The sequence below is a fragment of the Methylobacterium sp. Leaf125 genome, assembly GCF_001423085.1.
Classification (GTDB): Bacteria; Pseudomonadota; Alphaproteobacteria; order Rhizobiales; family Beijerinckiaceae; genus Methylobacterium.
On sequence record NZ_LMNU01000009.1, the window covers coordinates 1 to 55729 of the forward strand.

57 protein-coding genes, 2 tRNA genes and 1 pseudogene (1 of these 60 cut by a window edge) are annotated in these 55729 nt (G+C 68.5%); 30 read left to right on the forward strand and 30 right to left on the reverse strand.

Features of this window, described 5'->3' with window-relative positions; genetic code table 11:
- The 3 genes from ASF58_RS25760 to ASF58_RS10265 all read right to left on the reverse strand — a co-directional run.
- The coding region (locus tag ASF58_RS25760) for a GTP-binding protein (protein WP_156375624.1) at nucleotides 1–98 on the reverse strand (98 nt) is incomplete at its 3' end.
- A gap of 144 nt (nucleotides 99–242) precedes the next feature.
- On the reverse strand, nucleotides 243–704 hold the full coding sequence (locus ASF58_RS10260) for a tellurite resistance TerB family protein (protein WP_055951176.1): 462 nt from the start codon (nucleotides 702–704) through the stop codon (nucleotides 243–245).
- A 95-nt stretch (nucleotides 705–799) separates the two neighbouring features.
- Nucleotides 800–1243 (reverse strand): DMT family transporter, encoded by a 444-nt coding sequence (locus tag ASF58_RS10265; protein ID WP_055951178.1) that lies wholly within the window; start codon nucleotides 1241–1243, stop codon nucleotides 800–802.
- A gap of 159 nt (nucleotides 1244–1402) precedes the next feature.
- On the opposite strand from ASF58_RS10265, the gene ASF58_RS10270 reads away from it, so the two are divergent.
- Nucleotides 1403–2002 carry a biliverdin-producing heme oxygenase gene (locus ASF58_RS10270; protein WP_156375625.1) on the forward strand — a complete coding sequence of 200 codons (600 nt, stop codon included), beginning with the start codon at nucleotides 1403–1405 and terminating at the stop codon, nucleotides 2000–2002.
- 59 nt (nucleotides 2003–2061) lie between these two features.
- Here the strand turns inward: ASF58_RS10270 and ASF58_RS10275 are convergent, their stop codons facing one another.
- From ASF58_RS10275 to ASF58_RS10305, 7 genes are all read right to left on the reverse strand, one after another.
- Complete coding sequence (locus tag ASF58_RS10275) at nucleotides 2062–4623, reverse strand: HWE histidine kinase domain-containing protein (protein ID WP_055951185.1); 2562 nt, start codon at nucleotides 4621–4623, stop codon at nucleotides 2062–2064.
- Nucleotides 4624–4803: 180 nt separating this feature from the next.
- Entirely contained in the window at nucleotides 4804–5085 is a 282-nt protein-coding gene (locus ASF58_RS10280; RefSeq protein WP_156375626.1) for a hypothetical protein, read from the reverse strand.
- 22 nt (nucleotides 5086–5107) lie between these two features.
- Nucleotides 5108–7072 (reverse strand): hypothetical protein, encoded by a 1965-nt coding sequence (locus tag ASF58_RS10285; protein WP_055951191.1) that lies wholly within the window; start codon nucleotides 7070–7072, stop codon nucleotides 5108–5110.
- Nucleotides 7073–7196: 124 nt separating this feature from the next.
- Complete coding sequence (locus ASF58_RS10290; protein ID WP_055951194.1) at nucleotides 7197–9020, reverse strand: ATP-binding cassette domain-containing protein; 1824 nt, start codon at nucleotides 9018–9020, stop codon at nucleotides 7197–7199.
- 81 nt (nucleotides 9021–9101) lie between these two features.
- Nucleotides 9102–9329: a hypothetical protein gene (locus tag ASF58_RS10295; protein WP_055951197.1), complete on the reverse strand. Its 228-nt coding sequence runs from the start codon at nucleotides 9327–9329 to the stop codon at nucleotides 9102–9104.
- 89 nt (nucleotides 9330–9418) lie between these two features.
- Nucleotides 9419–9733, reverse strand: coding sequence for a polyhydroxyalkanoic acid system family protein (locus ASF58_RS10300; RefSeq protein ID WP_055951202.1), 315 nt, complete (start codon nucleotides 9731–9733; stop codon nucleotides 9419–9421).
- A gap of 77 nt (nucleotides 9734–9810) precedes the next feature.
- Entirely contained in the window at nucleotides 9811–10167 is a 357-nt protein-coding gene (locus tag ASF58_RS10305) for a septal ring lytic transglycosylase RlpA family protein (RefSeq protein WP_055951205.1), read from the reverse strand.
- Between the two features lie 143 nt (nucleotides 10168–10310).
- On the opposite strand from ASF58_RS10305, the gene ASF58_RS25765 reads away from it, so the two are divergent.
- Both ASF58_RS25765 and ASF58_RS10310 read left to right on the forward strand, forming a co-directional pair.
- The gene (locus ASF58_RS25765) at nucleotides 10311–10634 is read left to right on the forward strand and encodes a hypothetical protein (RefSeq protein WP_156375627.1); all 324 of its coding nucleotides are present in this window, start codon (nucleotides 10311–10313) and stop codon (nucleotides 10632–10634) included.
- Nucleotides 10635–10770: 136 nt separating this feature from the next.
- Entirely contained in the window at nucleotides 10771–11982 is a 1212-nt protein-coding gene (locus tag ASF58_RS10310) for a site-specific DNA-methyltransferase (RefSeq protein WP_280137538.1), read from the forward strand.
- A 10-nt stretch (nucleotides 11983–11992) separates the two neighbouring features.
- Here ASF58_RS10310 and mutY read toward each other — a convergent pair whose 3' ends face one another.
- A complete protein-coding gene (gene mutY / locus ASF58_RS10315; protein WP_055951389.1) occupies nucleotides 11993–13315 on the reverse strand; it encodes an A/G-specific adenine glycosylase in 1323 nt (440 codons plus the stop codon).
- A gap of 190 nt (nucleotides 13316–13505) precedes the next feature.
- On the opposite strand from mutY, the gene ASF58_RS10320 reads away from it, so the two are divergent.
- From ASF58_RS10320 to ASF58_RS10360, 9 genes are all read left to right on the forward strand, one after another.
- The gene (locus ASF58_RS10320) at nucleotides 13506–13991 is read left to right on the forward strand and encodes a DciA family protein (RefSeq protein WP_055951208.1); all 486 of its coding nucleotides are present in this window, start codon (nucleotides 13506–13508) and stop codon (nucleotides 13989–13991) included.
- 90 nt (nucleotides 13992–14081) lie between these two features.
- A complete protein-coding gene (locus ASF58_RS10325) occupies nucleotides 14082–14735 on the forward strand; it encodes a thioredoxin domain-containing protein (RefSeq protein ID WP_055951211.1) in 654 nt (217 codons plus the stop codon).
- Nucleotides 14736–14962: 227 nt separating this feature from the next.
- Nucleotides 14963–15337: an AtpZ/AtpI family protein gene (locus tag ASF58_RS10330; protein WP_055951215.1), complete on the forward strand. Its 375-nt coding sequence runs from the start codon at nucleotides 14963–14965 to the stop codon at nucleotides 15335–15337.
- Between the two features lie 116 nt (nucleotides 15338–15453).
- Nucleotides 15454–16209, forward strand: coding sequence for a F0F1 ATP synthase subunit A (locus ASF58_RS10335; RefSeq protein WP_055951218.1), 756 nt, complete (start codon nucleotides 15454–15456; stop codon nucleotides 16207–16209).
- Nucleotides 16210–16317: 108 nt separating this feature from the next.
- Nucleotides 16318–16545 (forward strand): F0F1 ATP synthase subunit C, encoded by a 228-nt coding sequence (locus ASF58_RS10340; protein WP_018044493.1) that lies wholly within the window; start codon nucleotides 16318–16320, stop codon nucleotides 16543–16545.
- 109 nt (nucleotides 16546–16654) lie between these two features.
- The gene (locus tag ASF58_RS10345; protein ID WP_055951220.1) at nucleotides 16655–17218 is read left to right on the forward strand and encodes an ATP synthase subunit B; all 564 of its coding nucleotides are present in this window, start codon (nucleotides 16655–16657) and stop codon (nucleotides 17216–17218) included.
- A gap of 93 nt (nucleotides 17219–17311) precedes the next feature.
- Nucleotides 17312–17797, forward strand: coding sequence for an ATP F0F1 synthase subunit B (locus ASF58_RS10350; RefSeq protein WP_200930194.1), 486 nt, complete (start codon nucleotides 17312–17314; stop codon nucleotides 17795–17797).
- Between the two features lie 128 nt (nucleotides 17798–17925).
- Entirely contained in the window at nucleotides 17926–18852 is a 927-nt protein-coding gene (locus ASF58_RS10355) for an ABC transporter ATP-binding protein (protein WP_055951226.1), read from the forward strand.
- Nucleotides 18849–19610, forward strand: a complete 762-nt coding sequence (locus ASF58_RS10360) for an ABC transporter permease (RefSeq protein ID WP_055951229.1) — start codon at nucleotides 18849–18851, stop codon at nucleotides 19608–19610. The genes ASF58_RS10355 and ASF58_RS10360 overlap by 4 nt, the downstream gene beginning before the upstream one ends.
- A gap of 17 nt (nucleotides 19611–19627) precedes the next feature.
- Here ASF58_RS10360 and ASF58_RS10365 read toward each other — a convergent pair whose 3' ends face one another.
- Both ASF58_RS10365 and ASF58_RS10370 read right to left on the reverse strand, forming a co-directional pair.
- Complete coding sequence (locus ASF58_RS10365; RefSeq protein ID WP_055951233.1) at nucleotides 19628–20392, reverse strand: alpha/beta fold hydrolase; 765 nt, start codon at nucleotides 20390–20392, stop codon at nucleotides 19628–19630.
- A 152-nt stretch (nucleotides 20393–20544) separates the two neighbouring features.
- Nucleotides 20545–21801, reverse strand: a complete 1257-nt coding sequence (locus ASF58_RS10370) for an outer membrane beta-barrel protein (protein ID WP_055951236.1) — start codon at nucleotides 21799–21801, stop codon at nucleotides 20545–20547.
- A 351-nt stretch (nucleotides 21802–22152) separates the two neighbouring features.
- Between ASF58_RS10370 and ASF58_RS10375 the strand changes: the two genes are divergently transcribed.
- A complete protein-coding gene (locus tag ASF58_RS10375; protein ID WP_055951239.1) occupies nucleotides 22153–22983 on the forward strand; it encodes an FkbM family methyltransferase in 831 nt (276 codons plus the stop codon).
- A gap of 32 nt (nucleotides 22984–23015) precedes the next feature.
- Here ASF58_RS10375 and sfsA read toward each other — a convergent pair whose 3' ends face one another.
- Entirely contained in the window at nucleotides 23016–23723 is a 708-nt protein-coding gene (gene sfsA, locus ASF58_RS10380) for a DNA/RNA nuclease SfsA (protein ID WP_055951242.1), read from the reverse strand.
- A 163-nt stretch (nucleotides 23724–23886) separates the two neighbouring features.
- Between sfsA and ASF58_RS10385 the strand changes: the two genes are divergently transcribed.
- Nucleotides 23887–24666, forward strand: coding sequence for a DUF937 domain-containing protein (locus ASF58_RS10385; protein WP_156375628.1), 780 nt, complete (start codon nucleotides 23887–23889; stop codon nucleotides 24664–24666).
- Between the two features lie 218 nt (nucleotides 24667–24884).
- Entirely contained in the window at nucleotides 24885–25637 is a 753-nt protein-coding gene (gene lexA, locus ASF58_RS10390; RefSeq protein WP_055951248.1) for a transcriptional repressor LexA, read from the forward strand.
- Here lexA and ASF58_RS10395 read toward each other — a convergent pair.
- Entirely contained in the window at nucleotides 25631–27916 is a 2286-nt protein-coding gene (locus ASF58_RS10395; RefSeq protein WP_082512984.1) for a ComEC/Rec2 family competence protein, read from the reverse strand. The two genes, lexA and ASF58_RS10395, sit on opposite strands and share 7 nt — an antisense overlap.
- 167 nt (nucleotides 27917–28083) lie before the next feature.
- Here ASF58_RS10395 and gltX point away from each other — a divergent pair, with 167 nt between their 5' ends.
- The gene (gene gltX / locus ASF58_RS10400) at nucleotides 28084–29505 is read left to right on the forward strand and encodes a glutamate--tRNA ligase (RefSeq protein WP_055951251.1); all 1422 of its coding nucleotides are present in this window, start codon (nucleotides 28084–28086) and stop codon (nucleotides 29503–29505) included.
- A 249-nt stretch (nucleotides 29506–29754) separates the two neighbouring features.
- Nucleotides 29755–31044, forward strand: a complete 1290-nt coding sequence (gene gltA, locus ASF58_RS10405) for a citrate synthase (RefSeq protein WP_055951254.1) — start codon at nucleotides 29755–29757, stop codon at nucleotides 31042–31044.
- Between the two features lie 88 nt (nucleotides 31045–31132).
- Here gltA and cmk read toward each other — a convergent pair whose 3' ends face one another.
- Both cmk and aroA read right to left on the reverse strand, forming a co-directional pair.
- Nucleotides 31133–31765: a (d)CMP kinase gene (cmk, locus tag ASF58_RS10410; protein WP_055951259.1), complete on the reverse strand. Its 633-nt coding sequence runs from the start codon at nucleotides 31763–31765 to the stop codon at nucleotides 31133–31135.
- 5 nt (nucleotides 31766–31770) lie between these two features.
- Nucleotides 31771–33120 carry a 3-phosphoshikimate 1-carboxyvinyltransferase gene (aroA, locus tag ASF58_RS10415; RefSeq protein ID WP_055951263.1) on the reverse strand — a complete coding sequence of 450 codons (1350 nt, stop codon included), beginning with the start codon at nucleotides 33118–33120 and terminating at the stop codon, nucleotides 31771–31773.
- A 256-nt stretch (nucleotides 33121–33376) separates the two neighbouring features.
- On the opposite strand from aroA, the gene ASF58_RS10420 reads away from it, so the two are divergent.
- From ASF58_RS10420 to ASF58_RS10440, 5 genes are all read left to right on the forward strand, one after another.
- Nucleotides 33377–33769 (forward strand): TIGR02300 family protein, encoded by a 393-nt coding sequence (locus ASF58_RS10420; RefSeq protein WP_082512985.1) that lies wholly within the window; start codon nucleotides 33377–33379, stop codon nucleotides 33767–33769.
- Nucleotides 33770–33934: 165 nt separating this feature from the next.
- Nucleotides 33935–34010: transfer RNA gene (locus tag ASF58_RS10425), tRNA-Ala, on the forward strand.
- 246 nt (nucleotides 34011–34256) lie between these two features.
- Nucleotides 34257–34332, forward strand: a tRNA-Ala gene (locus ASF58_RS10430).
- 145 nt (nucleotides 34333–34477) lie between these two features.
- The gene (locus ASF58_RS10435; protein WP_055951395.1) at nucleotides 34478–35032 is read left to right on the forward strand and encodes a hypothetical protein; all 555 of its coding nucleotides are present in this window, start codon (nucleotides 34478–34480) and stop codon (nucleotides 35030–35032) included.
- Between the two features lie 231 nt (nucleotides 35033–35263).
- A complete protein-coding gene (locus ASF58_RS10440; RefSeq protein WP_082512986.1) occupies nucleotides 35264–35692 on the forward strand; it encodes a DUF2147 domain-containing protein in 429 nt (142 codons plus the stop codon).
- Nucleotides 35693–35739: 47 nt separating this feature from the next.
- Here the strand turns inward: ASF58_RS10440 and alaS are convergent, their stop codons facing one another.
- On the reverse strand, nucleotides 35740–38403 hold the full coding sequence (alaS, locus tag ASF58_RS10445; RefSeq protein ID WP_055951269.1) for an alanine--tRNA ligase: 2664 nt from the start codon (nucleotides 38401–38403) through the stop codon (nucleotides 35740–35742).
- Nucleotides 38404–38616: 213 nt separating this feature from the next.
- Between alaS and ASF58_RS10450 the strand changes: the two genes are divergently transcribed.
- The 3 genes from ASF58_RS10450 (at nucleotide 38617) to ASF58_RS10460 (ending at nucleotide 40844) form a co-directional block, all read left to right on the forward strand.
- On the forward strand, nucleotides 38617–39033 hold the full coding sequence (locus ASF58_RS10450) for an MAPEG family protein (protein WP_055951272.1): 417 nt from the start codon (nucleotides 38617–38619) through the stop codon (nucleotides 39031–39033).
- Nucleotides 39034–39156: 123 nt separating this feature from the next.
- Nucleotides 39157–40446 (forward strand): PQQ-dependent sugar dehydrogenase, encoded by a 1290-nt coding sequence (locus ASF58_RS10455; protein ID WP_055951275.1) that lies wholly within the window; start codon nucleotides 39157–39159, stop codon nucleotides 40444–40446.
- A gap of 2 nt (nucleotides 40447–40448) precedes the next feature.
- Nucleotides 40449–40844, forward strand: coding sequence for a cytochrome c (locus ASF58_RS10460; protein WP_156375629.1), 396 nt, complete (start codon nucleotides 40449–40451; stop codon nucleotides 40842–40844).
- A 104-nt stretch (nucleotides 40845–40948) separates the two neighbouring features.
- Here the strand turns inward: ASF58_RS10460 and recA are convergent, their stop codons facing one another.
- Nucleotides 40949–42040: a recombinase RecA gene (gene recA / locus ASF58_RS10465; RefSeq protein ID WP_055951278.1), complete on the reverse strand. Its 1092-nt coding sequence runs from the start codon at nucleotides 42038–42040 to the stop codon at nucleotides 40949–40951.
- Nucleotides 42041–42412: 372 nt separating this feature from the next.
- On the opposite strand from recA, the gene ASF58_RS27460 reads away from it, so the two are divergent.
- The 3 genes and pseudogenes from ASF58_RS27460 to ASF58_RS24900 all read left to right on the forward strand — a co-directional run bounded on the left by ASF58_RS27460 (nucleotide 42413) and on the right by ASF58_RS24900 (nucleotide 44400).
- Nucleotides 42413–43036, forward strand: coding sequence for a calcium-binding protein (locus ASF58_RS27460; protein ID WP_082512988.1), 624 nt, complete (start codon nucleotides 42413–42415; stop codon nucleotides 43034–43036).
- A 172-nt stretch (nucleotides 43037–43208) separates the two neighbouring features.
- Complete coding sequence (locus ASF58_RS25770) at nucleotides 43209–43634, forward strand: hypothetical protein (RefSeq protein WP_156375630.1); 426 nt, start codon at nucleotides 43209–43211, stop codon at nucleotides 43632–43634.
- Nucleotides 43635–43848: 214 nt separating this feature from the next.
- Nucleotides 43849–44400: pseudogene (locus tag ASF58_RS24900) on the forward strand (transposase).
- Between the two features lie 6 nt (nucleotides 44401–44406).
- On the opposite strand, the gene ASF58_RS10480 reads toward ASF58_RS24900, so the two are convergent.
- From ASF58_RS10480 to ASF58_RS27065, 9 genes are all read right to left on the reverse strand, one after another.
- On the reverse strand, nucleotides 44407–47085 hold the full coding sequence (locus tag ASF58_RS10480; protein ID WP_055951287.1) for a PAS domain-containing sensor histidine kinase: 2679 nt from the start codon (nucleotides 47083–47085) through the stop codon (nucleotides 44407–44409).
- 149 nt (nucleotides 47086–47234) lie between these two features.
- Nucleotides 47235–48302 (reverse strand): flagellar biosynthesis protein FlhB, encoded by a 1068-nt coding sequence (flhB, locus tag ASF58_RS10485; RefSeq protein WP_055951290.1) that lies wholly within the window; start codon nucleotides 48300–48302, stop codon nucleotides 47235–47237.
- A gap of 23 nt (nucleotides 48303–48325) precedes the next feature.
- A complete protein-coding gene (gene fliR, locus ASF58_RS10490) occupies nucleotides 48326–49090 on the reverse strand; it encodes a flagellar biosynthetic protein FliR (protein ID WP_055951293.1) in 765 nt (254 codons plus the stop codon).
- 18 nt (nucleotides 49091–49108) lie between these two features.
- Nucleotides 49109–49375, reverse strand: a complete 267-nt coding sequence (fliQ, locus tag ASF58_RS10495) for a flagellar biosynthesis protein FliQ (RefSeq protein WP_055951296.1) — start codon at nucleotides 49373–49375, stop codon at nucleotides 49109–49111.
- A 148-nt stretch (nucleotides 49376–49523) separates the two neighbouring features.
- Nucleotides 49524–49838 carry a flagellar hook-basal body complex protein FliE gene (gene fliE / locus ASF58_RS10500; RefSeq protein ID WP_055951298.1) on the reverse strand — a complete coding sequence of 105 codons (315 nt, stop codon included), beginning with the start codon at nucleotides 49836–49838 and terminating at the stop codon, nucleotides 49524–49526.
- A 31-nt stretch (nucleotides 49839–49869) separates the two neighbouring features.
- Nucleotides 49870–50280 carry a flagellar basal body rod protein FlgC gene (flgC, locus tag ASF58_RS10505; protein WP_055951301.1) on the reverse strand — a complete coding sequence of 137 codons (411 nt, stop codon included), beginning with the start codon at nucleotides 50278–50280 and terminating at the stop codon, nucleotides 49870–49872.
- Between the two features lie 30 nt (nucleotides 50281–50310).
- Nucleotides 50311–50733: a flagellar basal body rod protein FlgB gene (flgB, locus tag ASF58_RS10510; RefSeq protein WP_055951304.1), complete on the reverse strand. Its 423-nt coding sequence runs from the start codon at nucleotides 50731–50733 to the stop codon at nucleotides 50311–50313.
- A gap of 337 nt (nucleotides 50734–51070) precedes the next feature.
- Nucleotides 51071–51547 carry a nucleoside deaminase gene (locus ASF58_RS10515; RefSeq protein WP_055951307.1) on the reverse strand — a complete coding sequence of 159 codons (477 nt, stop codon included), beginning with the start codon at nucleotides 51545–51547 and terminating at the stop codon, nucleotides 51071–51073.
- 375 nt (nucleotides 51548–51922) lie between these two features.
- Entirely contained in the window at nucleotides 51923–52159 is a 237-nt protein-coding gene (locus ASF58_RS27065; protein ID WP_244477261.1) for a hypothetical protein, read from the reverse strand.
- Between the two features lie 9 nt (nucleotides 52160–52168).
- Here ASF58_RS27065 and ASF58_RS10520 point away from each other — a divergent pair, with 9 nt between their 5' ends.
- Nucleotides 52169–53350, forward strand: coding sequence for a hypothetical protein (locus ASF58_RS10520; RefSeq protein WP_244477262.1), 1182 nt, complete (start codon nucleotides 52169–52171; stop codon nucleotides 53348–53350).
- A gap of 138 nt (nucleotides 53351–53488) precedes the next feature.
- Nucleotides 53489–54244: a flagellar type III secretion system pore protein FliP gene (gene fliP / locus ASF58_RS10525; protein WP_055951313.1), complete on the forward strand. Its 756-nt coding sequence runs from the start codon at nucleotides 53489–53491 to the stop codon at nucleotides 54242–54244.
- Nucleotides 54245–54326: 82 nt separating this feature from the next.
- On the opposite strand, the gene ASF58_RS24905 is transcribed toward fliP, so the two are convergent.
- Nucleotides 54327–54500, reverse strand: coding sequence for a DUF3606 domain-containing protein (locus ASF58_RS24905; RefSeq protein WP_082512989.1), 174 nt, complete (start codon nucleotides 54498–54500; stop codon nucleotides 54327–54329).
- Nucleotides 54501–54661: 161 nt separating this feature from the next.
- On the reverse strand, nucleotides 54662–55729 hold the final stretch of the coding sequence (locus ASF58_RS10530; RefSeq protein ID WP_055951316.1) for a hypothetical protein. 2325 nt of this gene lie beyond the right edge of the window; the window shows 1068 of its 3393 coding nt (coding positions 2326–3393); its start codon lies off the right edge, out of view; the stop codon is at nucleotides 54662–54664.

A 55729-nucleotide genomic window follows, 5' to 3' on the forward strand; every position in this document is an offset into this window, starting at 1 on the left:
GTGATCGCCGCCGTCAACGACGTCTTGCCGTGATCCACGTGACCAATCGTGCCAATGTTGCAGTGCGGCTTCGTACGCGCGAATTTCTCTTTGGCCATCGTCTCTTTCCTGCGGCAAGCTCACACGAGCGGTCGCCCGGGCTGTCGCTCGACGAGGTGTCGAGCCGGGCGAAAGACGGGGGCCCGCTTAGAGGCTTGCCGTCCTTTGATCAAGGGCCTTGCGGGATAAGGCGTTCCGGCGCCCTACGGAACCGGGCGTCGGACAGGGGAGGCCGCGAGCAGCGCCGCCCTGTCCAGACCAAGGGCGGTCGCGATTTCCTCGAGGGCCTGCGCCTCCACATCGGCGATGCCGTCGAGGTCGGCCACGTCCGCCGCGACCAGGAACGTCGCTTCGCGCTCCTCCTGGCCTCGGCCCTCGATGGCGGCGATGCGGCGCAGGTTCTCGGCCCGTCCCGCCCGGGTCCGGGCGCGGGCGATCCCGTCGTAGAGTTCGCTCTCCAGCATCAGCCGGTCGTAGCCCTTCTCCAGGATCGGATTGGCCTGCAGACCGGCCAGCGCCGTATCAAATTCCGCGCTGGCGATCTCTCCGTCGGCGACCATCACGTTGGCGGTGGCGGAGACCATCGCCTGCATGAGGACCTTGTCGCCGGCATAGGCCGTCACGGTCTGGCTGAAACGGCTGACGATGTCCTGGAAGATGTTCATGGGGGCTCTGGACACGGACGGAACGTTGAGGGGCGCGACATCGACGCCGCGGCAGGCATTGCGGTTTCGCGCGCCGATGACAAGCGGGCGTCGCGTCAGAACAGCGCCACCAGGGCGATCCCGCCGACCATCAGCACGCCTCCGAGGGCCCGCCAGAGGGTGAGCGGATGCTGCTCGAACCCGATCCAGCCGAAATGGTCGAGCAGGATGGACGTGATGACGCCGGCGGTGATCAGAAGTCCGAGGTAGGGGGCCGCCCCGATCTGCTGCGCCACGAACAGCTGGGAGAGGATGAGGAGCGCGCCCGCCGCGCCGCCGAACCAGGCCCAGAGCGGCACGGCCCGCATGTCCCCCAGGCTCGGTAGGGAGAGACGACCGAGGATCAGTCCAACGACGAGGATGGTTGCACCGCCCCCCAGCGAGACGACGATGCCTGCGGCGAAGGGCTGCGCCAAGTTCTTGGAGAGCGTCGCGTTCACGCCCGACTGCACCGCGTTCGCGATGCCGGCCACGAGGGCGAAACCATAGAGGAACCACATGGGCGATCCTGGGTCTTCAGCGTTGCGAGCTGGGCCGCGACAGCGGGTCCAGGGTCTGGGAGGTCGCCTGTGATAAGCCCTTGGCGAGGGGTCGGGATCGTCTAAGAACGGCGCTGGCGCCGAACAGCAGGGAAACGCGGTATGGAAGGGACGGCCAGCGTGTCCGTCGATGCAGGAGAACCGGAGCCGAGAGGTGTTGGTGCGGTCGAACCGCGCGATCTTCGTTTCGCCCTGCGGGCCGCCACCGATGCAGCCCATCGACGCCTCGATGCGGGTTTTGCCGCCCATGACCTGAGCCGGCGAGCCGATTACGTGCGCTTCCTGTCGGCGATGCGGGACCCCTTCGCGCAGATCGAGACCTGGCTCGACGAGTCCGATGCCGCCGACCTGCCACCCGACTGGACGGCCCGCCGCCGGTCCCTGCTCCTGCAGGCCGACCTGTCCGGGCTGGCGATCTCCGCTCCGGAGGTTGCTCCCGCTCCCCTGCCCCGCACCCTGTCGGGCGCCGAGGCGCCGGGGCTCCTCTACGTACTGGAGGGTTCGCGCCTCGGCGGCCAGGTTCTGCTGCGTCAGGTCCTGGCGAGCCCGGACCCGCTGGTGCGGGGGAACGCCCGTTTCCTCCGGCACGGCGAGGGGCTCCGCCTCTGGCCGAGTTTCGCGACTTGGCTCGGGACGCGTCCGGCTGCTGACCACGCTGCTGCGATCCGCGGCGCGCAGCGCGCCTTCGCACTGTTCGAAGCGGCCCAGGCGCGAGGCTAGGGTCTGTCCTCAGGTTTGTCGTTTCGGGATAACCGGTTCCCACCGATCCCTGACGAACGCTAGTCCCCAGCGGGCACGCTCGCCAGGGCCCGGCGCAGGGTATCCGCGGTATAGGGCTTCTTGATCATCGGGACGGCGCCGAGCTCCGATGGAATTCGGAAGCTTTCGCCATAGCCCGTCGCGAAGACGAACGGCACGCCGGCCGCGATCAGGCGTCGGGCGACCGGCAGGCTCGTCTCGGCACCGAGATTGACGTCGAGCAGGGCAAAGCTCGGCCGCCCCGCCTCGATCTGCCGCAGGGCCTCGTGCACGGATCCCGCCATGTCGACCGCGCTCGCCCCGAGGGTGGCCAGGATCTCCTCGGCTTCGAGAGCGATGATCATGTTGTCCTCGACCACCAGGACGGTCCCGGACAACGCCGCCGCATCGAGCTCGGGCGTCCGGTCGCGCTCCCGTGACAGGGGGGCGGCGACGGTCGGGGCGGCGCGCACGTAGCGCGACGGCACGGCGAAGCGACCCCGCAGGCCGGTGAGCTCGTAGGTGATCTCCGCCTCGCCTTTCAGCTCGTAGGGGATCGAGCGCTCGATCAGCGTGGTGCCGAAACCACGCCGGCGCGGCGGCTTCACCGGCGGCCCGCCGCTCTCGCGCCAGTGGATCACGAGGCACTCCGAGGCGTCGCGCTCCCAGGCCACGTCCACCTGTCCCACCGCCTCCGAGAGGGCGCCGTACTTCGCCGAGTTCGTCATCAGCTCGTGGATGACCAGCGCGAGGGTCGAGAACGCCTGGGGATCCAGCAGGACGTCGGTTCCGTCGAGACGGACCCGGCCCGCCTGCTGGTCGAGATAGGCCTCTGCCTCCAAGGTGATGAGATCGCGCAGGGAGCCTGGTCCCCAGTTCGTGGTGGTGATCTGGTCGTGTGCCCTGGCCAGGGCCTGGATGCGCGCACCGACGACGCCCGCAAACGCCTCGACGCTGTCGGCCCCCGAGCGACTTTGCGCGACGATGCCCCGAATCAGGTTGAGGATGTTGCGCACCCGATGGTTCAGCTCGGCGATCAGGAGTTCCTGGCGCTCCTGCGCCGTCTTGCGCTCCTTCTCGGCGGAATCGGTGAGTCGCAGGATGACTTCGAGCAAGGTGATGCGCAGGGCCTCGGCGATGCGCAAGTCCACCGCGCTCCAGGGGGCGGCCTGCCCCCGGACCACCTCCGTCCAGGCCTCGAAGCTCTTGCGCGGTGTGAGGCGCAGTCCGTTCGGGCCGAGGCTCGCCGGCTTCTCCGGATTGCCGGCCCACGTGACCGTGCGGGCGATCTCGCGACGGAAGAACACCAGGAAATCGCGCGGGGCTCGCGAGATCGGGATCGCCAGGAGGCCCGCCGCCCGCTCGGTGTAATCGGCGGCCGGCGGATGGACTGCGCCGATCTCGTGGGTGGCGAAGGCCCGGCTGGTGGCCGTCCGGTTGAGAAAGCGCACGAGACCGGTGAATTCCTCCGCCGTCGGCGTCGCGCCCCGCAGGGTGATCTCGCCGTTGACCCAGACGCCGATGCCGTCGCACGTGACGATCCCGGCGATATCGTCGAGGAAATCGGTGATGTTCTCCAGGCTCGTTCCGCCCGAGGCGAGGGCGCCCATCAGTCGGTCGTGCAGCGCGCGGGAACTGCCTTCGTAGGCTGCCTCCGCCTCGCGCTCCCGGCTCTCCAGGATCAGCGAGAACATCTGCCCGAAGAGTTCGGCGCCGGTTCGGCGCTCCAGCGAGATGTGGCGTGGTTCCGTATGGTGGCAGGCGAACAGGCCCCAGAGCTTGCCGCCCCGCAGGATCGAGACCGAGAGCGAGGCGGCCACGCCCATATTGCGCAGGTATTCGAGGTGGATCGGCGAGACCGTCCGCAGGGTGCTCATCGACAGGTCGAGGGGACGTCCGTGGGGATCGCGCTGCGGCAGCACGGCGACGGCCTCGGCATCGACATCGGCGATGATTCGCAGCCAGTTGCGCTCGTAGAGGGTCCGCGCCTGCTTCGGAATGTCGGAGGCCGGGTAGTGCAGCCCAAGATAGGGCGGCAGGCTGGACCGGGCCGATTCGGCGATCACCACCCCCGAGCCGTCCGGGTCGAAGCGGTAGACCATGACGCGATCGAAGCCGGTCAGCGCCCGCATCTGGCGTACGGCCTCGCGGCAGAACGGCTCGAAACCCACCGTCTGCTGCAGGCGTCCGACCATGCTGCGCACGAGATTTCCGGCATTCAGGTGTTCGCTGACGCTCGGCTCGGCCTCCAGGACGATGATGCCGTCCGAGATGTGCAGCGCGATGTCGAAGGGAGACCCCCCGGCCTGCAGGACGGTACCGAAGATCCGGTCGATGGCATCGGGCCCGCGCAGGGCCTGAAGGTGACCACGGATCAGGTGGATCGCCTCCCCGTCGATCAGGTCGGCGAGGGGAAGGCCGAGCAGGTCGGCGTCCCCCTGCCCCAACCATCGGGCGGCGTTCTCGGAGGCCCGGACCACGATCCAGTCCGGGGAGACCGCGATGAGGAAACCGAAGGGCTGAACCGCACCCAGGATGTGGATCGGTTCCCGATCGCAGGACGTGAGGTCCAGGGGCCGGGTACGTGCTGAAGGTTCACTCATCAGGTCTCTGATTCGCCCGTCCCACGCCTTCGACCATTTCTTGTCCGTTCGGGGAAGCGCGTCGGGAACAACGACAGACCATCGCGAAAGTCTCCTCGATGGTCGGGCAACGCACACAGTTTCCGGTCGATCGTGTCGTGGATGCCACAGGCCGACGCGAAGCCGGCCTGTCTCGTCACCTCAGGGCCGAGCGCCGATCCGGTCGACGGCTCCGGCCGTGAGGATCGCTCCGATCAGGTAGGACCCGAGTCCGAGCGCTGCGCCCTCCAGCCAGAAGCCTGCCCGGCCCGGGAGGAGGCCCCAGGTCGCCAATCCACCGGCCAGACCCGTAGCTACGACGAGAAGGAGAGCGCCCCGGCGTGCCGCCGGTGTTCGGGGCAGGCCCGTCAGTCCGCCGATGACGCCGCCGAGGAGGGCGCTGCTGGCCATGAGGGGCCAGAGCAGGGTTGCCAGGAGCGTCACGCTGTTCGCCTCCATCGGATGGTCATGCCCGCGGCGCGATCCCGACGCCCTGGCTGGCGGGACGCGGCGTACCCGCCGGGACGGCAGCGACCTGTTCGGGACGAAGGCCCGCCTGGAGCAGATACTCCACGATCGCGAGGGCGCGGCTCTGCGCGAGATCGGGGGCGGGTTCCGGTGGGGCAGCCGGCTTCGCCTCGACTTTGACGGCCTTGTCCTTCGGGCTGGACCTGCCGGACGCCTTCTCCGCGGCAGGCGGGACGGCGGATCTGGCCGGTGCCCTGCCCGAAGCCTTGCCAGCCTCCTTGGCTGGGTCCAGCGACGCCGTGCTCTCCACCGCAGTCTCGACGACGGGCTTCGGTGCCGCGCTGGCGCCACTCGGATCGAGATGACCCGTGACCGCGAGGCGCAGGGTCGGGCAGGTCTTGCCCAGGGCGGCAATCCCGTCGAGGAGGGGGTAGAAGGCCGGCATCAAAGTCGTGCTCCCGGGCGGGAATATGAGCCCCTGGCCGGTGACCCTGGTCTCGAGCGCAGCGGCGCAGCGCTCCGGCGTCCAGGCCGACACTGCGTCCGGAGACGACACCGAGACCTCCGCAGTCCAGCCCGGCGGCATCGCAGCCGACAGGTCATCGGAGACGCGCCGGCCAGCCTGCGGATAGAGGCTCTCCCCCTTCAGGGTGATCGCGCGATCGGCGAACCGGGCCTCGCCCCGCGCCAGCAGGGTGAGGGCAGTGGCCGTCGTGCGCAAGACGCGGGCGAGGTCCGGCGGGGCCCCTTCGCCGAGGCGGGTGCGGTCGATCAGGCGCTCGCGGAACAGCCGCGGGCGGAGCGTGCCGAGCAGGGCCTCGCGCACGTCAGCATCCGGCAGGTGGCCGGACAGCGTCACGGCGTCCCCGTCGCGCCGAAGCAGGATCCGATACGGCGAGAGCGGCCGGGTGCTCAAAGCGACGCCGCCTCGGCTCAGGCCGGCAGGCACCCCCTCGCGCAGCAGTGCCTCGATCTCCGGGATCGCCTGGGCGTCGAGGGCGACGCCGTTGAGCGAGATCTGCGCATCGATGACGCTGACGCTGCCCTCCTGCATCAACGCGGCGAGTTTCAGGGCGAAACGCGCCATCGCGGCCGCATCGACCCCGGGCGGAAGGCCGCGCGCTCTGCGCATCCGGTCCTCGACCTGCCCGGTCTCCGAGACCTGTGCCGCCTGGGTTCGGATCTCGACGCGCGCTGCGTCGGAGACCACGTGGCCGGAAAGCGTGAGCCCGCCCCCCGGCTCCCGGGAGACGACGAAGCGGAAATCCGGGACGACGGCCGGCAGGATCTCGACGCGCCCGAGCCCATAGCCGGTCGGCAGATCGGCCAGGGCCATTCGCAGGGCCTCGTCGTCGGCGAGGGAGACGGCCTCACCCACGATCGAGAGGCGCATGTCCTCCAGCATCACCCGGCCGCCCGGCGCGAGGGCGCGCAGCCGCGCCAGCGCATAGATGGCCGCCTCGGCGAAATCCGGTGGCGCGCCGAGGGCCGCGCGGGCGCGGTCGTGCACGGCCGTTCCGGGGCCGACGGCGGGCGTGAGTTGCTCGGCCAGGGCGCTGGCGCCGATCTCGGCTGGCCGCACGCCGGTCACTTCGACCCCATCCCGGCCCCTGGTCGCGATCCAGACGAAGGGCGAAGCCAGCTCGACCACGCCGACGGGACCGACAATGTGCCGAACCCCGTCGATGGCCGCGAGCCGCCGATACGCCGCATCGCGGGCGGGGGCATCCGGCGCCTCGCCCGTGACCCGGAGGTCTCGTCCCTCGACCGACACCCGCAGCCAAGGCTCGGCACCGGGCGTCGCGGTCGCCCGGGCCACCGCCTCGACCTCCGCGCCGAGTTGCGCCTCGAGGCGCGGCGTGAACCAGGCGGCGGACAGGCCGAGGATCAGGGCGAGCCCGGGCAGGCCAACAGCCCAGCCGAGATGGCGGCATCGGTCGCGGAGTGCGGAAGCGGCGGACACGTCGGATCCCGGTGGCAGGCGGCGCGCAGGAGCGAACGCCAGGACGGCATTTCACACGTCGTTCACGGCATCATGAAGGCCGCGGCGCCGCCGGCAGGTGGCTCGAGCGTGGCTCGAGCGTGGCTCAAGCGTCGCGCAGCATCTCCAATTCGAGCCAGCGGTCCTCGGCCCTGGCCAATTCGGTCTCGGCGACGCCGAGCAGATCCGAGGCCTTCGCGAAGCGGGCCGGGTCCCGGGTGTAGAGTCCCGGATCGGCCAAAACCTCGCGCAGCTTGGCGATGTCGGATTCGAGCTTCTTCATCCGGTCCGGCAGGGTCTTCAACTCGTGCTGGTCCTTGAAGCCGAGCTTGGGCTTGCCGGCCGGGGCTGCCGCTTCGCCGCCCTTGGCGCGATCCTTCGCGTCCGCACGGGCCTCCGCCTTCTCGGTTCGCCCGGCGGCCGCCCGGGCCTGTACGCCCTCGCCACGCTGGGCGATCATGTCGGTGTAGCCGCCGGCATACTCGACCCAGCGGCCCTCCCCTTCGCTGACCAGCACGCTTCCGACGACCCGGTCGAGGAAGTCGCGATCATGGCTCACCAGGATCAGGGTGCCGGAATAATCCGCCAGCATCTCCTGCAGGAGATCGAGGGTTTCGAGGTCGAGATCGTTGGTCGGTTCGTCGAGGACGAGGAGGTTGGCGGGTTGGGCCAGGGCGCGGGCGATGAGAAGGCGGTTGCGCTCGCCGCCCGAGAGGACGCTCACCGGGGTGCGGGCCTGCTCGGGGGCGAACAGGAAGTCCTTGAGGTAGCCGATGACGTGGCGGCTGACACCGCCGACGATCACCGAATCGCCGCTGCCGCCGGTGAGCACCTCGGTCACCGTCATGGTCGGCTCCAGCACCGCACGGGCTTGGTCGAGGAGCATCATCTTGAGGTTGGTGCCGAGCGCCACCGTGCCGGAATCGGGCGGGAGCTGACCCGTGAGCAGGTTGATCAGCGTGGTCTTGCCGGCACCGTTGGCCCCGACGATGCCGAGGCGGTCTCCGCGCATCACCCGAAGCGAGAGATCGTCGACGATCTTGCGGACGCCGTAGGCCTTGGCCGCGTGCTTGGCCTCGATCACCAGGGCGCCGGAGCTCTCGGCCTCCGTCGAGGTCATGGTGGCGGTGCCGACGGGCCGGCGATCCTCGCGTCGCTCCTTGCGCAGGGCATGGAGGTTGCCGAGCCGGCGCACGTTGCGCTTTCGCCGGGCGGTGACGCCGTAGCGCAGCCAGTGCTCCTCGTCGGCGATCTTGCGCTCGAGCTTGTGCCGGTCGCGCTCTTCCTCCTCGAAGAAGGCGTCGCGCCAAGCCTCGAAGGTGGAGAAGCCCTGCTCGATCCGGCGGGTGACGCCGCGGTCGAGCCAGATCGTGGTCTTCGACAGGGCAGAGAGGAAGCGCCGGTCGTGGCTGATCAGCACGAGCGCGCCGCGCACGCTCTTCAGCTCCGATTCGAGCCACTCGATGGCCGGGAGGTCGAGGTGGTTGGTGGGCTCGTCGAGGAGCAGGATATCGGGTTCGGGGGCCAGGGCCTGGGCCAGGGCGACCCGCCGCCCCTCCCCGCCGGAAAGGCTCTTCGGGTTCTCGGCACCGGTCATACCCAGGCTCTCAAGGAGGTAGCGGGCCCGGTAGGCGTCGTCCCCTTGGGTCAGACCGGATTCGACGAAATCGAGGGTCGTCTCGAACCCGGAGAAGTCGGGCTCCTGCGCCAGGTAGCGGATCGTGGTGCCGGGCTGGATGAAGCGTACGCCCCGGTCGGGTTCCACCAGCCCCGCGGCGATCTTCATCAAGGTGGACTTACCCGAGCCGTTGCGGCCCACGAGGCAGGTGCGTTCGCCGGGGGAGATCGCGAGTTCGGCGCGCTCGATCAGCGGCGTGCCGCCGAAGGTGAGCGCGACGTCTTGGAGGGTGAGGAGCGGGGGAGCGGCCATGGGGCCGGCTTATGGCAGCGACCGCGCCTCCGAACAAACCCGGAATCGGGGTGCCCGGACAAACCCGTACGCGTTCCGCGCTCACATCGTCGGGTTGGCGGGGCCCGTTGGCATCGGATCCGGCGCGATGGCCGGGCCGATATCCGGATCGCTGACCGGAATCTCGGTGGGCGTGACGTCGGGTGCCTCGGTGGGGGTCGTGCCCGGCACATCCGTGCCGGGGGTGTCCGGGCCGGGGGCCGGGGTCTGAGGCGCCTCGTACGGCGTCTCGGGCACCGGGGCTTCCGGGATCGGGCCGGGGTTCGACATCGCTTGCGCCTCTCAGGAGCCTCGGGGAACGGACCGGTGGAACAGTCCGCCGCCGAGGGAGGTTCCGGGCGCGATGCCGCCGGCTCTCGTCACTTCTTGGTCAGGAGCAGGTTGCCCTCGCTCCCGAGCTTCTTCTGGATCTGCTGCGCGAACAGCGCCAGGAGAAGCGGCAGCCGGACCTCGACCCGTACGGTCTCGGGGCGAACATCCACCTGACCGTCGACCTTCTGGCCGAGAGCCGCCATGGCGAAGTCGAGGCGGTCATTGGTCCAGGCCATCTTCTCGACGGCGACGCCCGCCTTGGCGAACAGCCCGTCGGCCTGGGTGATCCCGTCCGCGATGCGCCGACGGGCCTCGGCCAGGCCGAGTTCATGAGGGATTTCGACGATCAGCGGCTTTGCCATGGGTATCTGAGCTCTCGGTTCCGCCGCCCAGGTGGGGCCGGCCGGTTCCTCTCACAACGCCGACCGGCCCGATAAGCTCAGTTCACGACGCTCAGGGCGACGTAGGTCGTGCCACCCATGCCGAGGGCACGGGCCGAGCCCTTGGCGAGATCGATGATCCGGCCGCGGACGAAGGGGCCACGATCGTTGATGCGCACCACCACCGAACGGCCGTTGCGCTTGTTCTCGACCCGGACCCGGGTGCCGAACGGCAACGTGCGATGCGCGGCGGTCATCCCGTTCGGATTGAAGCGCTCGCCATTCGCCGTCCGATGGCCGCTCCCGTACCAGGAGGCGGCGCCGCTCTGGGCGCTGGCCGGCTGAACGGCGGCAAGTGTCACGACGGTCCCGATGATAGCAGCGGCCCCACGAACAGGCTTGATGGTCATCCGCATTCCCTTTGTTATTTCGGATGGCCGGCAAAATGAAGCGGAACAGGGCCAAAATGAGACCGGTCAAATGTGGCAGCTTTCGCCAAATGTGAGGCTATAACGGATTATTCATCACCGGTTGTATGTGGCCATATTGTCGGACCGTGATGATCTTTCCGGTGACGAAACGGCAATTCTGGAACTTCATTGCGAGCGCGGAAAATGCGTTGCAGCCGCAGCCTCGACGCAACGTCGGGATGCGGGAAAACGAAATCAGCGTTGCGCTGAGCGAAACCCTGGTCTGCGACGAGGCAAGATCCGTCGAAAGAGACGAATCTTCTCCTTCCGAAAGAGTGCAAGGCGCGGACCGATCCGCCCAGGCGCCGCGCGTCAGTTCGAGTGGGCCCCTGGAGCATCCTCGAACTCAGGTGAGGCTCGTGCTCGACAACTTGCAGGACTTGCGCGTTCCCGTGGCGATGCACGCGCAATAGCCTGGGCGCTTTTCGGATGATCCACCCGGCAAAAACTGCAGCCCCAAATCGAGACGCCTTGTCTTCATCCTGGCAACCCGCCCTTTACGTTAACGGGGCCAAGGTCTGCCGGTCAGTCGCGTAACCGGTGTTTGCCATGGCTTCCCTGCGTACCGCGGTTGCCGACACCGTCGCCCGGAAAAGTGTCTCGCGTACCGGGCGGCCCGTGTCGGCGCCGCGGATGGGTCTCGTACCCGCCGCCAAGCGTTTTCCTCTCGAGGATCGTCTTCCTCTCGACGAGATTCTCGTCGGAGACTGCATCGCTGCGATGAACGCCCTTCCGGCGTCCAGCGTCGACTGCGTCTTCGCCGATCCGCCCTACAACCTCCAGCTCGGGGAAGGCTCGCTCCTGCGTCCCGACCAGAGCCGGGTCGACGCGGTCGACGACGACTGGGACAAGTTCTCGACCTTCGCCGCCTACGACGCCTTCACCCGCGAATGGCTCGCCGCCGCGCGCCGTGTGATGAAGCCGAATGCCACCCTGTGGGTCATCGGCTCCTACCACAACATCTTCCGGGTCGGCGCCACGCTGCAGGACCTCGGGTTCTGGATCCTCAACGACATCGTCTGGCGCAAGGCCAACCCGATGCCGAACTTCCGCGGCAAGCGCTTCACCAATGCGCACGAGACCCTGATCTGGGCCTCACGCTCCGCGGAGTCGAAGGGCTACACCTTCCACTACGAGGCGCTGAAGGGCGGCAATGACGACGTCCAGATGCGGTCCGACTGGTTCATCCCCCTCTGCACCGGCGACGAGCGCCTGAAGGGCACCGACGGGCAGAAGGTCCATCCGACGCAGAAGCCGGAGGCGCTGCTCGCGCGCACACTCCTGTCGGCGACGAATCCCGGCGACGTCGTGCTCGATCCGTTCTTCGGGACCGGCACCACCGGTGCGGTCGCCAAGCGCCTCGGACGGCACTTCATCGGGATCGAACGCGAGACGGTGTATGCCGAGGCGGCCCGCACCCGGATCGATGCCGTCGAACCCCTGTCGCAGGCCGCCCTGCTGGTCGCCCCGAGCAAGCGCGCCGAGCCCCGCGTCGCCTTCCTCAGCGTCATCGAGGCCGGCCATATCCGCGCCGGCGAAACCCTGACCGACGCCCGTGGCCGGCACAGCGCGATCGTGCGCCCCGACGGCACCCTGATGGCCGGACCCGCCACGGGCTCGATCCACAAGATCGGAGCCCTCGTGCAGGGCTTTCCCGCCTGCAACGGCTGGGATTTCTGGCATGCCACCCGGAACGGCAAGCCGGTGCTCATCGACGTCTTCCGGGCCAAGATGCGCGCCGCCATGGGCTCCGCCGCCTAGAGGCCTTCGGTCAGCGTGACCGCGGCCGTCCCCGCCTGCGGGGGACGGCCGGAGGCGCCACCTCGGCCGGACCCTCGAACGCGTCGAGGGCTTCGTCGGGAATCCGAGCCGGTGGCGGGCGCGGGGTGGGCTTGGGCACCGGGCGGAAGCGCGGGGACGGAGCAGGCGCGTCCGGCTCGGGCTGGGCAAACAAGGGCGTGTCCGCGACGCTCCGCATCGCTTTCGGCCTGCCGCGCTTCGCAGTTTTCTCCGCGACCGGTTCCACGGCCTCGGGCTTCGGGTCGAAAGCGTGGGCCAGGACCTTCTTCATCACGCCCGGCAGCGGTTCCCCGTCGAGGTCCCGGCGCGGCGTGAAGCGCAGGCCCGGCGGCGGCGCCGTGCTGAGCGCCACCTTGGCGACGAACACCGTCAGCTCCAGGGGAAAATGCGTGAAACCGTGCCGGACGAGGCCCGGCAGCCGCTTCCAGCGCGCGTCGAGCGGTGCGTCGAGGAGCGCCTGGGCCGGATCGTAGTCGGGCTCCCAGGGACTCATCGGCGGTTCGGCCATGGATCCCAGCAAGCCCTCGGGTGGGCGGGTGCGCAGCAGAATCGCCTCATCGCCGCTGCGGATCGCCACGAAGGCCGCGCCGCGGCGCAGCGTGCCCTTCACGGCTTTCAGCTTCCTCGGAAACGTCTCCTGGAGACCGAGGGCCCGGGCGCGGCAGGGCGCCATCCAGGGGCAGAGCGCGCAGGCCGGGCGCTTGGGCGTGCACAGCGTGGCGCCGAGATCCATCACCGCCTGGGCGAAATCGCCGGGCCGGTCCGCGGGCACGAGGGACTGGGTCACCACCCGGATCTCGGGGCGGGCTGCCGGCAGGAGGGTCTCGATGGCGAAGAGCCGCGTCATCACCCGCTCGACATTGCCGTCCACGGCCGCTTCCTGTTGGTCGAACGCGATCGCCGCGACGGCCCCCGCCGTGTAGGCGCCGATGCCCGGCAGCTTGCGAAGGGCCGCGGCGGTGTCGGGAAACTGTCCGGCCGCCGCCACCGCCTTGGCGCAGGCGTGCAGGTTGCGGGCCCGGGAGTAGTAGCCGAGCCCGGCCCAGGTCGACATCACCGCCTCCTCGGGCGCCGCCGCAAGGTCGTCGACGGTGGGGAAGCGGGCCAGGAACTTCGCGAAATAGGGTTTGACCGCGGCGATCGTGGTCTGCTGCAGCATCACCTCCGAGAGCCAGACCCGGTAAGGGTCTGGCGTCTCGCCCGGCAGGGCGCGCCAGGGCAGGACGCGGCGATGCCGGTCGTACCAGGTCAGGAGGTCCGCGGCCTCGGGGGCGGGAACTGTGGTGTGGGGCACGGGCACCGGCGCGTGATGGGATGCCCGTCCATAGACCGCCGACCCGATGCGTCCAAGGCCGACCTGTCCGAGCCTGTCCTCAGGCGCGATCCCGGCACGCGGCTTCGGCCGGACGGAACGGCATGCTAACCAATGCGGGCGATATCGGAGCCTCGATCTCGTCCCGGTCGGACGCACGGAAACCTTGCGCATGGCGCGTGTCAAACCCCTCGCCGAGCTGCTGGAGGGCTGCATCGGCCCCGCCTTCGCGGCGCAAGGGTTCGCCTCCACCGACATTCTGGCCGCCTGGCCCGAGATCGTCGGGGAGCGGCTCGCGCGCTACTGCCAGCCCTCGAAGCTCGAATGGCCGCGCCGGCGTCGGCGCGAGGAGGAGGGGCGCCCCGATCCCGGAACCCTCGTGGTCCGGGTCGAGGGCGTGTTCGCCCTCGAGCTGCAGCACCTCGCGCCGGTGGTGATCCAGCGCATCAACGCGCATTACGGCTGGGCCTGCGTCGGCAAGATCGTGATGCGCCAGGGACGGGTCGACCGGATCGGGCGCCGCCCCGCGCCGCCGGTGGTGGATCCCGTCCGCCGCGGCGAAGTGGCGCTTGCGGTCCAGGCGATCGAGCACGACGCCCTGCGCGACGCCCTCGACCGCCTCGGAACGGCGATCGTCGCGACAACACACAAGCGCTAGGGCGCGCTGCGCCGCCTTGTCAGGACGGCTGCAGGATTCTACCGCATCGCTCACGAGAAGATTTGGTCCGCGACCGGAGCCCTCCCGATCATGATCACCCGACGCGATGCCCTGAAAGCCACCGGCCTTGCCGTCGGCGCCGCGGTTCTCCTACCCCGGTTCAGCCTTCCGGCCCTGGCGCAGGATGCGAACCTCTCGACCCTGATGGAGCCCGGGCCGCTCGGCGACGTCTGGCTCGGTCCGAAGGACGCCAAGGTCACCATCATCGAGTACGCCTCGATGACCTGCTCCCACTGCGCCGCCTTTCACAAGTTCACCTGGCCGGCCCTGAAGGAGCGCTACATCGACACCAACAAGGTGCGCTTCACCCTGCGCGAGTTCCCCCTCGATCCGCTGGCCACGGCCGCCTTCATGCTGGCGCGCTGCGACGGCGATGCGAAGTACTACCCCATCACCGACCTGCTCTTCGACCAGCAGCAGGCCTGGGCCTACGTCCAGAAGCCGCAATCGCCGGTGGATGCCATGGAGCAGATGCTGCGCCAGGCCGGCTTCTCCAAGGAGAAGTTCGAGGCCTGCCTGAAGGACCAGAAGCTCTACAGCGCCGTCAACGCCGTGAAGCAGAAGGGCATGGACACCTTCAAGGTCGATTCGACCCCGACGTTCTTCATCAACGGTGAGCGCTTCAAGGGCGAGATGACCATCGAGGGCATGGAGAAGGTGATCAAGCCCCTCCTCGGTGCCTGAGGCACCCGAAGCCGGGTCACCACGACGACGCCCTCTCCCGCCGCCGCAGGCCCGGTGCGAGAACACCTGGGGGCACGTCGGCAAAAGACCGATTTCCTGTGACGTGACAAGATCTTACGTGAGGTCGGGGGCGCCTTGACACCCAAGGTAGGCGAAACTATGGTGCGCCCCGCTTGAAGGAGGCGTTCCGCCGGTTCCCTCCGCTCTCGCCAATGTGAGTTCTCGCCGTGAGCGGCAACGAAACTGCGGACGAAGGCGGGGACGGGCGGAAGAAAGCACTGGACGCGGACCTCTCTCAGAGGCTCAAACGTCTTGAGACGCAGATTGAGCGGAAGCGGCCCAGTGCCCCTCCCGGTCATTCGACGCGTCCCGGTCCTGCGGCCGGGCCTTCTCCTCTCGGCCAAGCGATGCGGCTCTCGACCGAGTTCATCGCGGGCGTCCTCGCCGGGGGTATCCTCGGTTGGATGTTCGATCATTACCTCGGGACGAAACCCTGGGGCCTGATCGTCCTGCTGATGTTGGGGTTCGTCACCGGCGTCTACAACGTCATGCGTGTCTCGGGGTCTCTTCCCAAGGCGCCGACGAAGGAAGAGGACCGCTAGCGGTCCTCTGGGAAGCGCCGCGTACGCGGCGAACCGAATTCGAATCATGCCGCTCGCGCGGCACCGGTGGTGGCGGGCCGTCTGGCCGGCCGAGAGTCAGAAGGGCGGGAGCGGCAATGGCCGTAAAGATGGATCCGATCCACCAGTTCGAGCTCAAGCCGCTGGTCTCTTTCGGTCATATCGGCAACCAGGAGATCGCGTTCACCCAGTCCGCGCTCTACATGTTCGCCGCCGTCGGGATCATCGCGCTGATCACCGTCGTGGCCACCGCCCGTCGCTCGGTGGTGCCGGGCCGCATGCAGTCCATGGCCGAGATCTTCTACGAGTTCATCGGCTCGACGCTGCGCCAGTCCGCCGGCCACGGCTCCGAGCGCTTCATGCCGCTGATCTTCTCGCTCTTCATGTTCGTCCTCGTGCTGAACATGCTCGGGATGATCCCCTACGCCTTCGCGGTGACCAGCCACATCATCGTCACCTTCGCGCTGGCCTTCCTCGTGATCGGCACCGTCATCGTGTACGGCTTCATGGCCCACGGCACGAAGTTCCTGAAGGTGTTCGTTCCGTCGGGCGTCCCCGGCTGGCTCATGCCGATGATCGTCGCCATCGAGATCGTGTCCTTCATCTCGCGTCCAATCAGCCTCGCGGTTCGTCTCTTCGCCAACGTGCTGGCCGGTCACATCGCGCTCAAGATCTTCGCGGGCTTCGTCCCGGCGCTGCTCGCCGCCGGAGCTTGGGGCGCCATCTCGCCGCTGCCCCTGGCCCTCAGCGTCGCCGTCACGGCCCTCGAGTTCCTCGTCGCCGGTCTGCAGGCCTACGTCTTCGCGACGCTCGCCTCGATCTATCTCAGCGACGCCCTGCATCCCGGCCACTGAGCCGGGTCATCCCGGCCGACGGCCGGGACACCCCCTTCCGTCCCCGGTTCGCGATCGCGGCCGGATTTCTCTCCACGCAACGACGACACGGACACCAGGAGCAATTTGATGGATCCCTTAGCTGCCAAGTACATCGGTGCCGGCCTCGCCTGTCTCGGTATGGCGGGCGCCGCCATCGGCCTCGGCAACCTCTTCGGCCAGTTCTACGCCGGCGCGCTCCGCAACCCGTCGGCCGCCGACGGCCAGCGCGGCAACCTGCTCCTCGGCTTCGCCCTCACGGAAGCGCTCGGCATCTTCTCGCTGCTCGTCGCGCTGCTGCTCCTGTTCGCCGTCTAAGACACGCTCGTCGTCTCGGATCTCGAACCGATACCGGACCGGACGCCGCCTCCCGACGGGATGGCACGCGCGTCCGGTCCCCATTCCTTGAATTTACGCGAAGGACGTCATGGCTCAGCCGGCCCATTCGACCGCAACGCATGAAGGCTTCGCCGCGACGCCGGCCGCCGAGCACGGCGGCGGCTTCCCGCCCTTCGAGAGCCACACCTTCGCGTCCCAGCTCATCTGGCTCGCCCTCGCCTTCGGGCTGCTCTACTACCTGATGGACAAGATCGCGCTGCCGCGCATCCAGGCCATCCTGCACGACCGCGCCGTGCACCTGTCCGGCGATCTCGACGAGGCACAGCGCCTCAAGGCCGAGGCGGATGCCGCCGGAGCCGCCTACGAGAAGTCGCTGAGCGATGCGCAGGCCAAGGCGCAGGCCATCGCCCTCGAGACCCGCACGGCCCTCACGCAGGAGGCCGAGACCAAGCGCAAGGCGCTCGAGGCCGAGCTGAACGCCCGCATCGCCGCGTCCGAGGCGACCCTTCGCACCCGCACCGTCGAGGCCATGGGCAACGTCCGCGGCATCGCCGGCGAGACGGCTTCGGCCATCGTCGAGCGCCTGACGGGCCGTAGCCCCGACGAGGCCGCCTTGTCCAAGGCCCTCGACAGCGTCTCCTTCCCGCACTGAGGCGGACGCCAAACCACACCTGACCGGTAGGACCCGAGGGGCGAAGACCCCGCCGGGATCGCCGGACACCATCGAGTTGGGACGACGAGCATGTTGTTGGAAGCCGAATTCTGGGTCGCAGTCGCCTTCGTCCTGTTCATGGCCGTGGTCTGGAAGGTCGGTGGCTTCGACCAGATCACCAAGGGACTCGATGGTCGCGCCAAGCGCGTCCGCCACGAGCTCGACGAGGCCCGTCGGCTCCGTGAGGAGGCCGCCGGCGTCCTCGCCGATTACAAGAAGCGCCGCGTCGAGGCCGAGCGCGAGGCCGAGGCCATCGTGGCCTCCGCCCGCAACGAAGCCCAGCGCATGGCCGACGAGGGGCATGCCCGCCTGAACGATTTCATCGCCCGCCGCACCAAGTCGGCGGAGACCAAGATCGCGCAGGCCGAGGTCCAGGCGACCGCCCAGGTTCGGGCCGCCGCCGCCGACGCGGCGGTGAAGGTCTCCGAGGTCATCCTGCGCGAGCGCATGCAGGGCGAGACGGCCGAAGGTCTCGTGCGCCAGAGCCTCGGCGAGGTTCGGACCCGCCTGCAGGCCTGATTCCTCGCACTGCGACACCAGGGAGAGCCGCCGCAAGGCGGCTTTTTCGTTTTCGGAGCCGTCGCGCGCCGGTGGCGTGCTAGAAGGCCGCCCCGATCGCGCCGGCGCCATGCCGCAGCGGAGTTTCGATGCAGCCGATCATCTCGATCCAGAACCTGTCCAAGGTCTATGCGTCGGGCCTCAAGGCCCTCGACGGCATCAACCTCGACATCGCCGAGGGCGAGATCTTCGCGCTTCTCGGTCCGAACGGGGCCGGCAAGACGACGCTGATCAGCATCGTGTGCGGCATCGTCACGGCAAGCGCCGGCCGTATCCTCGCGGGCGGGCACGACATCGCCCAGAACTACCGCCAGGCCCGTCGCATGATCGGCCTCGTCCCGCAGGAGCTCACCACCGACGCCTTCGAGACGGTGTGGGCGACGACGAGCTTCAGCCGCGGTCTCTACGGCCTCAAGCCGGATCCGGCACATATCGAGCGTGTGCTGCGCGACCTCTCCCTGTGGGAGAAGCGTGACGCGCGGATCATGACCCTGTCGGGTGGGATGAAGCGGCGGGTGCTCATCGCCAAGGCCCTGAGCCATGAGCCCCGCATCCTCTTCCTCGACGAGCCCACCGCCGGCGTCGACGTGGAACTGCGCCGCGACATGTGGCGCCTCGTGCGCTCGCTGCGCGACACGGGCGTCACCATCATCCTGACCACGCACTACATCGACGAGGCCGAGGAGATGGCCGATCGCATCGGTGTCATCCGCAAGGGTGAGATCATCCTGGTCGAGGAAAAGGCCGAGCTGATGCGCAAGCTCGGGAAGAAGCAGATGACGCTGAACCTGCAGGAGCCGCTCGCCGCCCTGCCCCCGGCGCTGGCACGGCACGATCTCAACCTCAAGCCCGGCGGACAGGATCTGGTCTACACCTACGACACCAAGGGCGAGCGCACCGGGATCACGGCGCTGCTGGCCGACCTCGCCGCTGCCGGCATCCGCTTCCGCGACCTCCAGACCAGCCAGTCCTCGCTGGAGGAAATCTTCGTCGACCTCGTGAAGGAACGCGCATGAACTGGTACGCGGTCCGCGCCATCTACGGCTTCGAGATGGCACGCTTTTGGCGCACGGCGCTCCAGAGCATCGTGGCGCCGGTCATCGCCACCTCCCTCTACTTCGTGGTCTTCGGGGCGGCCATCGGCTCCCGGGTCGCCTCGGTGGACGGGGTCGCCTACGGCGCCTTCATCGTGCCCGGGCTGATGATGCTCTCGCTCCTGACGCAGAGCATCGCCAATGCCTCGTTCGGCATCTACTTTCCGCGCTTCGCCGGCACGATCTACGAGATTCTGTCCGCCCCGGTCTCACCCCTCGAGATCGTGCTCGGCTATGTCGGCGCGGCCGCTTCGAAGTCGATCCTCATCGGTCTGATCATCCTGGCCACCGCCGCCCTGTTCGTGCCCCTGCGGATCGAGCATCCCTTCGTGATGGTGCTGTTCCTGCTGCTGACGGCGGTCACCTTCAGCCTGTTCGGCTTCCTGATCGGCCTTTGGGCCGACGGTTTCGAGAAGCTGCAGCTCGTGCCCCTTCTCATCGTGACGCCGCTGACCTTCCTCGGGGGCAGCTTCTACGCCATCGAGATGCTGCCGCCGTTCTGGCGTGCGGTGAGCCTCGCCAACCCGGTGGTCTACCTGATCAGTGGCTTCCGCTGGGCCTTCTTCGGCACCTCGGATGTCGGCGTCGGAATCAGCCTCACCATGGCGTTGGTGTTCCTGGTCCTGTGTCTCGCCGGCGTGACCTGGATCTTCCGGACCGGCTACCGCCTGAAGAGCTGAGGCGCAGGGTTGCGCCCTCAGGGGCGCTTGGCCAGGAAGTCGAGGACGCCGGTCCGATGCGTGCGGTCGCCCACCGCGGTGCTGTGGTCGCGGTTCTGCAGCTCGAGGGCCGTGCCGTTCGGGAGCAGGCTCGCCAGCGCCGGACCTGAGCCCGAGACGGTGTCGAGGGTGCCGGTCGTCACCAGGGTCGGTGCTCTGATCTCGGCGACTTCGGCGCGCGACAGGGCCTGGCGCGAACCGCGCATACAGGCGGCCAAGGCTCGCAGGTCGCTCCTCGTCTGCTCGGCAAAGGTCCGGAACGCGGCGGCCGTCGGGTTCGGGGCCGGTGCGCCGGGCTCCGCTTCCAGGGCCTCGGCGATCCCGTCCGGCAGGCCCTTGCCCTCCACGAGGTGCAGGCCGAGGCCGCCGAGCAGCAGCGAGCGGACGCGCTCCGGCGCATCGAGGGCGAGGAAGGCGGCGATGCGCGCGCCCATCGAGTAGCCCATGATGTCGGCCTTGCGGATTTCGAGATGGTCGAGCAGGCGCCGCGCATCCTGGGCCATCAGATCCGCGCCATAGAGCTCCGGGTCGTAGAGCTTCTGGCTCTCGCCATGGCCCCGGTTGTCGAGCGCGATCGTGCGGTAGCCGGCCTGGGTCAGGGTCCGGACCCAGAGCGTGTTGACCCAGTTCACCGCATGATTCGAGGCGAAGCCGTGGATCAGCAGAACCGGGTCGCCCGACCCGCCGACGGCCGGGACGTCGATATAGGCGAGGGAAACACCGTCGGAATCGAAGCGCTGCATGGTCTCGGGCCTTATCGGTCGGGGCATGGTTCCGCCTCCTTGAACCGCTGCGTGCGCGGACGGAAGCCCCCCGGTGACGGCAGGCCGCAAATGAAAGCGGCGGCAGGGTGCCCTGCCGCCGCGTTTCGTCGAACCGGATCGTTTCGATCGGATCAGAAGGTGATGCCGGTCTCCAGCATGTAGCGCTCCTGCGAAGTCTTCAGGCCGCTGCGGCCGAAGCCGAGGCCGGGCGTGACGTCGTAGAGCTGCACGGTCGAGAACTCGCCGCGGACGAAGTAGCGATCGAAGGTGAAGGTCGGGGTCACCGTGAAGGAGAAGGCCGAGCTGCCGGCGCCGTAGAGCACCGAGGTCTGGCCGAACGGATTGTTGCGATTGCCGCTCTGGCTGATGTACTCGACGCGGCCCGCGAGAGCGAAATTGTCCGTGAAGGCGTAGCTGGCGAGGAGGGCGCCGCCGATGGTTTCGGCCCCGGCGAGACCGAGGACGGCGTTCTGCTCCACGTTGGTGTACTGGACGTACGGCGTCACGATCCAGGGACCGTCCGCGTAGGTGTAGTTGGCGCTGATGATGCTGCTGTTCTGCAGCGAGACCGGCGTGGCGTACTGGAAGCGAAGGCCGCGACGACCGAACGGGTCTGCGAAGTCGAAGTTGGTGTAGCTGGAGAAGTGCGTGCCGCCGTTGATGCCCACCGTGTTGGCGGCGTCGATCTTGTAGGTGATCGCACCCGTGACCCAGTTGATCTCGCCGGAATAGAAGCCATCGGTCGCGGCGAACGAGGCGGCCCACGGACCATCCGAGTAGTTCACCTGCACGCCCTGGTTGATCACGTTCTCCTGGCCGAAGAGAAGGCCGCGCGAGATGTTCAGGTTCTGGAAGGTGAAGGGCAGTTCGGAGCCGATGAGGGTCGGCATGCGGCCGCCCTGGATCGACCAGTTGTCGTTGATCACGTACTTGCCGAACACGATCGGCGCGGGGGAATACAGCAGATCCGTCTGGTCGAACGTACCGTAGATCGGCAGGCCGAGGCCGGGGATCGAGTAGGCGCCGAAGGCGGCGTAGAACTGGAACGGACCGTCGGCCTTCTGGATGAAGCCCATCAGGTTCGAGACGTCCACGCGTCCCGCCCGATCACTCGGCAGCGGAGCGGGGGAGAACGTGTACTGGTTGGGCTGGGTGTAGAAGTAGCCCGTCACCGCACCGCCGACATAGATGTCGCCGAAGGCGCCGAGCGTCAGGCAGGACGGGTTCGGGTTCTGCTTGATGACGCCGCCATAGGCCGGGAAGGTGATCTCGGCCTTGCACGGCGCGGGCGGGGCGGGCACCGCGAGCACCTTCGCCGGCATGTCGGCCGCAAAGGCGCAGACCGATGACATCAGGACGGCCGAAAGGGCGAGGAGCGAGCGGTGCATGGCGATGGGAACTCTGCGAGAGAATCTGCGTTAAAGCGACGTTCTCAAAGGTTCCCTGTTACGGCAAAGCTATCCTTTGTGCAGACGCCTATTTTTCGGGCAAACTAGGCCGAGCGGACTGGGTTTCAGTCGCGGTGTTGCCACAATGGAACAGGTCTGACCACCAAACGCGGCGGCGAAGATTTGCGCCAGCTTCCCAGGTGCCATGACGGATCGATCGCATCTGCGATCCACGGCGATGGTCCCGAGGCGTCTGCCGCGCGGATCGGCTCGGGATCCCGTGACCCTTCGCCGTCCGCCCGCGAGACCGTCGCTTGCCGCCGCGCCCGCGCGCTGGCATCAGCACGCACGATGAAAGACACGCAGCCCTACGGCACCTACGCTCCCACTGGCCTCGTCGCGCGGATCGCTCGGCAGACGGGCCGGATCTCGTACGCGAGCTGGGCAGGCCGACGCGTCGCCCTGTTCCTGCGCCGGGTGGCGATCGGGCTGCTGCGCGGTGCGCCCCTCGACGTCGAGCGCTACGGCGCCCGCATGCGGCTCTATCCCTACAACAACAACTGCGAGAAGAAGGTGCTCTTCACGCCGCAGTTCTTCGATCCGGAGGAGCGCGAACTCCTCCGGGCGAAGCTGCAGCCCGGCTGCACCTTCCTGGATATCGGCGCGAATATCGGCGCCTACGCGCTGTTCGTGGCGGCCTTCGCGGGGCCGCGCGCCCGCATCCTCGCCGTCGAGCCGCAGCCGGACGTGTTCGACCGCCTGACCTACAACATCGGTCAGAACCCGTTCGGGACGGTCAAGGCGGTGGCCTGCGCGGTCGCCGACAAGGCCGGCGAACTCACCCTGTTCGTCGACCCGCGCAACCGAGGCGAATCCAGCTTGAAGATCGTCGGGACGAACGAGGGCGCGCAGATCCGCGTGCCCGCCGTGCCCCTGCTCGATCTCGCTCGCGGAGAGGGCATCACCCGCATCGACGCGATGAAGCTCGATGTCGAGGGCGCGGAGGACCTGATCCTCGAACCCTTCCTGCGCGCCGCGCCCGCAAGCCTCCACCCGCGACTGCTGATCGTCGAGAACGGCACCGACCAGTGGCAGATCGACCTGCCCGCCTTGCTCGAGCAGCACGGCTATCGCCGGATCGCCCGGACCCGCCTCAACCTGATCTTCGAGCGGGCCGACTGAGGGGGCCGATCGGTCCTCCCAGGAGGCGCGCCCTAGAGCACCGGAATGGCATCCGCCACGGTGATCCCGGCAGGGTCGATGCGGCAGCGATGGGCGTGCACCACGACGCCGGCGGCCCGAGCCGTCCGAAGCGCCCGGTCGAAGGCGGGATCGAGGTCCCGGGCGGCGTCGAAGCGATCCGCCCACATCTGCACCACGATGATGACCATGGCCCGTCCCCCGGCCTCGACGACGGCCGCGAGGTCCATCATGTGACGGGCGCTGCGGGCGGCAACGCAATCCGGGAATTCCGCGAGGCCGGGCCGGCGCATCAGGTGGCAGTTCTTCACCTCGACATGGCAGGGGGGCACCCCCTCCCCCGTGGCGAGGAAATCGACGCGGCTGGCTTGGGCGTAGCGGACTTCGGGGCGCAGGTTCGTGTAGCCGGCGAGGGACGGCAGGCCGCCGGCGGCGAAGGCCTCCGCCACCAGGGCGTTCGGCCGCATCGTGTTGATCCCGACCCATTGCCGGCCGCCGGGCAGGTCCGCGTCCACCAATTCCCATGAGAAGGGCAGCTTGCGCGTCGGGCTGCGGACGTCGGACAGCAGGGCGCGCGCGCCCGGCACGGCAAGTCCCAGCATCGCCCCCGGATTGGGACAATGGGCCGTGATCAGGGATCCATCGACAAGCTGCAGATCGGCGAGAAAGCGCTTGTAGCGCCGCACCAGGCGCGCCTCGATCAGGGGCGAAGGGAAGCGCATCGCAGGTCCGGGGTGAGAAACAGGTTGATGCAGGTTCCCGTCGGCGGGGAATCAGGCCGTGGTGAGGCGCCCGGGCTGGTCAGTGCTGACCGGATGCGACAGACTTCGCGGGGCGCGCCCGGGTCGATGACCGGGAAAGCCGTTGTCCGTCCGCGAGGCCGCCATGTTTAATGTGTTCGATCTCCTTCAGGCGCAGGGGGGCGCCAGCGCGCAGGGTTTCGGACGGCAGTTCGGCTTGTCGCCGGAGCAGAGCCTGCGCGCGATGCAAGCCCTGCTCCCGGCCCTGACGATGGGGCTGCAGCGGAACGTCGCCCAGGATCCGACCGGCTTCGCGCACCTCTTCAACCTCGTTGGGCCTGCCGCGTCGAAGGCGTCGAGCGCCACGCCCCAGATGGACATGCTGGTCCAGCAACTCTTCGGCTCGCCCCACCTGAGCCAGGCGGTTCTGCAACAGGCCGCCACCGTCAGCGGCGTCGCGATGCCGGCCCTGAAGCAGATGCTGCCGATCATGGCGGGCATGGTGGTGGCGGGGATCGTCCACGTCATGATCAACCAGGCGCCCGCCGCAGCGCCGGCGCCGCGCGCCGAGGCGAACCCTTTCGGCTTCCCGCCCAATGCCTGGTCGGAGATGATGCAGGCGTTCCTGAAATCCGGCGGCAGTGCCCCGGAGCCCGCGGCGCCCGCGCCTCAGGTCCGGCCGCGTCCGGCGCGGCTCGCGGCCTCGCCCCGGCCCGAACCGGCCGCGCCGGACACGTCCTCCGCGGAAGCGCCCTTCGACATGATGCAGCAGATGTTTCAGACGGGCCTGGAGGTACAACAGGAGAACGCCCGCGCGATGCAGCGCCTGTTCGATACCTTCTGGCACGATCCCCGCGACCCGACCGAGACGGGCGGTCACGGGCCCGGCGATCGGCCCAAGACGGGAGGCACCGGGCAGCGCTAGCCGAAGCCGGCATCTGCGGAGACACAGGCGCTCAACTGACCCGAGGCGTTGCTGTCGAACTCAACACCGCGTTCCACAAGCCCCATCGCGCCATTGGGTTGGGCAAGGGGCCTCTAGACAGGAACCCTTGCAGAACACTTACGGAACGTTTAACGTGTTCGTGGTTTGTTTCTGGTGCCACCCGCCGCGATCCGTGGCCCTAACGAAGAGTGCCCCGCATGTTGACGCGTAAGCAGCTGGACCTGCTCCAGTTCATCCAGCTCCGGATGCGCGAGAGCGGCGTTCCCCCGTCGTTCGACGAGATGAAGGACGCTCTCGACCTGAAGTCGAAGTCGGGCATTCACCGCCTGATCACGGCCCTCGAGGAGCGCGGCTTTCTGCGCCGGCTGCCCAACCGGGCGCGGGCGATCGAGGTGATCCGGATGCCGGAGAGCCTCGGCGGGAACGCGGGCGCCCCGCGCACCGCACCGGCCCCCGAGGTTCGACGCTTCACGCCGAGCGTGGTCGAAGGCGGGAAAGGCAAGGGCCTGCCGGCCGGCGCATCGGTGTCCCGCCTGCCGACCACGCAAGCCACCGACGAGAGCGGTCGGGCGGTGACCATCCCGGTGATGGGTCGGATCGCGGCGGGTACGCCCATCTCGGCCATCCAGGAACAGAGCCATTCGGTGACGATGTCACCCGATTTCCTGGCCGGTGGCGAGCATTACGCCCTGGAGGTGCGCGGTGATTCGATGGTCGATGCCGGCATCCTCGACGGCGACCTGGTCGTGATCCGCAAGCAGGATACGGCCAATACGGGCGACATCATCGTGGCGCTCATCGACGACGAGGAAGCCACGCTGAAGCGCCTGCGCCGGCGCGGCTCGTCCATCGCCCTGGAAGCGGCGAACCCGGCCTATGAGACGCGGGTCCTCGGCCCGGATCGGGTGCAGATCCAGGGACGGCTCGTCAGCCTCGTGCGCCGCTACTGAGGGATTTCTCCGTTCGGTTGTTCACCGGCAGGATCCAACGGATCGTCGGTACGCTCGGGGATTTCCGGTAGAGCCGTCGCCGACGGTGGCGACGGTTGCGGGCGTGGTCCCGTCTGTTCCGACGACGGCGGTGACGGGGTTGCACGCCATGGCACGACGTCGCCGGGATGCTTCGCGGTGACGAGGGTCGGCCCATCGCGGGTGAGGCGGATGGCGGTTGCGCCGTGCGATCCCAGGAAATCCCGGTCGACGACGATCGGCGCGGCACAGCCTGCGGGTGCGGATTGCCGGGTGATCAAGATCGTGGCCCGGGCGCAGTCCTCCCCGAGGGCGCGCTTGTCGGTGATCAAGGCGAGCACGCGGCCGTCCGGCGTCGTGAGGGTACAACCCAGGCCATCGCAGCGTGAGCCCTGATACCCCGTGATCTCCTGCACCCTTCGATCGTCGCCATCGGCCTTGAGCCATTGCGCCAGCACGAAGGGGGGCGGCCGTCCAAGGGTGGCGAGGCGCCCGTTGCGCTCGCGGACGGCTGCGCCTGTCCCCTCACGATCGATGTAGATGTCGTAGCGGTCCGGGGCGGCGGCACAGGCCAGGCCGATCGCTGCGGGGATGAGGCCGAGCCAGCGCAGCGAAGAGGCCGGAAGTGTCAGGACGATCAGGGCCACTGCCAGAAGGCCGAGGGCGCCCGTGCCGAAGGCCGGGACCACCACGACGGCGTGTCCGAAGCCCGCAATCCAGGTGGAGATGGCGAGCATCCCCCGCACCGCGAGGCCCATCGCCCACCAGACCGGCTGATCCAGTGCGAACGGATAGGCCAGGATCCCGAGAACCGCCGACGGCATCACCGCCAGGGAGACCAGCGGCAGGGTGAGCGCATTGCCCACCAGCCCGAAGGGCTGCACCGTCTGAAAGTGATAGGTGGCGAAGGGCGCGGTGGCGATCTGGGCCACGAGGGTCGTCGCCAGGGTGCCGATGACCGCGGTGGTCACCAGGGCGAAGATCCGGGGGAGCGGGCCGGCCCCATCGCGCTGCAGCGCGCGTCCCGCGATCAGCGGCGCGCAGGCGATCAGGCCGGCGACCGCCCCGAACGACATCTGGAAGCTCGGGCCGAGGAGGCCGTCCGGCTCGCGGGCCAGGGCGATCAGGGCGGCGATGGCCAGGTTGCGCATGCTGAGCGCCGGGCGGTCGACCAGGATCGCGCCGAGCATCACGAGGGTCATGATCAGCGAACGCTCGGCGGCGATGTCCCAGCCGGAGAAGACGCAGTAGGCCGTGACGCCCACCATGGCGACGGCGGCGGCGATCTTCTTGATCGGCCAGTGCAAAGCCGCGAACGGAACGACGGCCAGGAGTGCCCGCACCAGCCAGAACACCACGCCGGCCGCCAGGACCATGTGGAGGCCCGAGATCGACACGACGTGGTAGATGCCGGCGGCGCGGAGGATGTCGTTGGTCTCCGGGCTGATCAGGCCGCGCTTGCCCGTCACCAGGGCCGCGGCCACCGCCCCGGCCTGGCCTCCGTTGGCGTCGGTGATACGGCGCGTCAGGGCGTTTCGGGCCGCATCCACGGCCGCAGCGAGGCGAACCTGCCAGTCCGCCGGCTCGGCTGACGGCCGCAACGCGACCTTGCCGACGAGGGAGCCCACCGCGCCGATCTCACGGAAGAAGGCATCCCGGGCGAAGTCGTAGCCTCCGGGACGGGCGGCCTCCGGCGGCGGAAGCAGGCGTGCGGTCGCGGCGATGCGGTCGCCCGGCTTCAGGGTGTTCGCCTTGCGATAGGACACGCGCACCCGGACCGGGCGGACCTGGGCGCCGAGGGTGCCGAAACTCTCGACGCGGATGATCAGGCGTGCCCCCTGCTCCCGCTCGTCCAAGCCTTCGATGGTGCCCACCAGCGGACCGATCGTGGTGCGGGCGAGGATCGGCCCGTCGACCCAGCGGACCCGTGCCGCGGCGGCGGCGAAGCCGAGGAGCGCGGCCATCGCGGCGAGCACCAGGGCCAGACCGAACGGGCGCGCGACGAGGAACGGCGTCGTCGCGGCGAGCAGCGCTGCGGCTGCGAGGGGCGCCAGGAGCGACGGTGTCCCCTGTGTCCCGAGAAAGTACACGAGGATGCCGTCTCCGAACGCGACGGCGAGCCAGGGGAACAACCGACGCTGCTCGATCTCCCGGCGCCAGCCCGCGCGGAACCAGTCCAGGATCAGCCCGGCGCCCGGTCGACGCGCCGCGAGGTGGCGCGTGATGCGCCCCATCGCCGCCGCCGCACGCGCCTGCGCCATCGCGAAAACCTCCGGGCGTGCGTCCCGGACCGAAAGCGGGCGAGGCGCCCTGCGATCTTAGGAACAGGACGATTTCTTAACGCGTGCCCGCGCGCATGCTACACGCGCGGTTCCGGGCCGGTCGATCCGCTTCTCGCCCGTATCACGAGCCATTCAAGTCCAGATTGATGTCGTCAGCCGTCGTCACGCGTTTCGCGCCCTCGCCAACGGGCTACCTCCACATCGGCGGGGCTCGCACGGCCCTGTTCAACTGGCTCTATGCCCGCCGTTTCGGCGGCCGCATGCTGCTGCGCATCGAGGACACCGATCGTGAGCGCTCGACGCAGGGCGCCATCGACGCGATCCTGGACGGTATGCGCTGGCTCGGGCTCGATTGGGACGGCGATGTCATCTACCAATACGCCCGGGCCGCCCGTCACCGCGAAGCCGCCGAGGGCCTGCTGGCCTCCGGGAACGCCTATCGCTGCTACGCGACGCCCGAGGAACTGACGGCGATGCGCGAGGCCGCACGGGCGGAGGGGCGTCCCCTGCGCTACGACGGCCGCTGGCGCGACCGCGACCCGTCCGAGGCGCCCGCCGGCGTGAAGCCCGTGATTCGCCTGCGCGCGCCGACCAGCGGCGAGACCGTGGTGGAGGACGGCGTCCAGGGACGGGTCGTCTGGCAGAACAAGGATCTCGACGACCTCGTCCTGCTGCGTTCGGACGGCAACCCGACCTACATGCTCGCCGTCGTGGTGGACGACCACGACATGGGCGTCACCCAGGTGATCCGCGGCGACGACCACCTCACTAACGCGGCGCGCCAGCGCCAGATCTACGATGCCCTCGGCTGGGAGGCGCCCGCCATGGCGCATATCCCGCTGATCCACGGTGCGGACGGCGCCAAGCTGTCGAAGCGCCACGGCGCCCTCGGCGTCGACGCCTACCGCGACCTCGGCTACCTGCCGAGCGCCCTGCGCAACTACCTCGTACGCCTGGGCTGGAGCCACGGGGACCAGGAGGTGTTCTCCACCGAGGAGATGATCGCCGCCTTCGACCTGAAGGCCATCGGGCGATCGCCGGCGCGCTTCGACTTCGCCAAGCTGGAGAACCTCAACGGCCTCTACATCCGCGGCGCGGCCGATGCAGACCTCGTCGCGGCCATCGACGACGTGTTGCCGGCGCTCGGTCCGGCCCGGGGAATCGCGGTGCCCATGAGCCCGGCCCTGCGCGAGACCCTCACCGCCGCGATGCCGGGCCTGAAGGAGCGGGCCAAGACCCTCGTCGAGCTGCTGGACAGCGCGTACTATCTCACCGCGGCCCGACCCCTGGTGCCCGACGAGAAAGCGAAGGGCTTGCTCGGCGACGAGGCCCGGACGCGCCTGGCCGCCCTCTTGCCGGCCCTCGCGGCGTTGCCCGACTGGACCGCCGCCGCCACCGAGGGCGCGGTCCGGCAGTTTGCCGAGGCGAATGGCCTTAAGCTTGGCCAGATCGCGCAGCCTCTCCGGGCGGCGCTCACCGGCCGGGCCACCTCGCCGCCGGTCTTCGACGTGATGGCCGTGCTCGGCCGGGAGGAATGTCTCGGCCGGCTGCGCGACCGGATCGACTGACACGCGCACGGCACCCATGGGGCGGTTCGTTTTCGCGTTTGGAGGGGAAGAATGACAAATCGGCCCGGATCTCGCTTCGACGTCGAGGTGAGCCGGGCCGTCGGTTGATGACGGTCCGCCGATCCGCTACCCCCATGCTCGTGTGAGCAAGTGCAGCATGCGCTGCCTTTGCACCCCGGACCCGGGTGGTCGATTGCATCGCCACGCGGGCCGACGCCGCCCCGCTGCCACGAAAGGGTCCAGGTCTCCATGAGCGCCTCCAGCACGATCACCGTGGGCGACAACCACGTCGAACTTCCGATCAAGACCGGCACCATCGGGCCGGACGTGATCGATATCGGCAAGCTCTACGCGAAGACGGGCAAGTTCACCTTCGATCCCGGCTTCACCTCTACCGCCTCCTGCGAGTCGAAGATCACCTACATCGACGGCGATGCGGGCATTCTCCTCTATCGGGGCTACCCCATCGAACAGATCGCCGAGCACGGTGACTTCCTCGAAACCTGCTACCTGATGCTGTTCGGCGAGCTGCCGACCCCGTCCCAGAAGGCGGATTTCGACTACCGGATCACGCGCCACACGATGGTGCATGATCAGATGAACCGGTTCTTCCAGGGGTTTCGCCGCGACGCGCACCCGATGGCGATCATGGTCGCCTGCGTCGGTGCCCTCTCGGCCTTCTATCACGACTCCACCGACATCTCGGACGACCAGCAGCGCATGGTCGCGTCGATGCGGATGATCGCCAAGATGCCCACCCTGGCGGCGATGGCCTACAAGTATTCGATCGGTCAGCCCTTCGTGTATCCGAAGAACGACCTCGACTACACCTCCAATTTCCTGCGGATGTGCTTCGCGGTTCCGTGCGAGGAGTTCAAGGTCAATCCGATCTTCGCCCGCGCGTTGGATCGGATCTTCATCCTACACGCCGATCACGAGCAGAACGCCTCGACCTCGACCGTGCGTCTCGCGGGCTCCTCGGGTGCCAATCCCTTCGCCTGCATCGCGGCCGGTATCGCCTGCCTCTGGGGACCCGCCCATGGTGGGGCCAACGAAGCGGCCCTGAAGATGCTCGAGGAGATCGGGCACCCGGAGAACGTGGCCAAGTACGTGGCCAAGGCGAAGGACAAGAACGATCCCTTCCGCCTGATGGGTTTCGGCCACCGCGTCTACAAGAACTACGATCCGCGCGCGCGCATCATGCAGAAGACCACCCACGAGGTGCTGGGCCAGCTCGGGATCAAGGACGACCCGCTGCTCGAGGTCGCGGTGCAGCTGGAGCAGATCGCCCTCAAGGACGACTACTTCATCGAGAAGAAGCTGTATCCGAACATCGATTTCTACTCCGGCATCACCCTGAAGGCGATGGGCTTCCCGACATCGATGTTCACGGTGCTGTTCGCCCTGGCCCGCACCACCGGCTGGATCGCCCAGTGGGCCGAGATGATCGAGGACCCGTCGCAGAAGATCGGCCGGCCGCGTCAGCTCTACATCGGCCCCGACAAGCGCGAATACACCCCGATCGACCAGCGCGCCTGATCGACGTCACGCCTCGCCGGACAGGCTCCGGCGAGGCGTTGGTTGTCCTCGACCGGCGAGGCCGGGGCGAACCGCGGCCCGGACCGTCCTAGTGCGGGCGGGCACGATCGACGATGGCGCGGGCGGCCGCGAAGGCCGCGTCGGCATCGAGGTCCGTGGTGTCGAGAATGACGGCATCGGTCGCCGCCTTCAGGGGCGCCGTGGAACGCTGCGCATCCCGTGCGTCGCGCGCGACGATATCGTCGAGAATGGCTCCCAGACTCGCGGCTTCCCCGCGGCGCAGCAATTCGAGGTGCCGGCGCCGGGCGCGTTCCTCGGGAGCAGCCGTGATGAAGAGCTTCACCTGGGCGTTGGGGCAGACCACGGTCCCGATATCGCGTCCATCCAGCACCGCGCCGCTGGCGTCGCCGGCAAAGCGCTGCTGCCACGCCAGGAGCGCGGCCCGCACCGCGGGAACCGCCGAGATGCGCGAGGCTGCCTCGCCCATGGCGCGCTCGCGCAGGCGCGGATCGGCGAGTCGGTCCGCGATCAGGCTGGAGGCGGCCCGCGCGGCGGCCTGATGATCGTCGAGGCTGCGCCCCGCATCGATCACCGTCAGGGCGACCGCCCGGTAGAGCAGGCCGGTATCGAGGTGCGGCAGGCCGTAATGGGCGGCCAGGCGCTTGGCGAGTGTGCCCTTGCCCGAGGCGGCGGGTCCGTCGATCGCGATCACCATCGGCATCGCGCTCAGCCCTCAATCCGGCCGCCGAGGTCCTGCATTGTCGGCAGGAAGCTCGGGAAGCTCGTGGCGATCATCGCGCCGTCATCGACCGTGACCGGCTCCCGGGTGGCGAGGCCCATGACCAGGAACGCCATGGCGATCCGGTGATCGAGATGGGTTGCCACCGTGCCGCCGCCCCGCGCCGGTTCGCCGGTGCCGTGGACCACGAGATCGTCGCCCTCGACGACGTAGGCGACGCCGTTGGCGCTGAGGCCGTCCGCCACCGCCGCGAGACGGTCGGATTCCTTCACCCGTAGCTCGTGCAGGCCGCGCATCCGCGTGGTGCCCTCCGCGAAGGCGGCCGCCACGGCGAGCACCGGGTACTCGTCGATCATCGCCGGCGCGCGTTCCGGGGGGACGTCGACGCCCTTGAGGCGGCTTGCCCGCACGCGCAGGTCGGCGACGGTCTCACCGCCCTCCTCCCGCTCGCGCAGGCGCTCGATCTCGGCGCCCATCTCGATCAGGGTGGTGATGAGACCGATCCGCAGGGGGTTCATCATGACGCCTTCCAGCGTCACCTCGGAGCCCGGGACGATCAGCGCCGCGACCAGGGGGAAGGCCGCTGACGAGGGATCGGCCGGCACGACCACCTTGGTGCCCCGCAGCGTGGGCTGTCCCGTGAGCGTGATCGTCCGCCCGTGTCCGTCGGGGCCGTGCGGCGTCACCGTGACCTCGGCGCCGAACAGGCGCAGCATCCGCTCGGTGTGGTCGCGGGTGGCCGCCGCCTCGATCACCGTCGTGGTCCCCGGGGCGTTCAGGGCGGCCAGCAGCACCGCCGACTTGATCTGCGCCGAGGCCACGGGCGTCTCGTAGGTGATGGGGATCGCCTCGCGGGGGCCGCGCAGGGTCAGGGGCACGCGGCCCCCCGCCTCCTCGCTCACCACCTCGGTCCCCATCCGCACCAGCGGATCCAGGATGCGGCGCATCGGCCGCTTGCGCAGGGAGGCATCGCCATCGAAGGTCGCGGTGACGGGCTGGCCGCCGACGACGCCCATCATCAGGCGCGAGCCGGTTCCGGCATTGCCGAAATCGAGCACATCCTCGGGATCGCTGAGACCGCCGATCCCGACGCCGCGCAGGCGCCAGCGCCCCTCGCCCACCCGCTCCACGTCGGCCCCGAGGGCCTTGGCGGCGGCCGCGGTGCGCAGGACGTCATCGCCCTCGAGTAGGCCCTCGACGTTGGTCTCGCCGATGCTGAGCAATCCGAGAATCATCGCGCGGTGCGAGATGGACTTGTCCCCCGGAGGCCGCAGGCTGCCCTGGAGGGGCAGGCCCGCATGAGCGGTCAGGGGGTGTGGCGGGGAATCATGGGACACGGGCGTCGACTTTTCGGCTGGGCGCAGGAGCGCCTGCGGGCTGGGCAGGCGCACCGATCAGGGCGCCGGTTAACATGCGTCGCCGCTGCCGTCATCCGATGGGCGTGCATCCCGGGCGGTCCGGCCTCGAAAACGCCCGTGGACGGCCGAATACGGGCGCAGAACCTACGCAATCCGCAAGAGAATTTGACAGGAGCGTCCCACGCGACTAACGGGGCGCCTCTCCCAAAAGATCGCACGTACTAGAGGTTCGCCCGTGGCCAGACCGGAACTCGGCTTGAAGCGTCAATGCATGAGCTGCGGCGCCAAGTTCTACGACCTCGACAACGATCCGCCGACCTGCCCGAAATGCGGAACGATCTATCAGGTCGCGGCAGCGTCGAGCCGCGCCGCCCCGGCCCTCGCGGCCCGTGCCAGCGCCGTTCCGGCGGATGACGACGAGGATACGGACGCCGAGAAGGGCGGTCCGGAGATCGTGTCCCTCGACGAGGTCGAAGCCGCCGAGGATGACGCGGACACGACGACCGAGGACGTCGACGGCGACAGCAACGACGATACGGATGACACCTTCCTCGAGGAAGAGGACACCGGTGACGACGACGTGGCCGACCTGATCGACGGCGATATCGAGAACGACGAGGAAAGCTGACGCGCGCACGCCGCCTCCGCCCGCCGGCAAAAAAGTTTGCCGGCGGGGCACAAAGGGGGTTGAGGCCGCGGACAAGCCCCAGTACATGACCGCTATCGGCGGCGGGCGACGCGCCCGCCGACGAAGACCACACCGGGATTTCCAGATGTCCGGTGTGTTGAGAGTGGGGCCTTAGCTCAGCTGGGAGAGCGCTTCCATGGCATGGAAGAGGTCATCGGTTCGATCCCGTTAGGCTCCACCAACTCTCTCTCAGACGACGATCCCGCGCATTGCCGCCACCGCTCGATGCATCCGCGTCGCGCGGTTTCGTGCGTTTGGTCCCTGCACGGCGAATGCCTCACGATCGGTGAGGAAATCGCCGGGGCCGCGAAATAGGGGTTGAGGCGGCGGCCCGATCCCAGTATGCCACCGCCATCGCCGGTGCGGCTCAGGCCTCTCCGGTGCGGACGACCACCTCGGGGGATCCAGAAACCCGGGTGTTGAGAGTGGGGCCTTAGCTCAGCTGGGAGAGCGCTTCCATGGCATGGAAGAGGTCATCGGTTCGATCCCGTTAGGCTCCACCAAACTTCCCCGCGACGTCTTCCCCGCGACGTGCCCCGACATCGACGTAGACCTTTCCGCACGTGCTGCGTATGGCGGTGCGGTGCGCGCCCGTGCAGCGGCCACGACGGTGCGCGGTGCGGGTGAATTGGACGTGGTTCGGTGTTCATGGCGACGTCCCTCCCCGGCGACCCGGGCCCGACCCCTGCTGCGGCGACCCTCCTCGGAGACCTGTGTGACCGCCTCCGGGCCGGGCCGAGTGCCACGGCGGTTCTGGAGGCTTGGTGCCGCGCCCGAGGGCTCGCCCAGGCACCAGGCCTCATCGCGCACCCCGTCGCGGCACCGGAGCGTCCGGCGAGCCCGGCGCAGCGGGAGCGCCTCGCCGTGCCGCGCGACGCGCTGGTGCGCTACCGCCGGGTCCGCCTGACCTGCGGCGCTCTCGTGCTGTCGGAGGCGGAGAACTGGTACGTCCCATCGCGCCTGACGCCCGCGATGAACCGGTTGCTGCAGACCAGCGAGGTGCCCTTCGGCCGCGTCGTGCACGACCTGTCGCCCACGCGCCGCAACCTGTCCCTGCGCCTCCTGCCTGCGGGGGACCGTCCGGACACCGCCGGGCTTGCCGAGCCGCTCTTCGCGATCGAGGCGCTCCTGCTGCGGGCGGATGGACAGCCTCTCTGTGAGGTCGGCGAGATCTATACCGGCGCCGTCCTGGCCCGTCCCTGAGGCGGCAGCGCCGCCGTCCTGGTCCGTCCCTAAGGCGGCGCCGGCGCCGTCCTGGCCCGTCCCCGAGGCGGCGCCGCCGCCGTCCTGGCCCGTCCCCGAGGCGGCGCCGCCGCCGTCCCTGGCCCGTCCCTGAGGCGGCGCTGCCGCCACGGCCGACCGAAGGTCTGGCCAGTGCGGAAGGCGCAGGCTATGCCCCTCGCCCGATCAACGCGAAGGGCAAGGACTTCCCACATGGCGATCACCGGACGGGTGTTGCGGAGCGCAGGCTGCGGATGGGCGATCGCGCTTGTGCTGGGCGGCGCGGCCTCGGCCCAGCAGGGGCGGGACGCCACCGGGCTTTGGCTGACGGAGACCGGGGTTTCGAAGGTGCGGATCAGCCGCTGCGGCAACGGCTATTGCGGGACGCTGGCGAGCGTCGCGGGCCCGGGGCTCGACGCGAAGAACCCTGACCCGTCCCTGCGCTCCCGCAGCCTCGTCGGCGTGCAGATCATGAACACCCGCACCGCCGGCGCGAGCGGCTACGAGGGCACGCTCTACAATCCCAACGACGGCAAAACCTACGCCGGCACCCTGACGATCAAGGGGCCGGACATCGTCGAGGTCTCGGGCTGCGTGATGAGCGTGTTCTGTAAGAGCCAGACCTGGAAGCGCGTGAACTGAGCGCTTGCCGCCCCTCCGGACGGGGTGGAGGGGCGGGCTCGTGAGAATCAGGCTGTGAGCGCGGCGCGAATCGCGTCGATGGCCGCCTGGGCCCCCGCGCCCTCGGGGCCGCCGGCCTGGGCCATGTCGCGGCGCCCGCCGCCGCCCTTCCCGCCGAGATGCCCCGCACCGGCCCGGACCAGGGCCACGGCGTCGTAGCGCTCCGTCAGGTCCGGGGTGACGCCGACCACGAGGCCGGCCTTGCCGTCGGGGGCGACGCCCACGATCGCGACGATGCCGGAGCCCAGGCGGGTCTTGCCCTCGTCGGCGAGGCTCTTGAGATCGCGCATCTCGACGCCCTCGACCACCCGGGCCATGACCTTCACGCCGGCGATCTCGGCGATGCCGTCGTCGCTGCCCGCGCCCGCGCCGCCCATGGCGATCTTCTTGCGCGCGTCGGTCAGGTCGCGCTCCAGCCGGCGGCGATCCTCGATCAGGGCCGCGAGGCGGTCCGGCACGTCCGCGGTGGCGGCTTTCAGCAGCCCGGCGATCTGGGCAAGCGTGCGGCTCTCGTCGGCGCGGTGGCGCCGCGCGGCGTCGGCGGTCAGGGCTTCGATGCGCCGCACGCCGGCACCGACCGCGCTCTCGGCCACCACCGAGACCTGGCCGATCTCGCCCGTGCGTCCGGCGTGGGTGCCGCCGCAGAGCTCCACCGAGAAGGCCTTGGAGCGCCCGCCCGCGCCCGCGACCGGCGCGCCCATGGAGACCACGCGGACCTCGTCGCCGTACTTCTCGCCGAACAGCGCGCGAGCGCCGGATTCGATCGCCTCGTCCACGGCCATCAGCTTGGTGACCACCGGCGTGTTCTGCAGCAACACGGCGTTGGCGATGTCCTCGACGGCGCGGATCTCGGCCTCGTCCATGGGCTTCGGGTGGCTGAAGTCGAAGCGCAGGCGATCGGGGGAGACGAGCGAGCCCTTCTGGGCGACGTGGTCGCCGAGCACCTGGCGCAGGGCCTCGTGCAGCAGGTGCGTCGCCGAGTGGTTGGCCCGGATCGCGGCGCGGCGGCCATGGTCGACGGCGAGCTCCACGGCCTGATTGAGCGACAGCGTGCCCTCGTCCACCGTGACGTGGTGGACGAAGAGCTCACCGAGCTTCTTCTCGGTGGCGGTGACCCGCGCCGTCAGGCCGGCCGCCGACAGGGTGCCGCTGTCGCCCACCTGTCCGCCGGACTCGCCGTAGAACGGGGTCTGGTTGACGAGGACGAGGCCGGTTTCCCCCGCCTTCAGGCTCTCGGTCTCGGCGCCGTCGCGCAGCAGGGCGGTGACGATGCCCTCGGCGCTCTCGGTCTCGTAGCCGAGGAACTCCGTGGCGCCGACGCGCTCCTTCAGGCCGTACCAGACCGTCTCGGTGGCGGCCTCGCCCGAGCCCGTCCAGGCGGCGCGGGCGGCCTTGCGCTGGCGCTCCATGGCCTGGCCGAAGGCGTCCGTGTCGACGCCGATGCCGCGCGCCTTCAGGGCGTCCTGGGTCAGGTCGAGGGGGAAGCCGTAGGTGTCGTAGAGGGTGAAGGCCGTCTCGCCCGAGAGGTTCTGGCCGCTGCTCAGGTCACGGCTCTCGGCGTCGAGGATCGCGAGGCCGCGCTCCAGGGTGCGGCGGAAGCGGGTCTCTTCCAGGCGCAGGGTCTCGCCGATGAGGCCCTCGGCGCGGGTCAATTCCGGATAGGCCTGGCCCATCTCGCGCAGGAGCGTCGGCACGAGGCGGTACATCATCGGCTCGCGCGAGCCGAGGAGCTCGGCGTGGCGCATGGCGCGGCGCATGATGCGGCGCAGGACGTAGCCGCGGCCCTCGTTGCCGGGCAGCACGCCGTCGGCCACGAGGAACGCGGCGGCGCGCAGGTGGTCGGCGATGACCCGGTAGGAGGCGACGTTGCCGGGCTCGGGCGGGCGACCGACCGCGTGGCTGACGGCGTCGATGAGGGCGCGGAACAGGTCGGTGTCGTAGTTGCTCTTCACCCCCTGGAGGATCGCCGCCATGCGCTCCAACCCCATGCCGGTGTCGATGGAGGGGCGCGGCAGGGCGAGGCGGTTGCCCGGCTCGACCTGCTCGTATTGCATGAACACGAGGTTCCAGAACTCGAGGAAGCGGTCGCCGTCCTCGTCGGGCGAACCGGGCGGGCCGCCCTGGAGCGTCGGGCCCTGGTCGATGAAGATCTCGGAGCACGGGCCGCAGGGGCCGGTATCGCCCATCTGCCAGAAATTGTCGGAGGTGCCGATGCGGATGATGCGGTCGTCCGAGAAGCCCGCGATCTTGCGCCAGAGATCGGCGGCCTCATCGTCGTCGGCATAGACCGTCACCAGCAGCCGGTCCTTCGACAGGCCGAACTCCTTGGTGATCAGGTTCCAGGCCAGCTCGATCGCCCGCGGCTTGAAGTAGTCGCCGAAGGAGAAGTTGCCCAGCATCTCGAAGAAGGTGTGGTGCCGGGCGGTGTAGCCGACATTGTCGAGATCGTTGTGCTTGCCGCCGGCGCGGACGCATTTCTGCGCCGTGGTGGCCCGGTCGTAGGGCCGCTTCTCGACGCCCGTGAAGACGTTCTTGAACTGCACCATGCCGGCATTGGTGAACATCAGCGTCGGGTCGTTGCGCGGGACGAGCGACGAGGACGGCACCACTTCATGGCCCGCTGCCGCGAAGTAGTCGAGGAAGGTCGACCGGATCTCGTTGACGCCGCTCATCGCATCACAACTCTGTCGTAGGGTGCCGCCGGAGGCGGACGCGCCGGGCTGTCGGTCGCGCACGCATGCCGCGCGCGGAGCGCCCCGCCAGTTCGGAGCGTCCCGCGCTGGCGCACTCATAAGGAGCGTTCCGGCGCAAGTCACGGTCGTTTCGCTTTTGCGCACGGTCGAGCTAGGAACGCATCCCGCCCCTTCCCAACACGGACACCCGCGATGCCGGTCGAAATACGCCTTCTTGCCTGGTCCTGCCTGCTCGGTCTGGTCCACATCATCGCCGCCTCCGCCAGCGGCGTGCAGCAGCGGGGCGGCTTCGGCTGGGCCTCCGGCAACCGCGAGGGGCCGACGCCCACGGTGACGGGCGCCGCGAGCCGGCTCGAGAAGGCGTCGAAGAATTTCCTCGAGACCTTTCCGATCTTCGCCGCCCTCGTTCTCGCCTGCGTGGCGACGGGCCGGCACAACACCGCGGTGGTCCTCGGCGCCTACCTCTACTTCTTCGCCCGGCTGGTCTACCTGCCCGTCTACGGCTTCGGCATCCCGAAGGTCCGCTCCCTGGTCTGGCTGGTCTCGATCGTCGGCATCCTGTTCGTGCTCTGGGGCCTGTTCATCAAGCTCCTGCCCTACACGCCCTGAGGATCTTCGCGCCGGCGCGCCGCGAACCCCGGCCTTCGCCCTCCCCTTGCCGGCGCGCCCGGCAGGCGCATATCGTCGGGGCTCAACCGCCCCGATCATGCGGGCGGACTTCGGGAGACATCCATGCGATCGGTCCTCACCGCAACGCTGCTCGCCGGCTGCGCCGCGCTGGCGTTCACCGCCGGCGCCCTCGCGCAGGGGGCAGCCCCCGCCGAGACCAAGGCCAAGGCCGACGCCCTCGAGAAGCTCACGGGGATGCAGAGCACCGGCACCGCGGAAGCGCCGGAGATCCCGCAGACCGGCCGGCGCGCCGATGCCCTCCGCAAGACCCTGTCCAAGATCAAGCTGCCCGAGGGCTTCAAGATCGACCTCTACGCCGTGGTGCCGGATGCCCGCTCGATCGCGGTCGGGCCCAATGCCGGCGTGCTCTTCGTCGGGACGCGCAAGAGCAAGGTCTACACGGTCACGGACCGCGACAAGGATCGCGTGGCCGACGAGGTTCGCGCCTTCGCGGCCGGCATCGATTTCAAGATTCCCAACGGCGTCTGCTTCTCGAAGGACGGCGTCCTGACCATCGTCGAGCAGAACCGGGTCCTGTCCTTCCCGGCGGCGGAATTCTTCTACGAGAGCCCCGACGTCGCGGCCGGCGTGCTGGTGAAGCAGGGCGACCTGATCCCGGCCGCCGAGGAGAGCTACAATCACACCGCCCGGATGTGCCGGGTCGGGCCCGACGGCAAGACCTACATCTCCCTCGGCCAGCCCTATAACGTGCCCCCGGCGGCCAAGCGCGACCTCTACGCCAAGGCCGGCATCGGCGGCATCATCCGCATGGATGCCGACGGCAAGAACCGCGAGGTCTACGCCACCGGGATCCGCAACTCGGTGGGCATGGACTTCAACCCCGCCGACAAGGCGCTGTGGTTCACCGACAATCAGGTCGACGGCATGGGCGACGACATCCCGCCCGGCGAGCTGAATCGCATCGCCAAGGCCGGCGAGAACTTCGGCTTCCCGTGGTTCGGCGGCGGCCATGTCCGCACCGTCGAGTACAAGGACGAGACGCCGCCGAAGGACGTGGTGTTCCCGCAGGCCGAACTGCCGCCCCACGCGGCCGATCTCGGCATGACCTTCTACAACGGGCGCATGTTCCCCGACACCTACAAGGGCGGCATCTTCACCGCCGAGCACGGCTCCTGGAACCGGACCCAGCCGCTCGGGGCCCGGATCATGTTCGTGCCCGTCGACAAGGATGGAAAGGCCGGCGCCCCGAAGCCCTTCGCGGAGGGTTGGCTGACGCAGGACGGCGAGTATCTCGGCCGCCCGACCGATGTCGCGGTCCTCCTGGATGGCTCGCTCCTCGTCGCCGACGACACGGCGGGCGCGATCTACCGCATCTCCTACGAGGCCAAGTAGCCATGAAGCCCAGTAGCGCGCGGCCCAGCAGCCTGTGGTCGAGGAGCGTGCAGCCGGTCTCCCGAACGGCCCGGCCTGCCCGGGCGGTTCTCCTCGGCGTCCTCCCGATCCTTCTCCTGCCCACGGGGGCGTGGGCGGGGGACGCCAAGGCCGGCCGCAAGGCGGCGGTCGCCTGCCAGACCTGCCACGGCCTCGACGGAGTCTCGAAGCTTCCGGAGGCTCCGAACCTGTCGGGACAGGTCGAGCCCTACCTCGTGAAGGCTCTGACGGAATACCGGGACGGCACGCGGCGCAACGAGATCATGAACGTCGTGGCCAAGCCCCTCAGCGACAGCGAAATCGCGGATCTGGCAGCCTACTACGCGGCCATCCAGGTCGACGTTCTGCCTCCGGGCTGAATCGAGATGTCCTGAACGAAAAAGGCCGCCGGGCGACGTGCCCGGCGGCCTTTCCCTGGTTCGGAGCGCCGCGCGACCCGGTCCCGGGCGCGCGAGCGAACCCCTCAGGCCTCACCCTCGTCGAGCTCATCCTCGGTCGGCTTGGCGTTCTCGAGGATCTTCTCGGCCACGAGGCCGGAATTCTGGCGGATCGAGGCCTCGATCTTGTTCGCGATCTCCGGGTTGTCGCGCAGGAAGCCCTTCGAATTCTCGCGGCCCTGGCCCAGGCGCTGGCTGGCATAGGAGAACCAAGCGCCGGACTTCTCGACGATGCCGGCCTTGACGCCGAGGTCGATGAGCTCGCCGACCTTGGAGACGCCCTCGCCGAACATGATGTCGAACTCGACCTGCTTGAACGGCGGCGCGACCTTGTTCTTCACGACCTTGACGCGGACCTGGTTGCCGATGGCCTCGTCGCGATCCTTCAGGGTCGAGACGCGGCGGATGTCGAGGCGCACGGAGGCGTAGAACTTCAGCGCGTTGCCGCCGGTGGTGGTCTCCGGGCTGCCGTACATCACGCCGATCTTCATGCGGATCTGGTTGATGAAGATGACCATGCACTTCGAGCGCGAGATCGAGCCGGTCAGCTTACGCAGGGCCTGGCTCATCAGGCGGGCCTGAAGGCCGGGCTGCGAATCGCCCATCTCGCCCTCGATCTCGGCGCGCGGCGTCAGGGCCGCCACCGAATCGACCACCAGCACGTCGATGGCACCCGAGCGCACCAGGGTGTCGGTGATCTCCAGGGCCTGCTCGCCCGTGTCGGGCTGCGAGATCAGGAGATCGTCGAGCTGCACGCCGAGCTTGCGCGCGTAGACCGGGTCGAGGGCATGCTCGGCGTCGACGAAGGCGCAGACGCCGCCCTTCTTCTGGGCCTCGGCGATGGTGTGCAGGGCGAGCGTGGTCTTGCCCGAGGATTCCGGACCGTAGATCTCGATCACGCGGCCGCGGGGCAGGCCGCCGACGCCGAGGGCGATGTCGAGGCCGAGCGACCCGGTGGAGACGACCTCCACCTCCTGGACCTTGTCGTTCTTGCCCAGGCGCATGATCGAGCCTTTGCCGAAGGCCCGCTCGATCTGCGACAGCGCGGCGTCGATCGCCTTCGCCTTGTCCTTGTCCACCATCGGGGATTCCACAACTTTCAGCGCGGGCTGGGCCATTCGTCGGCATCCTTATGCATGGGGGCGGTGCAAGGCTCAATGCGCCTCGGTTGCCGATTGTGTACCTGTTTTGTTCTCATCGGGCAAGGTGCCAGGGCGAAGATTTGCGGGCGCGGCTCGGGAATCGTCGCCTCCTGGACCCTTCATCCCGATGCGCGCGCGCACCTCGTGACAAGGTGTTTAACACACCATAATGTTGCATTATCAAATAATACAACCTATTGTAGACAAGTCGAGCCTGAGAGAGATTCGACGCGTTTGGTGCTTGCGCCGCGCTGGTTACGATCTCTTCAAGTTACGATCTATGCACGAAAAATAACTCACCCGAGGCGCTGAGTATCAGGCGTCAATTCGAATAAAAGGTGAAACAAAATGGGCGTTTATAAAGGTGATGACAACGATAACACGTTTGATCTGAGAGGAGTACCTCTTGGTCCCGGCCAGACTGGAAATTCTGTCAATCTTTATGGCGGAAACGACACCTTCTATGGAAGTTCATATACCGACATCGTCTCTGGCGGAACTGGCGACGACCTTCTTTATGGACTCAACGGAAACGATATCCTGATCGGGGATGACGGCACCGATCGGCTCTACGACGGCAACGGCACCGACAACCTCACTGGTGGTGCTGGCAACGACTACCTCAATGGCGGCGCCGGTAATGATGTCATGTACGGCGGCACGGGAGACGACGCCTATCTCCACTTCGCCAATACCGGTATCGACATCGTCAATGACGATAAGAATGAAGCGGCCTCAAACGGATTTGGTGGCGGAGCAGATACGGTTTACCTGGGATTCAATCTCAACGAGATTCAATATTATCGTCCAGCCGGCACCAATAACCTTGCATTCGGAACCACCGCCGACCTTGCGGACGGCACTTTGAACGACGGCGTCATCGTGCAGGATTTTTATTTAGGCGGAAACAATCGCGTCGAGTACCTTGAGACCGCCGATGGGTATACAGTAGACCTGTCTTTCATTGTTTAGCGGAGCCGCCGCTCGCTTCCGTCGGGAACAGAGTCTAAATCAGTTCGGTAACAGATTTTGCCTTTGTCTTTCAGGTTTGCCTCAGATCGGCTGAGCTTGGACGAGCTCTTCGCCGAAGATTGAATAGTTTGGCATATTGCCTGCCCTGATCCATCCTCTCAGGAGTAAGGTCATGATTTCCAGCGTCAATCCAAGCCTTGGACAGATCTACAACCTCGCAGAGATGGCTCCGACAATCACCAAGATGTCGGAAAATCAACGCAAGGCACGCGATGCGGAGTTGAACCCGCCACCGCCCCCGGCTCCTGGGAGCGTCGTGGCGGACAATGATCCGTCGAACCAATATGCGACTCTGGAAAAAAACGGCCGTGTCGTTGCGACTGTGTATAAAAGCGGTCTTATTTCGACGCCAAATGAGGTCCAGCTTCCGAGTGACCTTGCCAACGACGGACACGGAACGTCGTTAGCCGACGCTCGGCTGAAGCAGATGTTGGACATGTATGGCGGTGAAATCAAATACACGCAGGATGCCATGATGCAGGCCGCCTCGAAGACGGCCTCCACGCTGTTCTCCGCTCACCTCGCAGGCCAGAAGTAAGACCATTCAAAAACCGCATCAGAGGCAATTCATCTGATCGCCGATAACGATTGAAAAGAAAGCAGTGAGCTGCTTTCGAAAGATCGATTGCGTCTGTCCTCTGTTTTGTGCCAGCATAGCCTATCCGCGGAGCGACGAGCATGGCGAGGGCCTGTCGTCACCTGAGCGGATGGCTTGCGCGTGCGTTTTCTCCCTCTCTGTGTTGGGCGCGTCGATGTCGAGTGACACGCGAGGGGCCGAACGGGAGCCCTTGGTTGAGGCCTGCCGGCCGAGCGCCAAGACACCACCGCAGGATCGACGCCGCACCCTCTCGGCGATCCTCCGGCTGCGGCCGAACGAGACGCTCAGGAAGCGCTGGGCCGCTCATGGGGGGCTATGGCACCAAGGCCTGCGTGATCGCCGATGGCCGAGGGCGTTCCATCGCCTTCCGGTCGGCCCCCGGTCAGGACCATGAACGACCCCACGCCGTCCCTTGCTCGACCAACCGCCGGGCGTGCCCCGTTGGGTGGTGGGCGACCTCGGCTTCACCAGCCAGGCCGTCCGCAAGGACATCTGGGACATCGGCGTGCGACCCGAGATTTCGCCTCAGCGCCATGAGGCACCCGTGGCTTGCCCGGATTGGATCGACAACAACCGCCACCACGTCGAACGGCTCTGGGCCCGTCTGAAAGAATGGCGTGCCATCGCCTCGCGCTACGGGAAGACCGCCGTCAGCGTCATGGGCGTCCTCTGCCTCGCAGCCGCCCTCGACGGGCTCAAGCGATGACAAACCCTAGCGGGCGATGGTCTCCTTCACCGTCTCGACGAGCTGCTTCAGGCTGAAGGGCTTGGGCAGGAAGTTGAAATCCTCGCCGTCGGGCAGGTTCTTGCGGAAGGCGTCCTCGGCGTAGCCCGAGACGAAGATGACCTTGAGGTCGGGGGATTGCTTGCGCAGCTCGCGCAGCAGGGTCGGCCCGTCCATCTCGGGCATCACCACGTCGGAGACGACGAGGTCGATGGTCTCGGTGGTCTCGGCGATGATCCGCAGGGCATCGAGGCCCGAGGCCGCTTCGAGCACGGTGTAGCCGCGGGCCGACAGGGCGCGGCTGTTGACGGCGCGCACCGGGTCCTCGTCTTCCACCAGCAGGATCACGCCCTGGCCGGTATGGTCCGGTGCCGGCTTGCGGGGGGCGGGCTTCTCGCCCTCCGCTCGCGACCGGTCCGGGGCCCCCTTGAGCCGCGTGGCGGCGATGGCGGCGGTCGACTGCGCCGTCGCGGGCGGCAATGCGAGCTCCGGCTCGGGCGCAGGCTCGGCCGTCGGCACGTGGCGCGGGAAGTAGATCCGGAAGGCGGTGCCCTCCCCGACCGTGGAGCGCACGTCGATGGTGCCGCCGCTCTGCTTGACGATGCCGAACACCGTCGAGAGGCCGAGGCCCGTGCCCTTGCCGATCTCCTTGGTGGTGAAGAACGGCTCGAAGATCTTTTCCATGACGTCGGGCGGGATGCCCTGTCCGGTGTCCAGGACCTCGATCAGCACGTGGTCGCCGACCGGCATCCCGAGGCGGTTCTCGCTCGGAACCGCCTCGTCGACGACGTTGGCGGTGCGGATCAGCAGGCGGCCGCCCTCCGGCATCGCGTCGCGCGCGTTCACCGCGAGGTTCACGATCACCTGCTCGAACTGGTTCACGTCGGCCTTGATCGGCCAGATGTCGCGCCCGTGCTTCAGGTCGAGGTCCACCCGCTCGCCGAGCAGGCGCTTGAGCAGGAGCGTCAGGTCCGACAGGGCCTCGCCGACGCTCATCACCTCCGGGCGCAGGGTCTGGCGCCGCGAGAAGGCGAGCAGCTGGCGCACCAGGCTCGCGGCCCGGTTCGCGTTCTGCTTGATCTGCATGATGTCCTGGAAGGCCGGATCGGTCGGCCGATGGCTGGCCAGGAGCAGGTCCGAGTAGCCGATGATCGCCTGGAGCACGTTGTTGAAATCGTGGGCGATGCCGCCGGCGAGCTGGCCCACCGTGTCCATCTTCTGCGCCTGCGCCACCTGCTGCTCGAGCTGTCGCTGGGCGGTGGTGTCGAGGGCGTAGAGGATGACCCGCTCGCGATCGCTCTGCTCGGCCTCGTCCCCCCGGCCGCCGGTGGGCTCGCCGCCCGCCGGGCTCAGCCAGACGCGGGCCGACCGGTTGCCGGGACCCGAGAGCGCGATCTCGATGGGCTGCACTTCGACGAGGCCGGCGGCGGCCTTGCCCAGGGCCGCCTCGAGGCCGGCGCGATCGCGCTCGGCGATCGCATCCCACATGGTGGGCTCGCCCTGGAGGTCGTTGCGCCCGTCGGGCAGGGCCTGCCGCGGCAGCCCGCCGAACAGCCGGGCGAACGAGGCGTTGGCCCGGGCGATGTGGCCGCTCTGGTCGAGGGTCGCGATGGCGATGGGGCTGTTGTTCAGGAAGCGCGCGAGCCGCACCTCGGCGACGCGCTGCGGCTCGTCGCTCTCGGCCCCGGCCGAGCGGTTGAGCACGAAGGTGCGCGACGGGCCGGGCCGTCCGTCCTGGCCGAAGGCGACCCGGTGGTACAGGCGCGCCGGCAGCGGATGGCCGTTGCGGCGGCGCAGGTCGAGGTCGAAGCGATCGGTCCGGACCTCGCCCGGCAGGCCCTCCGAGGCGGTCAGGACGTCGGCACCGGGGGCGATCTCGGGCAGGCGCAATCCGCCGGAGCCGACCGTCGCCAGGTCGTAGCCGAGCCAGGCCGCCAGGGTCGCGTTCATGTAGACGATCGCGCCGGTCGGATCGATCGAGAGGAAGCCGGCGGGAGCGTGGTCGAGATAGTCGATCGCGTGCTGGAGTTCCTGGAAGACGTTCTCCTGGCGCTCGCGCTCGTGGGTGATGTCGCTCACCGTCCAGAGGGTTGCGGGGCGGCGCGGCCGCTCGATTGGGCGCACGCTGATGCGGAACCAGGCGAAGGCGCGCTCGGCCGCGCTGCCCGGAGGCGGCGCCATCCGGATCTCCTCGGCATGCCCGAGGCCGTCGCGGGAGGCTTGGGCGAGGCGATAGACCGCCTCCGACACCTCCGGCGAGCCGACGAAGACCCGCTCCACCGGGCGCAGGCTGGCGAAGGTCTCGCCGCCGGCGATGCGCAGGTACGATTCGTTGGCGTAGATCAGGCGCCCGCCCTCCTCGACCACGATCGCGCCCTCGGGCGCGGCGTCTACGATGGCCTTGGTGATGTCGTCCCGCGTGGTCTGTCCGGCGAACTGGATCGCCCCGATGGCGAGGGCGAAGAGGCAGAACACGCCCGCCATGGCGAGGAGCGCCAGCAGCCCGAGGATCAGCGGCTGCGCCTGCTCGCTCGCGACGAACGACAGGCCCACGGCGGCGCCGACGAGCAGGCCTGCCAGCACGAGAAGCAGCCCGACGCGCCCGGGCCGCTCGGAGCGATCGATCGCGTTCGACGCGGGCTTCCCGTGTCCGCTGAACTCAACCATCCGCCGCCGACCCACCCCTGAAGCCCATCCGGTTAGCGCCTCGCTTTCGCTCGCAGCAAGGGCAAACCGGCGTATGTTGCCGAGAATTCTCACGAAAGAGGGTGCATAAAGCGTGGCGAGCGCAAGCGCCAATCGTCACGCGCGCCTCCTCAGGCGGCCCGCCGGCGCAGGCGCATCACGTAGCCGATGACTTCGGCCACGGCGCGGTAATGCTCCGCCGGGATTTCCGCGTCGATCTCCACGGTGGCGTGGAGGGCCCGCGCCAGGGGCGGGTTCTCGAGGATCGGGACGTCGTGGTCCTTGGCCACCGCACGGATCTTGAGCGCGAGCGAGTCGACGCCCTTGGCCACGCAGACGGGGGCCGTCATGCCGGCCTCGTAGCGCAGGGCGACCGCGTAGTGCGTCGGGTTGGTGACGATCACGGTGGCGGTGGGTACGGCGGCCATCATGCGCTTCTTCACGCGCTGGGCGCGGATCTGCTTCATGCGGCCCTTCACCTCGGGACTGCCCTCGCTCTCCTTGTGCTCCTGCTTCATCTCTTCCTTCGACATGCGCAGGCGCTGGCGCCAGCGGAAGCGCTGGTAGACGGCGTCGCCCAGCGCGATGGCGATGAACACCGCGAGCATGCCCGCCATCATCTTCAGGGCGAGCGTCAGGATCGCGGCCAGGACGGCACTCGGGTCGAGGCGGGCGAACACCTCCATCCGGTCGCGCTCGCCCCACAGGATGGTGCCGGCCACGACCCCGACCATGCCGAGCTTGGCCAGTCCCTTCACGAACTGGAACAGGGCCTCCATCCCGAAGACGCGCTTGACGCCGGCCATCGGCGAGACCCGGTCCCATTTCGGGCCGAGCGCTTCCGTGCTGAAGACGAACGGATGCTGGATGAGACCGGCGGCCAAGCCCGCGACCAGGACGAGACCTACTGGTATACAGAGGGCCTGGGCGCAGATGATCAGCGTGCGCACCCCCATCTCGGAATAGGCCGCCGGGTCGGCAGGGACCGCAGAGGCATTCATCAGGAAGCCGCGCAGGCTCGCCACCAGGTCCTTGGCGATCATGCCCGAGGCCATCAGCAGCGCCATGGTGAAGGCGGCCAGGATGAAGAAGGTGTTGATCTCGGGGCTGTTCGGGACGTTGCCCTGCTCGATCGCCTTCTCGATCCGCCGCGGAGTCGGGTCTTCTGTCTTGTCTTCGGGATCGGAATCGTCCGCCACGGCTCAGAACTCCGCGCGGGGGCTCAGCGCCCGGCGAGGTCCGCCAGGTAGCGCCCGATATCGTCGAGGAAGACGCCCATCATCACGCCGAGGCTCCCCAGGAGCAGCAGCATGCCGATCACCACCGAGGCCGGCACGGCCACGAAGAACACCTGCATCTGCGGCATCAGGCGCGCCAGCACGCCGAGCCCCACGTTGAACAGGATCCCGAAGGCGATGAACGGGGCCGAGATCTGGACGCCGAGGGAGAAGCCGCGCGCGATCGCCTTCAACGCGAGGCTCGCCGCCTCGCCCATGCCCGGGACGCCATCCGGCGGGAGCAGGACATAGCTGCGCCCGATCGCGTCGAGGGCGACGTGGTGCAGGTCGGTCGCCACGATCAGGGTGACGCCGAGAAGCGCCAGGAAGTTGCCGATCGCCGTCTGCTGCCCGCCCTGCGTCGGATCCACGGTCATGGCGTAGGACAGCCCGAGCTGCTGCGAGATGATCATGCCGGCGGTCTGAAGCGCGGCGAGAACCATCCGCACCGTCAGGCCGAGCACCAGACCGACCAGCAGCTCGCCGATGAGCAGCGCGATCAGGCCCGGCCCCGCGATGGCCCCGCCCTGCATCGGCAGGAGTGGCCGCACCGTGGGAAACAAGATCAGGGAGAGCAGCAGCGCGAAGGCGAGGCGCAGCCGCGGCGAGACCAATTGTTCGCCCACGCCCGGCATCAGCATCACCAGGGTGCCGATGCGCGCGAAGGTGAGAAGAAAGGCCGCCGCGATGCCCGGCAGGAGGAGGTTCATGCCCTGTCATAGCAGGCTTCAGCCGCCGGACACGATGCGGGCCGCGATCCGAGCCATGTAGCTGCCGAGGGCATCGCCCATGAAGGGCAGCATCAAGAGGAGCGTCGCGAACACCGCCACGATCTTGGGCACGTAGATCAGGGTCTGCTCCTGGATCTGTGTCAGGGCCTGGAACAGAGAGACCACGAGGCCCACCACGAGGGCGACCAGCATGATCGGCCCCGCCACCTTGAGGAAGACGAAGATGCCGTCGCGGGCGACGTCGATGATGGCGAGACCGGTCATGGATGGGGTGTCATCTCGCGTCTGGGCGGAAGGCTTGGGTGGGCGCAGACAATTTTCGGGAAAGCGGAATTCTTGCGGACGGGGAAGGCGTCGGAGCGCGGAAGGAAGGTCTCGGACAGCGGTTCCGGGATCAGTGATCCGCAACCGCTCAGATCTGCATCCGCATGATTTCCTCGTAGGCCGAGATCACCCGGTCGCGGACGGCGACGAGGGTCTGGAGGGCGGTCTCGCTCTCGGCCACCGCCGTCACCACGTCGACGACGTTCGCCTTGCCGCCCGCGACGGCGAGCGCCTGGCTGTCGGCCTTGCGTCCCGCCTCGCCGACGTTGTCCAGGGTGGAAGTCAGGAGCGATGTGAAGTTCGACCCCGACGCGCCGGTAGCCGGTGCGATCTTCGGAGGACCCTTGGCGCCGATGTTCTGGATCGCCGCGTAGGCGCCGGCGGCGAAGGCGTTGCTGGTCATAACGGCGGACTTTCAGGCGGCGGAACGGCGGTCAGGCCTTGAGGATCTCGAGGGTCTTGGCGACCATGCGGCGGGTGGCGGTGACCATGTTGAGGTTGGCCTCGTAGGAGCGCTGGGCCTCGCGCATGTCCATGTTCTCGATCAGGCCGTTGACGTTGGGCATCGCCACCTCCCCCCTGGCGTTGGCGCTCGGATTGCCCGGGTCGTACTTGGTCCGGAAAGGCGAGGTATCGCGGCGCACCCGCCCTGCTTCGATCAGCGACGCGCCGGTCTCGCGGTCGACCTGCTGGGTGAAGGTTGGGATCTTGCGGCGGTAGGGCTGGCCGCCCACGGTGGTCGGCGCGGAATCCGCGTTGGCGATGTTCTCGGCGATGATCCGCATCCGGCTCGACTGTGCCTTCAGGCCCGAGGCGGCGGTGGTGAGGGATTTGAGGAAGTCCATGGCGCGCTCCGTGAGTCGTTGAAGGGCCGCTCAGCGCTTGCCGATGGCGATTTTGATGGTGTCGAGGCTCTTCTGGTAGAGCGACGCGGCCATCTGATAATCCGCCTGGTTGTCGCCGGCCTTCATCATCTCCTCCTCGAGATTGACGCCGTTTCCGCTGGGACGGATCTCGAACCCCTTCACGCGACGCGGATCGGCTCCGGGGCCGTCCGGGCCTCCACCGAAGGCGATGTGGGACACGTTGGTCACCGCGAGGCTGCTGCTCGTCGTGGCACCCTGCGGCTGCGACAGGACGGGACCGGACCGTCCGAGGTCGGGGCTGGCGAGGTCCCGCGGCTTGAAGCCGGGCAGGTCGGCATTCGCCACGTTCTCGGCCAGCAGCTTCTGGCGCGTCTGGTGCCACTGCATCCGCGTGCGCAGCATGCCGAGAATGGGCAGGTCGGTGACGGACATGGGCTGGACCCTCCCCTCACCCGGAAGAATCTGCCCGGTGGGACCGGCAAAATCTGCCGCCCCCATGGTTAACACCCGGTTAAATCCCGGGTGTTCCCATTCAAATAGGGACGTCCCTCAGGGAGTCCTCTGCGTCGGTGGCTTCGCCTGTGGGCACTCAGGAGGCGGTGGCCCACTCGGGTTGAGGGGAGCGCACGCGGCGAGCGCGGCGGCAGAACTGGCATCCTCGCTGGGATGGCGAAGGGCGCCTTGGCTCCAGAGAACGCCGAGGGTGATGGCGGCGGCCAGGAACAGGCCGGCGGCGAGGAAGGGGATCCAACGCGGAACGGTCATCGCCTCATCCCTTCTCGGACGCACCTTGCCGGTCGCGCCAGAGCACATAGGGATGGTCCTCCACCTCCACGGGGTGGTGCTCCACGCGCATCGGTTGGTCGCCCAGGGGCTGGCAGAGTTCGGCGTAGATGCCGGCGCCGAGGAGTCCGTGCCGCTCGCCCTCCTCCGCGCTGTAGGCGAAATAGGCCTGCTTGATGCCGGCCAAGCGCATGGCCGCATGGCACATCGGGCAGGGACGACCGCTGGCGTAGACGATGCAGCCGTCGAGCTTCGAGCGCCCGAGGAGACGGCTCACCTCCCGGATCGCCACCATCTCCGCGTGGTCGGTGGGATCCTGGGTGATCGCGATGGTGTTGACCGCCCGCGACAGCACTTCGCCATCGCGTACGATCACGGCGCCGTAGGGGCGCCCGCCCCGGAGAACGTTGTCACGCGCCAACGCGACCGCGTCGCGCAAATGCGCTTGATGCTGGTCTTCCACGGATGCCACCTCGAAACACCTCCGGCTGTGCCGCTCATCCAACGCGCCAGGAGCGGTGGTAGGTCCCGTTTCGAGACGAGCCTCAGAGGTGCGCTTGATGGACCGCTAACGGCAGAGGGGCACTGTCACTCCAGGCCGCGTTGCGTATCGGCTTCGCCGTGGAGACACGGCACGCCCCGCCGCTCCGTGATCGGATCGGGCGGCGGGGCGTCCTCACGAGCCGCAAGTCCTGCCTGGAGCTGGCGAAATTCGCTTGGCCAAAGGAGCTGTTAACGAAGTTTTAACGTTATTGCCCGTGCTGGCGCCGGACATGATACTGGTTTTTCCAGTGTTGCGTCGGGCCACGAGCCCCAAAAGCGAGAGACCCCGGTCTTGTCATCGTTCTTCAGCTCGGATGGCTCGTTTCCCCTCCAGTTCGCCATCATCTTCGTCGTCATCTTCCTCATTCTCGCGGCCGGCGTCTTCCTGGTCCGGCGGCTCGGCGGAAAGGGATCGCCCCTCTCCAGCAAGAATTCTCCCCGCGGCCGCCAGCCGCGCCTCGGCATCGTCGACATCTACGAACTCGACCGTCAGCGGCAGCTGATCCTGCTGCGGCGCGACAACGTCGAGCACCTGCTTCTCGTGGGCGGCCCCAACGACGTCGTGATCGAGCGCAACATCCTGCGCGGTATGAGCGCCCGGATGGCGTCCGACGAGGCCGCGTTCGACGAGGCGCCCGAGCCGGTGCTGAATACGATGCCGGAGCCGCCGGTGCCCCAGCAGGGTCCGGTCCCCAGCCTGGCGCCGGCCGCCCCACCCGTTGCCCCCTATCGTGAGCCAGCCTTCGAGATGGCGGTGCCACCGCACCGCGCGGATTACGAGGCGGCCCCGCCGCTGGGTGATCGCTCGCGTGCGTCGGCCCCGGAGGCCATGCCGGACGTCTCGGTACCGGAGCCGGCCGCGCCGCGACAGCGCGACTCCCAGCTTGCCCGCGTCATGCGCCGGACGCCGCCCTCCCTGGCGAATTTTGTCCCGGCGGCGATCGCGGACCGCGTCGGCCTGCCGGATCGTGGATCCGAATCCGAAGCAGGTCGTGAGGTGCCCGCGGAGCCGGTCGCCGCGCCGGCACCTCCCGTCTCGGCACCTCCCGTCTCGGCACCTCCCGTCTCGGCACCTCCCGTCTCGGCACCTGCAGCCCGCGGCGTCGATGCCGCGATCCTCTCGGACATGGCACGGCAGTTGGAGGAGGCTCTGCGCAGGCCGGCGGCCGCAGTCCGTCCCGCCATGCCGATTCAGCCTCCTGTGGCCGAGACTGGTATGCCTGCAATGCGCGAAGGCGGGCCTGACGCATCAGAGGCGCGCCCCGCACCCCAGCCGGAGGTGAGCCGGGTCCCGCTCCCGGGGGCGCCCGCCATCGATCCGATCGCCGCCGCGATGGCAGCCACCGCCGAGACACCGATATCGAACGAGCGGACAACCGTTGAACCGCAGCCTGCGGTCGACGACGCGCTCTTTGCCGATCGTATCGAGGAGCCGGAGCCCGAGGCTGCGCCGTTGGAATCGCCGTCTTCGCCTGCGCCTGCGCCGATCGAGCCCGACCCGGTGATGCACGCGGCGGTCGCCGATTCGCCGAAGGCCGAAGACACCGCTTCCCCGGCGGTGATCGTAGCGCCACCCTCGCCAGCGCCGATCACACCGCCGCCCCCTCCTGCGCCTGTGCCTGCCCCCGCAAAGGCGCCGGCCAGTCCCAATCCCTTTTCCGTCGAAGAAATCGAAGCGGAGTTCGCGCGGCTGCTTGGGCGGCCCCTCGATCGCAAGCAGTAGCCAGGTCCCGGGAGCCATCTCGGACCCGCGCTCGTCCGTAGCGGTGGAGATCGCGTGGGTCCGATCGGGGATGCGGGCTGGGGCGCCAATGCTATGAGGGGCGCGCGGCCGCGTTGCGCCGCGTCGTCCGGAACCGGTATGACCGAACCCCGCTCCTTCCCTTCGAGACGCTTGCGCCTGCCGATCCTGATCGGTTTGGGGCTGGCCGGTGCCGCGACGGCGGTGCAGGCCCAGAGCCTGTCGGTCGATCTCGGCACCGGCGGGGTGACCGAACGGGCTCTCCAGCTCGTTGCGCTCCTCACCGTTCTCGCACTGGCGCCCTCGGTGCTGGTGATGGCCACGTCCTTCACCCGGATCGTCGTGGTTTTGTCGATTCTGCGCTCGGCGCTCGGGACCCAGAGCGCCCCGCCGAACGCGGTCGTCACCAGCCTCGCACTGTTTCTGACCGCCTTCGTGATGGCACCCGTCGGGCGCGAGGCCTATCGGACTGGCATCGAGCCGCTGATCGCCGGGCAGATCACGCAAAGTGTCGCCTTCGAGCGCGCCTCGGCGCCCTTCAAGACCTTCATGCTGAAGAACGTCCGCGAGAAAGATCTGAAGCTCTTCCTGGATATGGCGAAGGCACCCGTTCCGGCCGGTCCCGAAGCCGTGGGCCTCGAAGTGGTGACGCCGGCCTTCATGATCTCTGAATTGCGCCGTGCCTTCGAGATCGGTTTCCTGCTGTTCATCCCCTTCTTGATCATCGACCTCGTCGTCGCCTCGATCCTCATGGCCGTCGGCATGATGATGGTGCCGCCAGCAACCGTGGCGTTGCCGTTCAAGCTGATCTTCTTCGTCCTCGTCGACGGTTGGACCCTGGTGGCGGGCTCGTTGGTGCAGAGCTACGGGACCTGACACACCGCCTGTGCTCGTGAACGCCCATGAAAAAGGGCGCCCGAGAGCGCCCTTCCGTGTCGTCAGATGCCGGTTCGAGCGATTAGCGCTCCAGGTAGCTCTTCAGTGTCGAGATGCGATTGCCAACGAGGCGCACGGCACGCTTCAGGCGATCTTCCGACACACCGAGACGCGTGGCCATCGCGCTGCGCTGCTGCGTGTCGAAGATGTCGAGGTGGGTCTTTCCGGTGTTGGTATCGAGCGGTTCCGTGAGCATGGGAAGGCCTCTGCTGTGCCGGGCTGGAACGTAAGCCGCACGGGTGATTGGGATTGGAGGCAGAACGTCGCCCAGGCGCGTTTGTTGCGCCCAAACCAGCAGAATTCGGCGAATCGCTTCAGGCTTTTACGCCGCATGGCCGGTGGGTCGCTGGTCGGCGCTCAACCGGGCGGAGTCGCACTCGCCGAGGCGTCGGCCCGCGCATCCGTCTCGCGCTTGCCGGGTGCGGGCACGGCACTCTCGGGATAGCGCTTGCGGTATTCCGAGAGGAACGCCTGAAGCGTCTCGGCACTCGTGGCCTTCTGTGCGATCTCGCGGAAGCCAGCGGTGCGGACGGCGTTGGCCTGGGCGAGGAGGGCGAAGGTGCGGGCATCCACGCTCTCGGCCATGGGACCCGCGAATTTCGCGCGCAGGCGCTCGAGACCGAGGGTCTCGCCGGCGAGTCCGTAGGCGATCGCCGCGCGCAGGATATCCGTGCGGGCGGCGTCGTCCAGGGCCACGCGGCGGCGCCAGGCATCGCCGACCAGCGCCTCGTGCGCCTCCCCGGCTTCGCGCCAGCGCCGGCCGGTCCAGAGGATGTCCGCCCTGAGACGGTCGGCATCCGGCCCCGTCTCGCCCGCAATGGTCTCAAGAGCGAGGTCGGTGCGGGACAGATCAGACAGGGCCCGCGCCCGTAGCAGCGCCCGCGCCCGGCGCAGATCCTCGGGGAGTTCCGGGAGATAGGTGGCGTCCAAGGTCTGCAGAGCCTGCAGCGGCTTCTCGTCCATAAGCCGGATGGCGGCGAGCCGCGCCGCCGTGCCTGCGCGGCTGGGCCCGGTGAGGCGATGGTCGACCTGATGCTGCAGAAGCTCGCCCGCAGAATCGAGGAGGTCCAACTCCACGAGGCGATCCGACAGCCGGCGGACGATCTCATCGCCGCGGCGGCCCAGCGGAGCGAACTCCTTGAAATCGAAATACAGCGCCAGCGCCTCGACCCCGGACAGCTTTGAGCTGCGCTCGCCGAGGTAGAGATCCTCGAAGAGGGCCTGGGCCATGTCGTGCACCTCGCGCACCAACGGCGAATCCGTGCCGATGGAATCGGCGCGGCGGGCCGTCATCATCGCTTGGCGCCAGCGTCCTGCTTCGACGTAGAGCTTGGCCAGGGCCGAGAAGGTCCGAGGCTCGAGGTCGCCGCCGTGCCAGGACAGCGCCAGCAACTCCAGGCGCTCGATGGAATCCGCCACCGTGAT

Coding starts and splice junctions, on each gene's coding strand:
- ASF58_RS10260 (WP_055951176.1), bottom strand. CDS start 704: ATGAACATCTTCCAGGACATCGTCAGCCGTTTCAGCCAGACCGTGACG.
- ASF58_RS10265 (WP_055951178.1), bottom strand. CDS start 1,243: ATGTGGTTCCTCTATGGTTTCGCCCTCGTGGCCGGCATCGCGAACGCG.
- ASF58_RS10275 (WP_055951185.1), bottom strand. CDS start 4,623: ATGAGTGAACCTTCAGCACGTACCCGGCCCCTGGACCTCACGTCCTGC.
- ASF58_RS10290 (WP_055951194.1), bottom strand. CDS start 9,020: ATGGCCGCTCCCCCGCTCCTCACCCTCCAAGACGTCGCGCTCACCTTC.
- ASF58_RS10295 (WP_055951197.1), bottom strand. CDS start 9,329: ATGTCGAACCCCGGCCCGATCCCGGAAGCCCCGGTGCCCGAGACGCCG.
- ASF58_RS10300 (WP_055951202.1), bottom strand. CDS start 9,733: ATGGCAAAGCCGCTGATCGTCGAAATCCCTCATGAACTCGGCCTGGCC.
- ASF58_RS10305 (WP_055951205.1), bottom strand. CDS start 10,167: ATGCGGATGACCATCAAGCCTGTTCGTGGGGCCGCTGCTATCATCGGG.
- ASF58_RS25765 (WP_156375627.1), top strand. CDS start 10,311: ATGATCTTTCCGGTGACGAAACGGCAATTCTGGAACTTCATTGCGAGC.
- ASF58_RS10310 (WP_280137538.1), top strand. CDS start 10,771: ATGGCTTCCCTGCGTACCGCGGTTGCCGACACCGTCGCCCGGAAAAGT.
- ASF58_RS10320 (WP_055951208.1), top strand. CDS start 13,506: ATGGCGCGTGTCAAACCCCTCGCCGAGCTGCTGGAGGGCTGCATCGGC.
- ASF58_RS10325 (WP_055951211.1), top strand. CDS start 14,082: ATGATCACCCGACGCGATGCCCTGAAAGCCACCGGCCTTGCCGTCGGC.
- ASF58_RS10335 (WP_055951218.1), top strand. CDS start 15,454: ATGGCCGTAAAGATGGATCCGATCCACCAGTTCGAGCTCAAGCCGCTG.
- ASF58_RS10340 (WP_018044493.1), top strand. CDS start 16,318: ATGGATCCCTTAGCTGCCAAGTACATCGGTGCCGGCCTCGCCTGTCTC.
- ASF58_RS10345 (WP_055951220.1), top strand. CDS start 16,655: ATGGCTCAGCCGGCCCATTCGACCGCAACGCATGAAGGCTTCGCCGCG.
- ASF58_RS10355 (WP_055951226.1), top strand. CDS start 17,926: ATGCAGCCGATCATCTCGATCCAGAACCTGTCCAAGGTCTATGCGTCG.
- ASF58_RS10360 (WP_055951229.1), top strand. CDS start 18,849: ATGAACTGGTACGCGGTCCGCGCCATCTACGGCTTCGAGATGGCACGC.
- ASF58_RS10365 (WP_055951233.1), bottom strand. CDS start 20,392: ATGCAGCGCTTCGATTCCGACGGTGTTTCCCTCGCCTATATCGACGTC.
- ASF58_RS10370 (WP_055951236.1), bottom strand. CDS start 21,801: ATGCACCGCTCGCTCCTCGCCCTTTCGGCCGTCCTGATGTCATCGGTC.
- ASF58_RS10375 (WP_055951239.1), top strand. CDS start 22,153: ATGAAAGACACGCAGCCCTACGGCACCTACGCTCCCACTGGCCTCGTC.
- sfsA (WP_055951242.1), bottom strand. CDS start 23,723: ATGCGCTTCCCTTCGCCCCTGATCGAGGCGCGCCTGGTGCGGCGCTAC.
- ASF58_RS10385 (WP_156375628.1), top strand. CDS start 23,887: ATGTTTAATGTGTTCGATCTCCTTCAGGCGCAGGGGGGCGCCAGCGCG.
- lexA (WP_055951248.1), top strand. CDS start 24,885: ATGTTGACGCGTAAGCAGCTGGACCTGCTCCAGTTCATCCAGCTCCGG.
- ASF58_RS10395 (WP_082512984.1), bottom strand. CDS start 27,916: ATGGCGCAGGCGCGTGCGGCGGCGGCGATGGGGCGCATCACGCGCCAC.
- gltX (WP_055951251.1), top strand. CDS start 28,084: ATGTCGTCAGCCGTCGTCACGCGTTTCGCGCCCTCGCCAACGGGCTAC.
- gltA (WP_055951254.1), top strand. CDS start 29,755: ATGAGCGCCTCCAGCACGATCACCGTGGGCGACAACCACGTCGAACTT.
- cmk (WP_055951259.1), bottom strand. CDS start 31,765: ATGCCGATGGTGATCGCGATCGACGGACCCGCCGCCTCGGGCAAGGGC.
- ASF58_RS10435 (WP_055951395.1), top strand. CDS start 34,478: ATGGCGACGTCCCTCCCCGGCGACCCGGGCCCGACCCCTGCTGCGGCG.
- ASF58_RS10440 (WP_082512986.1), top strand. CDS start 35,264: ATGGCGATCACCGGACGGGTGTTGCGGAGCGCAGGCTGCGGATGGGCG.
- alaS (WP_055951269.1), bottom strand. CDS start 38,403: ATGAGCGGCGTCAACGAGATCCGGTCGACCTTCCTCGACTACTTCGCG.
- ASF58_RS10450 (WP_055951272.1), top strand. CDS start 38,617: ATGCCGGTCGAAATACGCCTTCTTGCCTGGTCCTGCCTGCTCGGTCTG.
- ASF58_RS10455 (WP_055951275.1), top strand. CDS start 39,157: ATGCGATCGGTCCTCACCGCAACGCTGCTCGCCGGCTGCGCCGCGCTG.
- ASF58_RS10460 (WP_156375629.1), top strand. CDS start 40,449: ATGAAGCCCAGTAGCGCGCGGCCCAGCAGCCTGTGGTCGAGGAGCGTG.
- recA (WP_055951278.1), bottom strand. CDS start 42,040: ATGGCCCAGCCCGCGCTGAAAGTTGTGGAATCCCCGATGGTGGACAAG.
- ASF58_RS27460 (WP_082512988.1), top strand. CDS start 42,413: ATGGGCGTTTATAAAGGTGATGACAACGATAACACGTTTGATCTGAGA.
- ASF58_RS25770 (WP_156375630.1), top strand. CDS start 43,209: ATGATTTCCAGCGTCAATCCAAGCCTTGGACAGATCTACAACCTCGCA.
- ASF58_RS10480 (WP_055951287.1), bottom strand. CDS start 47,085: ATGGTTGAGTTCAGCGGACACGGGAAGCCCGCGTCGAACGCGATCGAT.
- fliR (WP_055951293.1), bottom strand. CDS start 49,090: ATGAACCTCCTCCTGCCGGGCATCGCGGCGGCCTTTCTTCTCACCTTC.
- fliQ (WP_055951296.1), bottom strand. CDS start 49,375: ATGACCGGTCTCGCCATCATCGACGTCGCCCGCGACGGCATCTTCGTC.
- fliE (WP_055951298.1), bottom strand. CDS start 49,838: ATGACCAGCAACGCCTTCGCCGCCGGCGCCTACGCGGCGATCCAGAAC.
- flgC (WP_055951301.1), bottom strand. CDS start 50,280: ATGGACTTCCTCAAATCCCTCACCACCGCCGCCTCGGGCCTGAAGGCA.
- flgB (WP_055951304.1), bottom strand. CDS start 50,733: ATGTCCGTCACCGACCTGCCCATTCTCGGCATGCTGCGCACGCGGATG.
- fliP (WP_055951313.1), top strand. CDS start 53,489: ATGACCGAACCCCGCTCCTTCCCTTCGAGACGCTTGCGCCTGCCGATC.
- ASF58_RS24905 (WP_082512989.1), bottom strand. CDS start 54,500: ATGCTCACGGAACCGCTCGATACCAACACCGGAAAGACCCACCTCGAC.